Source organism: Pseudomonadota bacterium (genome assembly GCA_010028905.1).
Lineage (GTDB): Bacteria > Vulcanimicrobiota > Xenobia > RGZZ01 > RGZZ01 > RGZZ01.
The window spans coordinates 1-51,123 of record RGZZ01000001.1 but is presented as its reverse complement, the minus strand read 5'-3'; the positions used below and the strand labels follow the sequence as shown (position 1 = coordinate 51,123).

The 51,123-nt window shown below is 66.3% G+C and carries 44 protein-coding genes; 29 read left to right on the top strand and 15 right to left on the bottom strand.

The genetic code is table 11. The features are described from left to right. From EB084_00220 to EB084_00195, 6 genes are all read right to left on the bottom strand, one after another. A partial coding sequence (locus EB084_00220) for a hypothetical protein (protein NDD26679.1) occupies window positions 1-474 on the bottom strand: 474 nt, incomplete at its 3' end. Between the two features lie 172 nt (window positions 475-646). After that, window positions 647-1,696, bottom strand: a complete 1,050-nt coding sequence (locus EB084_00215) for a serine/threonine protein kinase (GenBank protein ID NDD26678.1) — start codon at window positions 1,694-1,696, stop codon at window positions 647-649. A gap of 292 nt (window positions 1,697-1,988) precedes the next feature. Then, window positions 1,989-2,525 (bottom strand): hypothetical protein, encoded by a 537-nt coding sequence (locus tag EB084_00210; protein ID NDD26677.1) that lies wholly within the window; start codon window positions 2,523-2,525, stop codon window positions 1,989-1,991. An 80-nt stretch (window positions 2,526-2,605) separates the two neighbouring features. Continuing rightward, entirely contained in the window at window positions 2,606-4,690 is a 2,085-nt protein-coding gene (locus EB084_00205; GenBank protein NDD26676.1) for a hypothetical protein, read from the bottom strand. 43 nt (window positions 4,691-4,733) lie between these two features. Then, entirely contained in the window at window positions 4,734-7,565 is a 2,832-nt protein-coding gene (locus EB084_00200) for a molecular chaperone DnaK (GenBank protein NDD26675.1), read from the bottom strand. 3 nt (window positions 7,566-7,568) lie between these two features. After that, window positions 7,569-8,171 (bottom strand): DUF2760 domain-containing protein, encoded by a 603-nt coding sequence (locus EB084_00195; protein ID NDD26674.1) that lies wholly within the window; start codon window positions 8,169-8,171, stop codon window positions 7,569-7,571. 230 nt (window positions 8,172-8,401) lie between these two features. Here EB084_00195 and EB084_00190 point away from each other — a divergent pair, with 230 nt between their 5' ends. Further along, window positions 8,402-9,163 (top strand): hypothetical protein, encoded by a 762-nt coding sequence (locus tag EB084_00190; protein NDD26673.1) that lies wholly within the window; start codon window positions 8,402-8,404, stop codon window positions 9,161-9,163. A gap of 24 nt (window positions 9,164-9,187) precedes the next feature. Here the strand turns inward: EB084_00190 and EB084_00185 are convergent, their stop codons facing one another. Continuing rightward, entirely contained in the window at window positions 9,188-9,643 is a 456-nt protein-coding gene (locus EB084_00185; protein NDD26672.1) for a hypothetical protein, read from the bottom strand. 185 nt (window positions 9,644-9,828) lie between these two features. Here EB084_00185 and EB084_00180 point away from each other — a divergent pair, with 185 nt between their 5' ends. Together EB084_00180 and EB084_00175 are read left to right on the top strand one after the other, a co-directional pair. Then, the gene (locus tag EB084_00180; GenBank protein NDD26671.1) at window positions 9,829-10,263 is read left to right on the top strand and encodes a type II secretion system protein; all 435 of its coding nucleotides are present in this window, start codon (window positions 9,829-9,831) and stop codon (window positions 10,261-10,263) included. Window positions 10,264-10,381: 118 nt separating this feature from the next. Then, window positions 10,382-10,804 (top strand): type II secretion system protein, encoded by a 423-nt coding sequence (locus EB084_00175; protein ID NDD26670.1) that lies wholly within the window; start codon window positions 10,382-10,384, stop codon window positions 10,802-10,804. A 6-nt stretch (window positions 10,805-10,810) separates the two neighbouring features. On the opposite strand, the gene EB084_00170 is transcribed toward EB084_00175, so the two are convergent. Then, window positions 10,811-11,737 (bottom strand): class I SAM-dependent methyltransferase, encoded by a 927-nt coding sequence (locus EB084_00170; GenBank protein NDD26669.1) that lies wholly within the window; start codon window positions 11,735-11,737, stop codon window positions 10,811-10,813. Between the two features lie 84 nt (window positions 11,738-11,821). On the opposite strand from EB084_00170, the gene EB084_00165 reads away from it, so the two are divergent. Beyond that, a complete protein-coding gene (locus tag EB084_00165) occupies window positions 11,822-12,826 on the top strand; it encodes a glycosyltransferase (GenBank protein ID NDD26668.1) in 1,005 nt (334 codons plus the stop codon). A 19-nt stretch (window positions 12,827-12,845) separates the two neighbouring features. Here the strand turns inward: EB084_00165 and EB084_00160 are convergent, their stop codons facing one another. After that, a complete protein-coding gene (locus EB084_00160) occupies window positions 12,846-13,649 on the bottom strand; it encodes a chlorite dismutase (protein NDD26667.1) in 804 nt (267 codons plus the stop codon). Between the two features lie 269 nt (window positions 13,650-13,918). Here EB084_00160 and EB084_00155 point away from each other — a divergent pair, with 269 nt between their 5' ends. From EB084_00155 to EB084_00100, 12 genes are all read left to right on the top strand, one after another. Continuing rightward, window positions 13,919-14,446 (top strand): hypothetical protein, encoded by a 528-nt coding sequence (locus tag EB084_00155; protein ID NDD26666.1) that lies wholly within the window; start codon window positions 13,919-13,921, stop codon window positions 14,444-14,446. A 5-nt stretch (window positions 14,447-14,451) separates the two neighbouring features. Continuing rightward, complete coding sequence (ftcD, locus tag EB084_00150) at window positions 14,452-16,080, top strand: glutamate formimidoyltransferase (GenBank protein NDD26665.1); 1,629 nt, start codon at window positions 14,452-14,454, stop codon at window positions 16,078-16,080. Between the two features lie 67 nt (window positions 16,081-16,147). Beyond that, entirely contained in the window at window positions 16,148-17,344 is a 1,197-nt protein-coding gene (locus EB084_00145) for a phosphoglycerate kinase (GenBank protein NDD26664.1), read from the top strand. Between the two features lie 2 nt (window positions 17,345-17,346). Further along, window positions 17,347-18,114, top strand: a complete 768-nt coding sequence (locus EB084_00140) for a triose-phosphate isomerase (protein ID NDD26663.1) — start codon at window positions 17,347-17,349, stop codon at window positions 18,112-18,114. Window positions 18,115-18,352: 238 nt separating this feature from the next. Next, on the top strand, window positions 18,353-18,919 hold the full coding sequence (gene secG / locus EB084_00135; protein NDD26662.1) for a preprotein translocase subunit SecG: 567 nt from the start codon (window positions 18,353-18,355) through the stop codon (window positions 18,917-18,919). Window positions 18,920-18,941: 22 nt separating this feature from the next. Then, a complete protein-coding gene (locus tag EB084_00130; GenBank protein ID NDD26661.1) occupies window positions 18,942-20,588 on the top strand; it encodes a hypothetical protein in 1,647 nt (548 codons plus the stop codon). Beyond that, window positions 20,585-21,793, top strand: a complete 1,209-nt coding sequence (locus EB084_00125; GenBank protein ID NDD26660.1) for a cystathionine gamma-synthase — start codon at window positions 20,585-20,587, stop codon at window positions 21,791-21,793. Before EB084_00130 ends, EB084_00125 begins: the two co-directional genes overlap by 4 nt. Window positions 21,794-21,815: 22 nt before the next feature. Next, window positions 21,816-23,807, top strand: a complete 1,992-nt coding sequence (locus EB084_00120) for a DUF3857 domain-containing protein (GenBank protein NDD26659.1) — start codon at window positions 21,816-21,818, stop codon at window positions 23,805-23,807. Then, window positions 23,804-24,742: a 4-(cytidine 5'-diphospho)-2-C-methyl-D-erythritol kinase gene (gene ispE, locus EB084_00115; GenBank protein NDD26658.1), complete on the top strand. Its 939-nt coding sequence runs from the start codon at window positions 23,804-23,806 to the stop codon at window positions 24,740-24,742. Before EB084_00120 ends, ispE begins: the two co-directional genes overlap by 4 nt. Next, on the top strand, window positions 24,724-25,515 hold the full coding sequence (locus EB084_00110; protein NDD26657.1) for a hypothetical protein: 792 nt from the start codon (window positions 24,724-24,726) through the stop codon (window positions 25,513-25,515). Before ispE ends, EB084_00110 begins: the two co-directional genes overlap by 19 nt. Then, the gene (locus tag EB084_00105; GenBank protein ID NDD26656.1) at window positions 25,445-27,718 is read left to right on the top strand and encodes a GAF domain-containing protein; all 2,274 of its coding nucleotides are present in this window, start codon (window positions 25,445-25,447) and stop codon (window positions 27,716-27,718) included. The genes EB084_00110 and EB084_00105 overlap by 71 nt, the downstream gene beginning before the upstream one ends. Window positions 27,719-27,906: 188 nt before the next feature. Next, window positions 27,907-28,320: a hypothetical protein gene (locus EB084_00100; GenBank protein ID NDD26655.1), complete on the top strand. Its 414-nt coding sequence runs from the start codon at window positions 27,907-27,909 to the stop codon at window positions 28,318-28,320. 111 nt (window positions 28,321-28,431) lie between these two features. Here the strand turns inward: EB084_00100 and EB084_00095 are convergent, their stop codons facing one another. From EB084_00095 to EB084_00085, 3 genes are all read right to left on the bottom strand, one after another. Beyond that, entirely contained in the window at window positions 28,432-30,753 is a 2,322-nt protein-coding gene (locus tag EB084_00095) for a M13 family peptidase (protein ID NDD26654.1), read from the bottom strand. A gap of 79 nt (window positions 30,754-30,832) precedes the next feature. After that, complete coding sequence (locus EB084_00090) at window positions 30,833-31,534, bottom strand: DNA-binding response regulator (protein NDD26653.1); 702 nt, start codon at window positions 31,532-31,534, stop codon at window positions 30,833-30,835. Next, window positions 31,501-33,198, bottom strand: a complete 1,698-nt coding sequence (locus EB084_00085) for a DUF4118 domain-containing protein (protein NDD26652.1) — start codon at window positions 33,196-33,198, stop codon at window positions 31,501-31,503. The genes EB084_00090 and EB084_00085 overlap by 34 nt, the downstream gene beginning before the upstream one ends. Here EB084_00085 and EB084_00080 point away from each other — a divergent pair. Continuing rightward, window positions 32,957-34,108, top strand: a complete 1,152-nt coding sequence (locus EB084_00080; GenBank protein ID NDD26651.1) for a tRNA dimethylallyltransferase — start codon at window positions 32,957-32,959, stop codon at window positions 34,106-34,108. The two genes, EB084_00085 and EB084_00080, sit on opposite strands and share 242 nt — an antisense overlap. On the opposite strand, the gene EB084_00075 is transcribed toward EB084_00080, so the two are convergent. Both EB084_00075 and EB084_00070 read right to left on the bottom strand, forming a co-directional pair. Beyond that, complete coding sequence (locus EB084_00075; GenBank protein ID NDD26650.1) at window positions 34,057-35,232, bottom strand: hypothetical protein; 1,176 nt, start codon at window positions 35,230-35,232, stop codon at window positions 34,057-34,059. The genes EB084_00080 and EB084_00075 overlap by 52 nt on opposite strands. Further along, window positions 35,229-37,427: a glutamine synthetase type III gene (locus tag EB084_00070; GenBank protein ID NDD26649.1), complete on the bottom strand. Its 2,199-nt coding sequence runs from the start codon at window positions 37,425-37,427 to the stop codon at window positions 35,229-35,231. Before EB084_00070 ends, EB084_00075 begins: the two co-directional genes overlap by 4 nt. A gap of 33 nt (window positions 37,428-37,460) precedes the next feature. Between EB084_00070 and EB084_00065 the strand changes: the two genes are divergently transcribed. The 8 genes from EB084_00065 to EB084_00030 all read left to right on the top strand — a co-directional run bounded on the left by EB084_00065 (window position 37,461) and on the right by EB084_00030 (window position 46,739). Continuing rightward, complete coding sequence (locus EB084_00065) at window positions 37,461-38,408, top strand: hypothetical protein (protein NDD26648.1); 948 nt, start codon at window positions 37,461-37,463, stop codon at window positions 38,406-38,408. Beyond that, window positions 38,389-39,621: an ATP--guanido phosphotransferase gene (locus EB084_00060; GenBank protein ID NDD26647.1), complete on the top strand. Its 1,233-nt coding sequence runs from the start codon at window positions 38,389-38,391 to the stop codon at window positions 39,619-39,621. Before EB084_00065 ends, EB084_00060 begins: the two co-directional genes overlap by 20 nt. 122 nt (window positions 39,622-39,743) lie before the next feature. Continuing rightward, window positions 39,744-42,221 carry an ATP-dependent Clp protease ATP-binding subunit gene (locus tag EB084_00055; GenBank protein NDD26646.1) on the top strand — a complete coding sequence of 826 codons (2,478 nt, stop codon included), beginning with the start codon at window positions 39,744-39,746 and terminating at the stop codon, window positions 42,219-42,221. Window positions 42,222-42,335: 114 nt separating this feature from the next. Then, on the top strand, window positions 42,336-43,802 hold the full coding sequence (radA, locus tag EB084_00050) for a DNA repair protein RadA (GenBank protein ID NDD26645.1): 1,467 nt from the start codon (window positions 42,336-42,338) through the stop codon (window positions 43,800-43,802). A gap of 577 nt (window positions 43,803-44,379) precedes the next feature. After that, window positions 44,380-45,039 (top strand): TRAM domain-containing protein, encoded by a 660-nt coding sequence (locus tag EB084_00045; protein ID NDD26644.1) that lies wholly within the window; start codon window positions 44,380-44,382, stop codon window positions 45,037-45,039. Then, window positions 45,036-45,770 (top strand): 2-C-methyl-D-erythritol 4-phosphate cytidylyltransferase, encoded by a 735-nt coding sequence (ispD, locus tag EB084_00040; GenBank protein ID NDD26643.1) that lies wholly within the window; start codon window positions 45,036-45,038, stop codon window positions 45,768-45,770. The genes EB084_00045 and ispD overlap by 4 nt, the downstream gene beginning before the upstream one ends. Then, window positions 45,770-46,438 carry a hypothetical protein gene (locus EB084_00035; protein NDD26642.1) on the top strand — a complete coding sequence of 223 codons (669 nt, stop codon included), beginning with the start codon at window positions 45,770-45,772 and terminating at the stop codon, window positions 46,436-46,438. Before ispD ends, EB084_00035 begins: the two co-directional genes overlap by 1 nt. A 112-nt stretch (window positions 46,439-46,550) precedes the next feature. Next, on the top strand, window positions 46,551-46,739 hold the full coding sequence (locus EB084_00030; GenBank protein NDD26641.1) for a hypothetical protein: 189 nt from the start codon (window positions 46,551-46,553) through the stop codon (window positions 46,737-46,739). Between the two features lie 29 nt (window positions 46,740-46,768). Here the strand turns inward: EB084_00030 and EB084_00025 are convergent, their stop codons facing one another. Next, on the bottom strand, window positions 46,769-47,050 hold the full coding sequence (locus EB084_00025) for a hypothetical protein (GenBank protein NDD26640.1): 282 nt from the start codon (window positions 47,048-47,050) through the stop codon (window positions 46,769-46,771). Between the two features lie 441 nt (window positions 47,051-47,491). Here EB084_00025 and EB084_00020 point away from each other — a divergent pair, with 441 nt between their 5' ends. The 4 genes from EB084_00020 to EB084_00005 all read left to right on the top strand — a co-directional run. Beyond that, window positions 47,492-47,707: a hypothetical protein gene (locus EB084_00020; GenBank protein ID NDD26639.1), complete on the top strand. Its 216-nt coding sequence runs from the start codon at window positions 47,492-47,494 to the stop codon at window positions 47,705-47,707. A gap of 555 nt (window positions 47,708-48,262) precedes the next feature. Next, a complete protein-coding gene (locus EB084_00015; GenBank protein ID NDD26638.1) occupies window positions 48,263-48,973 on the top strand; it encodes a dienelactone hydrolase family protein in 711 nt (236 codons plus the stop codon). A gap of 87 nt (window positions 48,974-49,060) precedes the next feature. Then, window positions 49,061-50,422: an L-serine ammonia-lyase gene (locus tag EB084_00010; GenBank protein ID NDD26637.1), complete on the top strand. Its 1,362-nt coding sequence runs from the start codon at window positions 49,061-49,063 to the stop codon at window positions 50,420-50,422. Beyond that, window positions 50,416-51,123, top strand: a 708-nt coding sequence (locus EB084_00005; protein NDD26636.1) for a cation transporter, incomplete at its 3' end; no start/stop codon positions are given. The genes EB084_00010 and EB084_00005, both read left to right, overlap by 7 nt.

Genomic DNA, 51,123 nt, shown 5'->3' with positions numbered 1-51,123 from the left:
GTTCACCAGCTTCCCCTCGAGAGAGATGAGGTCGCCCTTCCCCAGTGCCAGCAGCGCCTTCTCGATCTGGGGGCTTGCGGGAATGAGATGGGTGTTCACCGCATGATGGGCGACCTCGTCTGGAGAGATGGGCCAATCACCCTTGGGCTTGCAGAACCAGTGACGGGTGTTGTCCTGCCAGATCTGCATGCGGTCGAGCACCGCCTGGTCGGACATGGCACCCCAGCCCACGGTGAGATCAACGGGGCCGATGAGCGAATCGCCGTACTCAAGGTTGACCGACAGCACCCGTGCCTGCAGCGTGTATGACGCCTGGGGCGTGAGGTCGTAGCGGCGATCATGCGCGAGGTAGGGGAAGGGCGAGGCCCCCGTGACGGGGGTGATCTTCGGATCGGCGGGCACAAGAACCCCCGGTGGATAGCGCTTGCCCGTCGGCCAGAGCCACCACCCCGCGAGCACCGCCACCACTGCCACGAGGGCGAACCTTGCTTTCAAATCACGCCGTTGCCCGAGCCCAAGAGACGTTCCCGCGTCTCGAGCACAAGCACCGCTCCGTGTATGGGCGACGAATTGACGACCGACCCGCTCTTCCCATACTGCTGCGCGCTCGCCCCCACGCGCGAGCAACCCCTCGGCGCTTCGCGCATCAGGGCACGTTCCACAGCAGCCTGTCGAGCAGCACCTGCAACAGGGCGATGGCCGGATAGAGCAGCCACAACAGGAGGAAAGGGGCGAGCAGCGGGCGGTTGTTCACCCACTCCATCAGGTGCTCAAACGTGAACTTGACCACCGTGCAGGGGCACTCCGGCTTGACCTCACCCTGGAGCCAGGTACGTAGCCGAGCCGCGAACGCGTGCACCGAAGCGGGACGTCTGGCCTTGTTCTTCGCCAGCGTTCCCATGATGATGCGAGAGATCTCGATGGGTACCCTGCCCTGAATCGGGTGCCTGTGGTTGTATGGACTGACGGGCTCTTCGTCGAGCACGGCCATCAACACGGCACCACCATCCTTGCCCTCAAAGAGCGGGCGAAGCGAAAGCCACTCATAGAGAGTGGCTCCCAGGGAGTAGAGGTCGGACTGGGCCGTGAAAGGCTCACCGACAACAGCTTCAGGAGGAGCGTAGAGAAGGGTTCCCTTGAAGAAATTCGCAGAGTCAGCGCGATCGCGCACTGTCGGATCCTCTCGCCGCGCCAGACCCCAGTCGAGGAGGAACACCTGGCCGAGATCTCCGATCATGATGTTGCCGGGCTTGATGTCGCGGTGATAGATCCCATTGTCGTGCGCGTGCGCCACCGCTTCACAGACCTTGAGAAAGATGGCAATCCGCTCACGATAGGGATAGGCTTCGAAGAGCGCCGCGTCACCCTCGTTGAGACGCTCGATGATCTCGGCCATGGTGCGGCCCCGAACCACCCGCAGACAGAGGAAGGGGAGTCCGGAGGCATCGACGTCGCTGTCGTAGAGCGGGGCGATGCTCGGGTGCTCGAGCATGCTGGTCAGGCGGGCCTCCTTCTGGAAGGCCTCAACGTCGGCGGCGGACGTGCTGCTTGCGAGCGGTCGCTTGAGAGCAACCTCACGCCCGAGGCGCTGGTCGCGCACGCGCAGCACCTCTGCGAAGCCTCCCTCGCCCAGCACGCCCAGCGGCTCGTAACGCTCGTTCAGCACGTCGCTCCTGTCGACTCGTTCGCAGCCCACATTCCCTGGAAGCGGGAGACATGGCCCAGCGCCAGCCCGAAGTCACGGGCTACGCTCCGTGACGCGCGTGGAATCGCGCCAAGGCGCCCTTCGCGGACGCAGCACGAGAGTCCTTGCCGTGGCGCGCGCACCGAGGGAGGCGAACAGCCTGGGAGCGCGCCCTGAGGCGACGATGGCTGTCGATGCCCTACCCTCCCCGAACTGATGCTCAACGTCGCTGTGAACGAGCCGAACAACGCGAATGGCGGGCGACCAGATCGTTAACCGGCCAGACTTCGTGTCGCTCCCCCGCTCAGAGGTCTCCGCTGAAGAACACGAGCAGAGCGGCGATCCAGAAGCGATCGCCCACGTTGTAGGGACGGGCTCTTCCCCACGAGCGGCCGTTGCGATGGATGTCGCCGTCTGTGGCGATGCGGCCCACACTGCGGCCATCGACGCGCAACGTGCCGTCATCGTGAATCTTGCCGTAGTGACGTCCCTCCCGGTAGATGTCACCGTCGGCCTCGACACGACCGACGCGTCGCCCGTCTCGGCGTACCGTGCCATCGCGATCGATGCGGCCGACACTGACCCCATTGATGCGGATGTTGCCATCGTCTTCCATTGTGGCCCAGGAACGACCCTCACGGCGCACCTCGATGCCAGACGAAGCCAGACCCGGCAAGCTGACAGCCACCAGTTGCACGGATGTGAGGAGAATGACGGCCCCAAGCAGGAGAGTCCACGAACGAGATCGAGCACGAGACATGGGGAGGTCCTCCAGAGCGTTGTAGTCTCCGTAGCGCAAGCCGCGGGGCGCAACCTTCTCCTCGGCCTTGCCAGCGAACATTCCGCATCGCTGCCAGCAGTGCCGAGGGGCGCCTGGGTGATATTCCCCGAGCGAAGCAGCGAGCGCCTGCTTTCGCCCCCCTACCCCGCCCGCACCACCCGATATGCGCGGCACCCCTGGCGCGCAAGTGAATCGAGGCTCAGCATCTTGCCGTCGAGCCCCACGACCTCTGCCTCACCTCCATCGATGGGCAGCGCGGTCACCGTGGCCCAGCCCCAGTCGCGCCCCACGCACACATCGATGGTGATTCGCCCGGTAGGCTCGAGCACCGGCGGCGAGGCGAGCCAGCTGGCCACCCGGCCCACGTTGGGCTCGAGGGCGGCGACGCAGAGCAGGCGCTCGTTCTCCCCCTCGAGGAACCAGGCCGCCCAGTGGTCCTCGCGGTCGACGTACGACAGCCCCATGCGTGCCTCCGCGAGGAAGGGGCGTAGCGATTCGAACACGTCTTCAATGGCGTGGTAGCGGGCGTTGTAGGCGCGATCGTCGGCCCATGTGAGCGACACGGGCTTGTTGTTGGCCTCGTACAGCCCGCTCGACATGTCTTGATTGCCCATGACCTCGTACTTCGGCCGGCGCCGCGATCCGCACGTCGTGAAGCGCGCCAGGAAGTGGCGCAGGTGCAGGCCCTCGGGCCCCACCACGTCAGAGAGCGGCTTCGTCCAGAACAAGGGATGGCCGCTGTCGTGGGTGTCGACCGCGGCGAGCACCGAGCAGCGCCGCGCGCCGTCACCATCGACGTGGCCCGCGGGTCGTGGCGCCAGGCGGGTCATGGGGCGTGGGGCGTGTGCATCGGCATTGTCGAGCTCGCGCTGCAGGTCGAGCATGAAGGTGACATAGTCGTCGTGCATGGCGGTGAGCACATCGCTGCCCAGCAGCAGGTCGAAGCCAAGGGCGCCGTAGTCTTCTACATCGACGCCCATGCGCTCGGCCATGGCCCCCGTCTCGGGCCGCGCGCGACGCGCCGCCGCCAAGAGGCTCTCGAGGGTGCGTGGAGCGAGGCGATCGCTCACGGGAAGCGTCCAGTCTCCGTCGACGGTCGAATCAAAGACGTGATCGACGTAGTCGAGCCGCACGAAATCGAAGCCGTAGCGGGCCTGCACATCGGGGAAGATGCCCTGCAGCAAGGCGTGCGCCTCGGGCACCGGCACGGGCGGATCGTCGCTCGTGGCGACCCCGTTGATGGGCAGGTGATCGAACAGCTTGTAGGGGCTGAGCATGCCAAAGGCGTGCTCGCGCTGATCTTCGCCGGCCGCGTTGAGATAGGTGTAGTCGGGGTGGCTGAACAGCCCCTTCTCGACCCAGTGTTCGTAGCGTGGCAGGCCCGCGCCGCTCCACGTGTGGCTGGGAAGGGTCCAGTATCCCTCGTCGATGAGCCGATGCAGGGTCTCATCGTGGCAGGCCCGCACGGCCGCCACGCCCTTCGAGAGGTCTTCAACCGCCTTGAGCCCGTGGCGCGCGAGGGTGTCGGCGACGATGGCCGACACCTCTTTCACGAGGCGCTTCTGCGCCGTGGGCGTGAGCATCTTCTCTTGTGTGACCTTGCCGTACAGGGTCTTGCGATCGGGCGAGAGGCGCACCCATCGGAAGCACTTCGGATTGGCCAGCGCGATACGCGAGAAGTTGCTCGTGTGGGGCTCAAGATCGAACCCCACGCGCCACCCCAGGGTGTGGATGGCGTCGACCAGCAGGCAGATCTGCGCGTCGCCATCGAGCCCCGCCTCGACCAGCGAGGGATCGAGCACCGCATCAGAGACGACGCGCACGCTGTCGACCGCATACAGGTTCTCGAGGGTGTTGTCGAAGAACGGGGCCAGGTGGATGCCGCTCACCCGCATGGTGGGGAGGATCTTGAGCGCGTCGGTGACGCGGCCGGTGCGGGTCGGGTCAGGGCTGCACGCGCGGATGTTCACGAACGCGAAGTCGGTGTCGAGCATCCACGAAGAATCGAAGGCCGGCTTCAGCCGATGGTCACCCGCAAGCGCGCGATAGAACGACACCATCACCAGATCAGGTAGAGACAGCGCCTGGCTCGGCGTCATGCGCACAGCACCCGTGGCGCGCAGCTCATCGGCCATCCGTCGCCCCCACGCCTGCTCATAGGCCGCATCGGCCGCGCCCTGGGCCGCCTGCTGCTCGTAGATCGTCCATCGCAGTTCCGGGTTCATTGCCTTCTCCTCATTGCTCATGCAGAAACATCGCCCGTGAGCGTTACGCGATGCGAAGGCCCACAGGCAGCGACTCGCCCGCGAATGTGGCCTTCTCGTCGTCAGCCAGCTCGACCAGATCGAGCAGCGGCGCGGTGAGCGCATCGAGCTGCTCCTCGCGCAGCCGCTTCACCGCCGCCAGGCGCACGTCTTCGGGCAGGTCGCGCGCTCGATCGCCCGTAAGGCGCCCCATCTGGGTGACGGCGAAACCGGCCATGCGCGGATCCTTCCAACCCTGCGCGAGCAGGAAGCGGATCCATTCCTCGACCACGTCTGGCGGCACGCAGAACTGCGGGCTGGCGGCTAGCGAGACGCGGGCGCCGAGACGCGCCAGCATCCAGTACTCGAGGCTGCCCGGGCGCTTCTCGAGGCGCTCGATGGCCGCCTGCCCGAGACGCTGCTTCACCCCCGCGTCAACGCGCTCGAGCGACGCCGCCAGGCGCATGATCTCGCTCCACTCGGCGCTGCTCGCCGGCGGCCCGAGACGCGTCTTCACATGCTTCAGCCCGCTGAGCAGATGCGGCGCCAGCTCGTCGAGCACCGCGCGCTGGCGATCGCGGTCGAGCCCTCCCGCGATGCGTCGCCACAGCACCCACCACTCGAGTCGCCCGTTGATTGTTCTGGGGAACTGCAACCCATGCTCGAACAGCGCCCACGTGCGGTTCACCCGCCAGTCATCGAGCGGGTAGCCGAAGCCCGGGCGCAGCGAGAAGCCACACATGTTGAGCCACGGCCCCTCGTGCTCGGCGCTGCTGCGACGGCGGTGCTTCACCCGATCGAGGGCTTCCCACACGTCACGCAGCAGCCCCAGCGACCAGCCATCGCGCTTCTCGCGCAACGTCTCCTCGAGGGCCCACATGAGGCCGCGAGGCTTGAGGTCAGAGGCCGACATGCGCGTGGGCTTGACGCTGAAGGTCTCGACGATGCGCTGGCACGCCTGGCGCACCGCCACCGGATCTTCGGTGGGCGCCGCGGCCACCGATGCAGAGCCCACCGCCACCTCGGCCGCGCCGCGCAGCTCGAACTGCAGGCGCCACTTGCGGCTGCTCTCGCGCCCGACGCACCAGAGCTCGAGGGTGCCGATCTCGGTGACCCGCGCGCGCAGATGCACCGACATCTCTTCTGAGGCCTCGAGAGGTGCGTCTGCATCGGCCGCGCCCTCGGCCGGTTCCGCGGCGCGATCGGCCGCGCTTGCGCCCGCGCGCGCGGACTCGCGGCGCTTCGTGCCCAGCACCGTGGCCAGGGGCGGCAGCCCCTGAAAGTTCTCGCTGTCGAGGGTCACGAGGTCGCCCGCACCGTCGCCGTGGCGAACGCTCGAGGTGTACAGCGGGAACGCCACCGGCCGATCGACCACCACCTTGAACTCCGGCTCGGTGATCTCGACGCTCTGCCCTTCCTCGAGTCCGCGGGGGATGAGGCATGCGGCCTGGGGCGGCGGACCGCCCGCGATGCCCACGTAGTAGGCCCGGGCCGTGCCGCCCGCGATGCGCAGGCCGCCGTTCTCGCGCACCCATCCGAAGTATGCGGCGCCGCGCGCCACGGCCAGCTCGAGGTCGTGATGGGGCAGGGCCCGCGGCCGATGCCCCGACCAGCCCTGCATGACGTCGAGCACCCGCTCGCGCAAGATCTCGGGCTCGAGCGCGGCGCCGTTGAACAGCACCACGTCGGGAATGCGCGAGGGGTCTTCGATGCCGCCCTGGTGGCGCAGGAAGGCCGACAGATGATGCGACACCGCGGGATCGGAGGCGTAGGGCAGCCCCCACTCGGCAAGGGCGCTGCGTCGCGCCACACTGGGATCTTGACCGTAGGGAGACAGGGGGAAGAAGCCCTCGAGAATGATCTGGCGCACGTCGTCACGCGGCAGCCCAACCGTGGTGGCGCCTCCGATGAGACGGCTGCCCCTTCCCGCGATGGCCACGGTGAACTCTTCCGGCGCGTCTGGCGCGAGCAGCGCCTCCTTGGCACCGCGGCACTCGTGCACCAGCACCCCCCAGGAGCGCGAGTCGTAGCGCTCCCCCAAGGCCTGCTCGACCACGTGGGCGATGGCCAGATCCATGTTGTCGCCGCCCAGCATGATGTGCTCGCCCACCGCCACGCGACGAAGCGCAGGGACATCGCCCTCTTGCGTGACGTCGATCATGGTGAAGTCGGTAGTGCCCCCACCGATGTCGCAGACGAGAATGCTGCGCGCCTCGGCGAGGGGGCCGAGCCAGTCGTCGCGATGACGATCGAGCCAGGCGTAGAAGGCCGCCTGCGGCTCTTCGAGCAGGGTGATGTCCTCCATGCCGGCCAGACCCGCGGCCTGCACGGTGAGCTCACGCGCCACCTCGTTGAAGCTGGCGGGCACGCAGAGCACGACCTCCTGGTCCTGGAAGCGGGCCTGCTTGCCGAACTGATGGTCCCAGGCGTCACGAACGTGGGCCAGGTAGCGCGCCGAGGCCTCGACCGGCGAGACGCGCTGCACGTCGGGCGGCGCGTCCCACGGCAAGATGGGGCCCGTGCGATCGGCGCGGGCATGGCACAGCCACGACTTGGCCGATTTCACCAGGCGCGTGGGGATGCGGGCGCCCTGGGCGCGAGCAAACTCGCCCACCACGTTGGTGACGTCATCGGTCCAGGGAAGGGAGAGCGCCTGGGGCGGCAGCTCGTGCTCGCCTGGCAGGTAGAGGAACGACGGCACGGTGCGCCGCGCGGCCACCTGATGCTCAGAGACGCGCTGCGTGACGGGGAAGGGCGTGACCACGGCCGCTTCGTGGCGACGGCGCTCGACATAGGCGATGGCAGAGTTGGTGGTGCCCAGGTCGATGCCGATGATGTACCGGCTGCTGCGAGCCAACCGCTAGATCTCGACCTCGGCGGGCATCACGATGGTCTCATCCTGCGAAGCGGGCGGGGTGGGCACGCTGGCCTTCACCACGCGCCATCCCGGGTGCACGAGGCGCCCCTTGAACGGCGGATCGCCCGTGACATTGCCCACGAGTCGAATGGCGCTGGCGTCGAAACCGACCTCGACGGTGAGGTTGTCGCCCTCTTTCTCGACCCGCACGGGCTGCAGCTCGATGTACTCGCGCAGCGCCTTGCGACAGCCGCGGTGCACGCCCTTCGAGGCCGCGCCCACCTGGGCGTCGCTGTAGCCATCGATGTCTTCCATGAGGAAGTCGACGAAACGGGCCTCGCGCTGCAGCAGCGAGAGCACGGCCGCCACGGCGCCGAGCCCAGGCTCGGCCGATGGCCCCTTGCCCGGCTTCTTGCCGGCTCCTTCCTTCGACGGAGGCGGCGCGGCGGCCGTGGGGATCTGCCTGCCCGCGCGTACGGCCTCATAGGCCTGCCGCACAGCGTCGGCAATGGCTCCGTTGAAGATGATGAGAAAGAACATCTTGAATGCAAGAACGAGTCTGGACACTGCGGTCACCTTTGCGCAGCGAGACCACGTGGCGGTCATCGCTTGTCATTGACGGCCCTTGTTCCGAGGCGACGCCTCAGGAAAAGCCGAGGGAGAGTTAAGGAAGAGGGGCAAAAGTCCTCCCTGCGCCTCTTCAGCCCGCACCGAGAGGAGGCGCCTCGTGCCCCACCGCCACGCAGGCTTGGTGAGCACCGCGACATCGCGCGAAGCAGGACCTCGGTGGGAATGCTCCAATCCTAGAGAAGGCCGGTTCCACCGGCAACGGAGGTATGCCGGTGCTTCCCTGCACCCAGTGCGGCAACACGGTGGTCGTCGACGAAGGCTCCACCTTCGTGCGATGCTTCAACTGCAACCAGGCGGCGTTTGCCTGTGACGACCGCCTCGTGCCGTTCTTCCGCCTACGCCCGACCCTCGACCTCATCGAGGCCACGGCCCTCATGAAGGGCTGGATGGAGGCGCAGGCCGGTCCCGCGAAGCTGAACGGCGAGATGGCGTTCGGCCAGGCAAAGGCCTATGAGTTCCTTTTCTGGAGCTTCAGTGGCGGGGAGATCGGATACGATCGCCAGAGCCTCGTGCCCGCCGTCAAGACCGTGCTCCGAGAGCTGCGAAACGTCGAGATCCCCGCCCGCTTCGTCGTGCCGGAACCCAGCTACGACGGTGACGAGGAGACGGCCGCGCCCACCGTGCCCCTCGAGTCTGCCCTGTCCCAGGTCGGTGGCACAGAGGAAGACGGGCTTCAGACCTGGCTGATACGCGTGCCCCTCTTCGAGTTCCCGTATAACTACAACGGGCGCTCCTACCGCATCATTGTCGACGGTCTGTCTGGCCAGTGCCTGGTCGACCGCTTTCCGAGAAGGCCCGTGAGCACGTGGCTGACCGTCATGGCCGCCTGCATCGCCGCGTTCGCGGTGGAAGGCTGGGTTTTGTGGGGAAGCGGCCCATGGCTCGCAGCCGCCTACCTGTTCACGGCTGTTCCCGCGGCGGCCATCACCTGGTCGATCATGCGCAAGCGCCGCGAAGCCGAGGAGTGAGAGAACGCCGCTTGCGGCAAGCGCTCAGCGCTTGCCGCCCTTGGCGTCGGCGACGGTCTGCGCAATGTGGTCGAAATCGTTGAAGAACAGCTCCTCGACGCGAACCACCTTCTTGCCATCGGTGATGGCCAGCGTGCGGTAGAGCTTCCCGGTGCGCGGCAGGGAGAACGCGGCCAGCGCCCACGAGAACGCGACGCTCTCCTTGCCGTGTGTGTAGACGAGCCCGTCGGGATTGATGACGAGCTTTCTCCCCAGGTTCTTCGAGATGACGAAGGCCGTGAAGGCCACGATGCCGATTCCGAAGACGAGCGGCAGGATGCTGAACAGCAGCAGGAACGGCAGGTTTCCCGCGCCGGGGAACTTGTTGATGTAGTACACACCGTTCCAGATGGAGTACAAGGCCACGATCACGGGCGCGACGCCGAGAATCATGGCTTTCTGGGTCAATCCGGAGGAGAAGGAGACGCTCTGCTTTGCCATGGGGGCTGTATTCATCACTCCTGGAACCAAACCCTGCCACAGCACTCGGGCTGTTCATCGTGGCGCCAATGAGGTTTGTAAAGAAACTTTACAGAAAACTTACTTCAACCAGGATTCCATTCCTGGTTGGCCAGGTCTAAGACAGAAAGACAGCCCCCAGAGCAGATAGCAAGGAGGCAAGCGACATGACGGCAGCATGCCGAACGACGCGGCACCAGCAGCGTGGCTTCACACTCGTGGAGCTCCTTACCGTACTCGTCATCATCGGCCTGCTGGCCGCCATCCTCATGCCTCGCTTCGCGCGAGCCCGCTTCGTGGCCCAGTTCACGGCCTGCCAGGGCAACATGAACACCGTCGCCAAGGCCGTCAACCTCTACGCCAACGACAACGGTCAGCAGCTGCCCAGTACCCTGACGCTGCTCACCACGGCCACGTCTGGCACCCGACCCTACCTTCCAAACAAGCTCAACTGTCCGAGCAATGGTGCGTCGTACACCTATGCCTACAGCACCGGCACCCTCTTCACACTGTACTGCCAGGGCGTTCACTCCACCGTGGTCTCCGACCTGTGCGGTGCAGGATACCCACAGTACGTCACCAGCGGAATCGTGCTGAAATGACCCATTGCGCGTCTCTCGTTACGTAGACGCGCAAGCAGAACAGAGTAAAAGACCCTGAAGGATTTCAGGAGCCTCCGCAAAAACATGCCAGAAAAGCGCTTGCGGAGGCTTGTCTGGCATGCATTTGAAACGTCGCTCGGCACGAGGCTTCACCCTCGTCGAACTGCTCACGGTACTCGTCATCATCGGCCTGCTGGCCGCCATCCTCATGCCTCGCTTCGCGCGAGCCCGCTTCGTGGCCCAGTTCACGGCCTGCCAGGGCAACCTGAACACCATCGCCAAGGCCGTCAACCTCTACGCCAACGACAACGGCCAGCAGCTGCCCAGCGCCCTGACGCTGCTCACCACGGCCACGTCTGGCACCCGTCCCTACCTGCCTTCGAACATCATCTGCCCAAGCAACGGCGCGACCTACACCTACTCGTACAGCACCGGCACCATGTTCACCCTGTTCTGCCAGGGCGTGCACTCCACCGTGGTCTCTGACCTGTGCAGCCCGGGCTACCCCCAGTACGTCACCAGCGGCATCCTGCTGAAGTAGACCGCGTCAGCGACGCTTCGCCACAAACGTGGGGAAGAGGCGCGCGCGGTCATACGTCACGTCTTCGACCTCGAACCCGGCCTCACCCAGCTGGGCGCGAGTCTGGGCTTCGGTTCGAAGGCAGCTGAACCGCACCCCGATTACGTCCGCGAACAGAATGCGCTGCAGCCTCGCCTCGTCTGCGTCAATCGCGGTGCCGTCCCACTCATCTGCCGTCGTGAGCGCACTCGTGACGAGCGTGCCTCCTTTACGGATTCGATGGCGGAACGCGCGGTAGAGGGCCACGACCCGCGCATCATCCGGCTCGTAGATGTTCAAGCCGTTGCTGGTGAGCACGTCGAGCTCGTCGTCACCCCGATCCCAGCCATCCTCCCGTCGGAACGCGGCGCGCGAGAACAGGCCGCGCCGCTCGGCGTTGGCGGCAGCCTGGCGCAGCGATTCTGCGTCGAGATCGATGCCCACGAGCTCGAACTCGCCGACCCCGCTGAAGTCGAGGGAGAGCAGGTCGTCCATGAGACCGCAGGGGAGTGAGCCCAGGCGAGCCCCATCACGCACCCTGGCCTGCAGGGCGCGCTGGAACACGACGAAGCGCTCCTGCGTGGCGCGACACAAGGGGAGCTCGAGCATTCTCCGCTCGAGCGCCGTGTAGGGGCGGCCGCTCTCGTCGGCCCCCTTCTCACGCCCCACGGTCGGGTGATACACCACCGCGAAGCCGGTGAACCAGCCGTTCCATCCGCGGTTGACCAGCATGAACCGGCCCATGGGGAACTCGGTGAGCCCCTCGAGCAGCGCGAGCTGCTCGTCGACCGTGACGTGGGGGAGGTCGCCGGCAGCGACGATGCGCGCCCGAGCGGCGGAGACGACGGCTTCGAGGTCAGGGGGTTCAACGGCATGCGTGATCATGCTGCTCTCGTTCGCCATCGAGGTCGACACCGCCTCGTCACCTCTCCGACGTATCCTGGCTCGGGTCGCCGGCCTGCCAGGACCGAAGGCCTCGAACCCGAAATCGCAGCGCAGATGCCGTTCTCCCTCCCCCGCGTGAGCGTTCTCCTCCCCGTCCGCAACGAAGCCCCTCGACTGGCGCGCGCCTTGCGAAGCCTGCAGCGGCAGCGTCTCACCGACTGGGAGTGCGTCATCGTCGATGACGGCTCCACAGACGGCTCCCGCCAGATCGCGGAGCGCTTCGCGCAGGCAGACGAGCGGTTCGTCGTGTCGGCACAGGCGCATGGCGGCCTCGTCTCGGCGCTGAACCGCGGTCTCGAGCAATGCCGCGCGCCCGTGGTCGCCCGCATGGACGGCGACGATGCATGCCATCGCGATCGGCTAGCAGCGCAGCTGGCCTGGCTCTCGGCCCACCCGGACATCGACGTGGTGTCTTGCTTCGTGCGCCTGTTCCCCAGACGGGTGCTGCGCGTCGGACTGCTGCGCTATGAGGCGTGGCTCAACAGCCTCATCACGCCTGAGCGTATCGCGGCGGACTTCTTCGTCGAGAGCCCGGTGGCGCATCCATCCGTGATGATGCGTCGCGCAGCGCTGATCGCGGCCGGCGGCTACATCGACAATGGCTGGCCAGAAGACTACGACCTCTTCCTGCGCCTGCACCTTCGAGGCGCGCGCTTCGCAAAGGTGCCGCAAACCCTGTTCTTCTGGTGCGAGCGCGCGGAGCGATACACCCGAACAAGCCCGGTCTGCAGCGTCGACGCCATCATCAGATGCAAGCTCGCGCACCTGCGCGCGCAGGTGCCCGGGGCGGTGGCCCTTCGAGGGGGAGGACCCACCGGGCGGCAGCTTATGCGACGCATGCGAACGCTCGGGTGGGACGTGCAGCGCATCGTCGATGTAGACCCGGACCGCATCGGACAGCGCATCGACGGCATACCGGTCGTGTCGACCGACGACGAGACCGCGCGGCGCCTGCCCCTGCTCGTGGCCGTGGGCGTCGCGGGCGCCCGTGAGCAGATACGGGCCGAGCTCTCGGCCCAGGGACGCGTGGAAGGACGCGACCACTGGTTCCTGGCCTGACCCGGATCAGCCCCGGACGTCAGCAGATCTGATCGAGGATCTCCTCGAGGGAGGCCTTCACGCACGTGAACATGGGGGTGTCTCGCAGCGTGAAGTTGCTGGCCTCGGTGTACCGCAGGCGATGCACGAGGTCGACGAACTCCTGTGGGAAGTCGCTGTCGAACGAGACCACGAACTCCTGATCGTCGATGCCGTACGAGTACGAGGTGTTGATGCGCACGCCCTTGAACGGCTCGCTGGCGAAGATGTGCTCGTCCATCATGCCCTGACGGGCGTGGGGCGTGAGGTCGTACCAGGGGCGCGTCTTGATGAAGGGGTACACGAACAGGTACTGTCCCTCGCCGGGCAGCATCTCGACCCCGTGACCGCTTCCCTGCACGCGATTGACGTACTGGCTGCGCTTCTGCATGGCGAGGAAGTTGTAGGGCTGCGTGAGGTAGCCGGCCAGGCGCGTGCGATTGATGGCCGCCTGCGACTCCTGGAAGTCGCGCACATCGAAGGCGATGCGCCAGAGCATGAAGTCGACCTCTGCGCGCATGCCCACCAGGCTGTAGGTGCGCTGGATGCGCACCTCACCCTCCCACTGCTGCACAGACCCCAGGAACTCGGCGCGTGCCGACGCCTTCTCCTCGGCCGACAGGCGGCGGAACGCGGGGTCGAGCTTGAAGAACGCGTAGTTGAGGTACTGGCGCTTCACGCGGTCCGGCTCGCGGTGGGTGACCTGCCCGCTGGGATCGAGATCGACGGTGCGCCTTGCGGGGCGCCCCGCGGGCGGCGCGGCCCCATTCGACTCTGATGCGTGCGTGCTCTGCTCTGCGGCCATGGCCCCTCCAACGGTGTTCGCTCTGCCCGCGCGCGGGAAGCCTCGGCGAGATGCATCTCTGGCGTCCTGGCGGGAGTACGGGGTTCGCTCCCCCAGGGTGGTCTCCTCTCTTCCGCAGGCTCCTCCTTCCAGGAACCGGCGCTGGGGGCGAAGAAACCCCCCGACGCTTCGCGGGGTCTGACCGCCGACATCGGCTCGCGCGTACGGGGCTCACGACACCGCCGCTCCGCGCCAGCCACCCCACATCCCCCGAATGCCCGGAGGTTCCCATGAGAAAACGCTTCCTCAGCCTGCTGCTCATCGCGCTGCTGACCACGCTCCTGCCGATGACCGGCGCCCACGCCGATGACGAGGAGGACGATGGCCGTCCTCGAGGGTTCATCAAGCAGCCCTACAACGCGAAGCCGCCGCAAGAGCATCATGACGGCATCACCGCAAGCGAGTGGACCTTCCAGACGGAAGGCGACCAGGGGAGCGCCCGCGGCAAGGTGCGCGTGTCGTGCTACTCCGATGACAAGGACAGCTTCCGCATGGACCTGAGCGGCATGAAGACCCGCTCGGTCTACACGGTGTGGTTCACGACCTCCGGCCGCGCCGGCGCCGAGCGGGCCGGAATCGGAAACCCGCCCTTCTCGTTCAAGACCGGTGGCGGGGGCAACGTGCTCTACCAGGCGCCGCTCAGCTCCTGTCCGCTGGGGAAGTACAAGTGGGTCGAGGTCCGCCTGCATCCGGACGGCGACGCGAGCAATGTCGAAGGCAGCGTGCGCGTGCTCAAGGCGCGCATGCACCAGGAGTGAACCCCATGCCGCAGCTCATCGAGTGCGTCCCGAACTTCAGCGAGGGCCGTGACCCCGCCGTCATCGATGCCATCGCATCCGCCATTCGCGGTGTGAGCGGCGTCCAGCTGCTCGACATCGATCCGGGCGCCGACACCAACCGCACCGTCATGACCTTCGTGGGGCCGCCTGAAGACGTGATCGAAGCCGCCTTCCAGGCCATCAAGACAGCGGCCGCGCGCATCGACATGCGTCGGCACAGCGGGGCGCATCCACGCATGGGCGCCACTGACGTCTGCCCGCTCATCCCCATCGAAGGCGTCGACATCGCCACGTGCGTGAAGCTCGCCGAGCGCCTGGGAGAGCGGGTGGGGCGTGAGCTCGCCATCCCGGTGTTCCTGTACGAGTACGCCGCGCGCAACGAGGAGCGCCGCAACCTCGCGAACATCCGCGCGGGCGAATACGAAGGGCTCGAGCGAAAGCTCGCCGATCCGCGCTGGGCCCCCGATTTCGGTGACGGGTTCAACGCCCAGGCGGGGGCGACGGTCATCGGCGCCCGCGAGTTCCTGATCGCCTACAACGTCAACCTCAACACCCGCGACAAGAAGATCGCCAGCGACATCGCCCTCAGTGTTCGCGAGTCCGGACGCCTTGCCCGAGACGATGACGGCAACCCGATCTCCCTGCCGGACGGTAGCCAGGCCCGGGTGCCCGGCATGCTCGAGCACGTGAAGGCCGTGGGCTGGTACATCGAGGCCTACAAGCAGGCGCAGGTCTCCATCAACCTCACCAACTTCAAGGTGAGCCCCCCGCACGTGGTCTTCGACGCCATTCGCGCCGAAGCTGAGAAGCGCGGCGTTCTCGTCACGGGCAGCGAGCTGGTGGGGCTCATCCCCCTCGAGGCGCTGACAGCAGCCGGACGGCACTACCTGCTGAAGGCGAACCGATCTCCTGGCGTGAGCGAGGAGGAGCTGGTCGAGACGGCCATCCGATCGCTGGGGCTCGACCAGCTGGGGCCCTTCGACCCCGCGCAGAAGGTCATCGAGTATCGCTTCCGCTCTCTCTCCGGACCATTGGCGTCGCTCCCGGTACGCGCGTTCGCCAACGTCACCGCGAGCGACGCGCCGGCCCCCGGCGGCGGCAGCGTGTCGGCCCTGGCGGGCGCGCTCGCGGCCTCGCTGGTGGCCATGGTGGCCAACCTCACCGCCAACGGCCTGTCGGTCTATCAGCGCCGCAAGCCCGACGGAACCGCGCTCTTCGAGCGCATGTGCGCGCTGGCTGAAGACGCGCAGCAGCTCAAGGACGGGCTGCTGGGCGGTGTCGATCGCGACACGGAGGCCTTCAACGTGCTCATGGGCGCGATGCGCGAGAAGGCCGAGACAGACGCCGAGAAGGCCGCGAAGCGACAGGCCGTGGCCGACGCGACGAAAGGCGCCATCGCAGCCCCGCTCGAGACCATGCGACTGGCGTGCAGGGCCGCGGCCCTGGCCTGCACGGTGGGCGAGCAGGGGAATCCCAATGCGCTCAGCGACGCCGGCGTGGCGGGAGCGCTCGCCCTGGCGGCGGCGCAGGGTGCGTGGTACAACGTGTGCATCAACCTGAAGGGTCTCTGCCAGCACCGCCTCACCGTCACGAATCGTCTCTTCGACACATGATGATCTCCCTCGTCGCGGCGGCGCGCGCGCCGCTCGCGGCACAAGTCCAGTAGAGCAGAGGTACCCCATGAACAAGGCCAGCATCAGAGACATCGACGTTCGCGGCAAGTGCGTGCTCGTGCGCGTCGACTTCAACGTTCCCCTCGATCACGGCAAGGTGGCCGACGACACCCGTCTCCTCGCCGCCCTGCCCACCATCCGCCACATCATCGACAACGGCGGACGGGTGGTGCTGATGTCGCACCTGGGAAGACCGAAGGGCAAGGTGAACGCCGACCTGCGCCTCGCTCCCGTCGCTGAGCGCCTGGCGATCCTGCTCACGCGCCCGGTCACCGCACTCGACGACTGCGTTGGCGAGCGGGTGGAACAAGCGGTGAAGTGGGCTCCGCCCGCCAGCGTGATGCTCCTCGAGAACCTGCGCTTCTACGCCGAGGAGGAGAAGAATGACCCGGCGTTTGCCGCGCAGCTGGCGAAGCTGGGCGACATCTACTGCAACGACGCGTTCGGCAGCGCGCACCGCGCCCACGCATCGACCGCGGGGGTGTGCGACCATCTGCCATCGTACGCGGGCCTGCTGATGGAGAAGGAGATCACCTTCCTCGGAAAGGTGCTGCACGACCCGGCCCACCCCTTCGTGTCCATTCTCGGCGGGGCCAAGGTGGCCGACAAGATCGCGGTTCTGAAGAACCTCCTGGGGCCGGTCGACCGCTTCATCATCGGCGGCGGCATGGCGTTCACGTTCCTGCACGTCGAGGGAAAGAAGATCGGGCGCTCCCTGCTCGATCCGAACCCGGAGAACGCCCGCGCGTTCCTCGAGGAGGCGCGGGCCCTCGGCAAGCAGGTGCTGCTGCCCGTCGACGTCGTGGTGGCGCCCGCCCTTGCCGACGGCGTGCCCACGCAGGTGGTCTCGGTCGATGCGATCCCCGACGACATGATGGGCCTCGATATCGGTCCGAGATCTGTGGAGCGCTTCGCGGCCGCCCTGGCCGACAGTCGCACGGTGCTGTGGAACGGCCCCATGGGCGTCTTTGAGAACCCCCTGTTCGCCGACGGCACGAAGCGGCTGGCCGAAGTGGTGGCCAGCACGCAGGCCACCACCGTGCTGGGCGGTGGCGATACCGCGGCCGCCGCAGAGCAGATGGGGGTTGCCGCGAAGATGACGCACATCTCGACGGGCGGGGGCGCGTCCCTCGAGTTCCTCGAGGGACGCGAGCTCCCCGGCGTGGCGCGCCTCCTCGACGCTGACGCAAAGGTAGGTGGCTAGCGATGCAACGCATTCCCCTTCTTGCCGGCAACTGGAAGATGCACAAGACGGTGCGCGACGCCGTTGGTCTCGTCGAGGCCCTCTGCGAGCGACTCGACGTTCCCGGGCACGCCAGCGATCGAGAGGTGCTGGTGTGCCCGCCGTTCACTGCGCTGAGCGCGGTGAACGCCATCGTCTCCCGAAAAGGTCGAATCCGCCTGGGCTGCCAGAACGTCTGGTGGGCCGAGAAGGGGGCCTTCACGGGCGAGGTCTCGGCCGAGATGGCCAAGGATGCAGGGTGCCGCTACGTCATCGTGGGCCACTCCGAGCGACGGGCGCTCTTCGGCGACACCGACGCCCTCTGCCAGAAGAAGGTGCGGGCGGTGCTCGACTGGGGCATGTCGGCGATTCTGTGCGTCGGTGAATCCCTCGAGGAGCGTGAAGCGGGGCTGACCCGAAGCAAGGTCGAGGGTCAGGTGCGAGCGGGCCTCGCGGGGGTGTCGACAGCCGAGGGCGATCACCTGGTCATCGCCTACGAGCCCATCTGGGCCATCGGCACGGGCAAGAGCGACACCCCGCAGAACGCAAACGAGACCTGCGGCCACATCCGCAGCGTGCTCGGTGAGGTGCTGGGCGAGTCGGTGGCGGCGAAGATCCGCATCCAGTACGGGGGCAGCGTGAAGCCAGACAACATCGACGCCTACATGGCCCAGCCCCACATCGACGGCGCCCTGGTGGGAGGCGCCAGCCTCGAAGCGGCCTCGTTCCTGCGCATCGTCGAGTTCCACTGACGCAGGGGGTTCAGCGCGCGTCGTCTCGCGCTGAACTCCTGCGCACCAAAAAAAGGGGTTCCCGACCCGGCGAAGAATAGGCGCGGGTTCGTCGCGAGATGAAGCGTCCACACGGGCTCTCCCGTTGTCGACGCAAGGCGCCGCCGCTTATCGCAGAGGCGGCGCGGCAGGCCCGAACGGCCCCTGCCCGCACCGCACGAATCCGCATCCTTTCTGGTATCCAAAGGAGATTTGAATCTTGCTTCCCCAGCTCTATCTCAACCTCTGCATCAAGTCCTGGGCATTCCTGGCGCAGGCCGTGCCCGCCGCCCCAGCCGCCTCTGGCGTTCCCGCTGGCGTTGCCCCAGGCGCTCCTCCCGCGCTGCCGGGCGCCGTCGCATCCGGCCTGCCTGCCGCAGCGCCACCCACGCTCCCGGCCGCTGTCGCATCCGGCCTTCCGGCCGCTGCGCCGCCCACGCTTCCGGGGGCAGGCGTTCCGCAGATGCCCATGACCGTCGCTCCCCAGGTGAACACCATGGTGCCTCCCATCGAGGCGCAGAGCAGCGCACACCCTGTGCTGCACGGCCTGCTCCTGACCGTGTACTTCCTCACCTGCATCGGCCTGGTCGGCTGCGTCATGTTCCAGACCACCAAGAACGAGGGGCTGTCCGGTGTGATCGGCGGCACCGTGAGCTCGTCTGTGTTCCGGGGCAAGAAGAGCGCCGACGAGCAGCTCAGCCAGTGGACAACCCGCTTCGCAGTGCTGTTCATCGTGCTCTCGCTGGTGCTCTGGCTGGGCTGGGGCCGCGCCGCGCGAGCGATCTGAGCGACGCTCCACGTTGACGCCGATGCCCCCCCGAGCGACCCGCAGGTTCCCGCTGGCGGGGCTCTGCATCTTTGCGCTTGCAACGCTCTCGCTGGGGGCACTCGGGTGCTGGAAGAGCGACCCGCACACCACGGTCAGAATCGCCATCGCGGGTAGTGGCGCGCCAGGCGTGAGTCCGCTCTACGATCGCGCCCCCGACGCCATGGTGGTTCAAGACGCCATGTTCCGCGGATTCCTCACCTATGCGGCCAACGGCTCGCTGCGCGCGGAGTGGGCCACCGACGTTCCGAGCGTCACGAGCGGAACCTTTCGCGGAAACACGCACATCGCCGCCTACACGTTCCGTCTTCGCAAGGGGGCCACGTTCAGCGACGGCCAGCCGATGACGTTCGACGACTTCATGTTCACCTACCGCGTGCTGATGCACCCGCTGTTCATGAAGGGACATGCGTGGTGGTCGTCGGCCATCAAGGGGTTCACCCAGGCTGGAGACACGCTCACCTTCACCGTCGACCGGACCGCGGTGCACGACGCCCTCGACATCTTTCCCCTTCCCCGCCACCTTCTCGAGCAGACGCTGAATCGCGATGTGCGCAACTTCTCATCAGCGCCGTTCCATCAGTCGCCGGTGGGCGATGGGCCATTTCGGTTCAAGAGCCGCGCTTCAAACCGCATCGACCTCGAGCGCAACCCGAGCTACCAGCCGCGGCCAACCGCACTCGAGCACGCCACGTTCCAGTTCTACGAGACCCCACAGGCCGCGCTCGACGCCCTTACGAGCAACGCGGTCGACGTGATTGACCGCGTCCCCGCCGAAGAGGTCGCCCGTCGTCAGTGGCCGGAAGGAGGAGCACATACGGTCGTCATGACCCCAGGTCCGCGGCTCGTCTGTCTCGTGTTCAACACCCGCATAGCCCCCTTCGCCGCCGCGGAGGCGCGTCGCGCTCTGGCGCAGGCCACCAATCGCATCGCCATCGTGCAGGCGCTCGGAACGGCCCGCGCGGTTGCAGCCGACTCGTGGCTGCAGCCCAATCGGCTGGGCAGCCTTCCAACCTTCGCCGCCTACAGCGGTGACGTCGAGAAAGCCCGCAAGACCCTTTCCGAGGCGGGTCTGAAGACCATCAACGGCAAGCTCGAGACGGCGGGTGCAGGTGACGCTGCGCGCCCCCCTGTCGACGTTCGCCTGCTGCTCGACGCAGAGAGCCCGGATATGGTTGCAACGGCAGAGAACGTGAAGAAGAGCTGGGAACGCCTCGGCCTCACTGTGACCATCGATGGGCGCCCGCACTCGTCGTATGTGGCGGCCATCCATGAAGGTGCCTACACAGTTGCGCTGCAAGCCATCGAGGTGTACCCGTGGACCCTCCCCAGCACCTATCTCGCGGAAGACGCCATCCCCAGCCAGCGCAACAACTTCCACGGCGAGAACATCAGCCGCTGGGCCTCCCCGGAGAACACGCGGCTGCTGTCACAGATCGGCGCGCAGCCCTGTCCAGCAGGGGCCACGAACCCCGTTGCCAGCCACCAGCGCCTTCTGGCCCGAGAGGTGCCCCTGCTCCCTCTCTACTTCACGCCCCTTGCCACCGTCTTTCGCAGCGACCTCGAGGGCGTCTCTCCGCGAACATTTGGAAGCATCACCTGGAACATCGAGGAGTGGAAATGGAAATGAAGAGCGATGCAGATCTGACCTCCCTGGGCTTCGAGACCCGAGCAATCCACGCTGGACAAGCGCCAGAAGGCCTCACCGGCGCGGTGAGCGTCCCCATCTTCCAGACCTCGACCTACGCGCAGGAGGCCCTGGGCAAGCCCTACCAGGGCATCTACGAGTACGCGCGCACCGAGAACCCCACGCGCAAAGCCCTCGAGACCTGCATCGCATCCCTCGAGGGGGGCGAGTACGGCCTCGCGTTCTCGTCCGGCCTCGCCGCCACCAACAACCTCATGAACCTGCTCAAGGCCGGCGATCACGTCATCGTGGGCGATGACGTGTACGGCGGAACCTATCGCCTGTTCACGCGCGTGTTCGAGAAGTTCGGCCTGACGTTCGATTTCGTCGACACCGCTGACGCCGCGGCGCTCGAATCGCGCGTTCGACCGAACACCCGCATGCTCTGGATCGAGACGCCCACCAATCCGCTGCTCAAGCTCACCGATCTCGAGGCCGCAGCCGCCTTCTGCCGGCGCCACAACCTGATCTCCGTTGTCGACAACACGTTCATGAGCCCGTACAACCAGCGCCCGCTCGAGGCCGGAATCGACATCGTGGTGCACAGCGCCACGAAGTACCTGGGCGGTCACAGCGACGTTGTCCTGGGACTGATGGCCACCCGCTCAAAGGAGATCTTCGAGAACCAGAAGTTTCACCAGAATGCCGTTGGGGCGGTGTGCGGGCCGTTCGATGCCTTTCTCGTGATGCGCGGCCTCAAGACACTGGCGGTTCGCATGGAGCGCCATGCGGCAAACGCGACGATCCTGGCCGGACTTCTCAGCGCGCACGAGGGCGTAGAGCGGGTCTACTACCCCGGGCTGCCGTCAGATCCCCAGCACGCCCTGGCGAAGCGGCAGATGCGCACGTCCGGCGGCATGATCTCGTTCGTGGTTCGCGGGGGGCTCGAGGCCGCACGAGCCTTCATGGAGAGCCTGAAGATCTTCACCCTGGCCGAGAGCCTGGGCGGCGTGGAATCGCTGGCCGACCATCCGGCCATCATGACCCACGCCAGCATCCCCCCCGCCCGCCGCGCAGAGCTCGGCATCACCGACGGGCTGGTTCGCCTGTCGGTGGGCATCGAATCCATCGACGACCTTCGGGCTGACGTGACACAGGCCCTCGAAGCCGCGGCACGCGTGGCCGGCCGCAGTGCGGCATCTGTCTGAGACCCACTACGAGAGAAATCAAATGCGCCAGCTCCACGCGACCGTACTGACCGCCAGCCTGCTCTGGGTGGGAGCGCTCTCCCACGCCTGGAGCGCCCCCACCGCCGCGCCTTCCCCTGCGTCGTCGCCGCCGACGCGCGCCAGCGAGAGAACGGCGACCTCGCCCTTCGCCGACGCGCCGGGCAAGGAGAAGTTCCCGGACGCCTCCGCCATCATCCTGAAGGACGACATCCAGGCGACAATCAATGCCGATGGCACGTCTGAATTGGTGGAGTACGACGCCATCAAGGTTCTCGACCGCAACGGCGTCGAGCGCTTCGGGCGGACGTCCCGCGTGTACGACTCGAGAACAGAGACCCTCGAGGTGACCGAAGCCCGGGTCACCAGCCCATCCGGGCAGGTGACGACCGTTCCCGCAAGCGCGGTCACCGACGCTGTTGCGAGCGGATTCACGCACTCCCCGCTGTATCAGCGCCTGCACATGAAGACCATCACGTTCGGCGAGGTGGCCGAAGGCGCGGTGGTCGAGTTCAAGCTCACCCATCGCCGTCGCGTGCCGTGGCCCGCGAAGCGCTTCTGGGAGATCTCGTACACCCAGGACTTCGAGCCCATCGTCGACACGCGCTTCACCCTCGACACGCCCGATCGGCTCGCCGTCGAGATCGCCACGCCCGGCATGCTCGGGCTCCAGCCCGATGAGGTGAAACGCTTTAACGGGCGCACGGTTCTGCGCTGGCATCTCGAGAACCGCCCCGCCCTCGCACAAGAAGCCGCCATGCCCCCCTTGCGCCAGATCTCCACGCAGATCCAGGTCAGCAGCTTCACCTCGTGGGATGACTTCGCGACCTGGGCACGAACAGTCTGGGAGGCGGCCCTCGCCCCGGATGCCGGCATCACCGCGAAGACCGCGGCCCTCGTGAGCCGGCAGACCACTGACGACGGGCGCATCCGCGCCATCATGGCCTGGCTCGACAAGGAGAAGCCCCTGGCCAAGGGCGAGGTCGACCTCGACACGCTGCCTCCCGCCACCGCGGCTGAAGCCTTCAAGGCCGTCGATCTCGTGGCCCAGGACCGTGCCGTGCTTCTCGCGGCCATGCTTCGCGCGGCCAACGTCCGTGCCTACCCCGCCCTCGTCGCCACCTCCGACTACGGTGATCCTACCCGAGGCACACCGTCGCTGCAGCAGTTCAACCGCGTTCTCGTCGCCGTGGCTACACCTGCCGGGTGGCAGTGGCTCGACCCCGCGGCGAGCGCGCCTGGCGTGCTGGGTCCCGGACGCAACGACCGCCCGGCCCTGGTTCTCAACGGCCAGGGGCAGCTCACCACCACAGAGCTGACGCCCCCGCACGCAAACCGCGAGGAGATCCGGGGGGTGGCGCGTCTCGACACCGATGGGTCGATGGAGACGCGTCTGGTTCTCACCGAGCATGGCGCGAACAACATCCTCTGGCGCTCGATGGTGAACAGCACCAGCCAGAAGGAGCAGCAGCAAGTCTTCCAGCTCATCGTGGCCAACATCAATCCGACCGCCGTGCTGCGCGACTTCTACGTGCCGAGCTCGAGCGATGGCCCGCTGCAGCTGACCATCGGCTTCGAGGAGTCGCGCGCGGGAAGCCGCCCCAGCGACGGTGAGGGGTTCCAGTTCGCCATTCCCCTTACGCCGCAGCGACGCCTCATCAGCTACGCCGAGCTGCCTGCCGACCGTCGCAAGTATCCGGTCGTGCTGGGCTCCACCACCTATGAAGAGCGACGGCTCGACATCGTGATCCCCTCAGGGTGGACCGTGAAGACACTCCCCCACTCGGTGACCCGCAGCAACACTGTGGGCTCTCTTCAGATCGACGTTCGCGCCGATGCGCGAGGCATCCACTACTTCAGCCGCATCGTGCTGAGGCATCCCGAGGTCACCCTGGCCCAGTATCCGCAGCTCAAGGAGCTCATGGACCTGATGGCGACAGCAACGAAAGAGCGGGTGGTCCTGATCCCGCCGCCAACCCGGTCGACCCCGCGGTGAGCATCGAAACCGCCTGTTTCAGCGCGCATGGTGCGGCCCCCGCAAAGCTGAACCTGGCACTCGAGATCACGGGGGTCACCCCAGACGGCTTCCACGGCCTGCGCTCGATCATGATCAGTCTCGAGCTTGCAGACCGACTCTCCATCGAGGGTCGCGGTCCACTGTCATCGTCACCGAACGTCCGCTTGCGTGTCAGCGGCGGCGGTGAAGATGTCCCCGTCGATGGCAGCAATCTCGTTGTCCGGGCGATCATGGCCTACATCAGCGCCACGGGCGGCCGAGCCCCCGCAGAGCTCGACGTGGCTCTCACCAAGCGCATCCCTTCGCAGGCCGGGCTGGGGGGAGGCAGCGCAGATGCCGGCGCCGCACTGCGCATGCTTGCTGAGATGGCCACGAGCAGCGCTACGTCGCCGCTCTCGCGACCTGCTCTCCTCGAGGTGGCAGCCCGCCTCGGCTCAGACGTGCCGTTCATGGTGGAGGGTGGGGCCGCACTGGCCGAAGGGCGCGGCGAGCGCCTCACGGCGCTGCGCGTGCCAGAGGCCTTCTGGGCGGTTCTGGTGCAGCCGGAAGAGCGCATCCCCACGGCCTGGTGCTACCGACGATGGGACGAGCTCACGGGAGGACGCCCCTCGCCCGCGGCCCAGGGTCGCGTCGATGCTGTCTTGCACGCGTTGCAGACGGGAGATCTGGCAGGGGTTGCGGCGAACTTGTACAATGACCTCCAGGATGCGGTGATGGAGCGCTACCCTCACCTCGAGACGATTCTGCTGACCCTCAGGGAAGGCGGTTGCGAGGGGGCGCTGATGACCGGAAGCGGCTCGGTCTTCTTCGGCCTCGCTCGGAACCGGGCGGCCGCGCGTGAAGCCGCGGCGCTCATCCGCGGGCGCGGCCTGGGTCACACCTTGATCACTCGAACATGGCGGGAGGTACGATGAGCAGCGTGGTCAACGCAATCGTGCTGGCCGGCGGATCGCTGGAAGAGTGCCTGCGACCTGTGGTGCCGCTCGTCAAGCACAAGGCGTGGATTCCTCTGGGCGGTCGGCTCATGGTCGAGCGCGTGCTCGACGCCCTCGATGGCTGTCGCAGCCGCATCGGGCAGCGCGTTCTCGTGGCGCGGAAGGAAGACGTTCCCCCCGCCATCCTCGCGCGCGTCGATCGGGTGGCTGAACCGGGCAGCACGCTCATCCAGTCGGTGGAGAACGGCATGCGCGCCGTTGTTGACAGCAGCGCGCCGCTCCTCGCCATCCCCTGCGATATGTGCTTTCTCGAGCCGGGCAGCATCGTCGACTTCCTCGACCGATGCGTGAAGCGCCCCGCTGAGGTTCACTATTCCTATGTGCGGCGCGAGACCTCGGAGTCGCGCTACCCCGGACTGCGACACACGTGGGTGAAGATGCGAGAAGGCACCTTCTGCGGCGGCGGGCTCGTTCTGCTCACGTCTGAATCGGTGACGCGTGCGCAGGCCTTCATCGACCGCATGACCGTCGCGCGCAAGCGTCCCTGGAAGCTGGCCGGGATTCTGGGGCCGAAGATCATCTTCAAGCTCCTCCTGGGCATGCTCTCGGTGCGCGACGCCGAAGAGCGCATGTCGCTGCTCATGCAGGCAGAGACCGTGGGCATCGAGAGCCCTTGCCCGGATGTGGGCTTCAACGTCGACGCCCCCGAAGAGCTTGCCACCGCCCGTCGACTGGCCGAAGCGGGGTCTTAGCATGTACGGCATCGATCGATCGGCACCGTCAAACGGATCTCGCGTTGTGGTGAGCGATGACCGCACGGTCAAGCCCGTCCTCGAAGCCATGGCCTCTGCCCTGCGGCTCTCCATCTCTCTCTGCGACAGCCAGGGCGACGCAGTTCTCTGTGTCACACACGGCGACGACCCGCTCCACCCGCTCCTTACAGGGCAGTCCTCTGCGCGGACCCGACTGATCGAAGCCGTCAGCGCCCCCCTGACCCGCGTCCCCCTGGCGGGAGAAGCACGGGCCTGGGTCCTTCCCGTCGAGGTTCACGGCCACCGCGTCAGCACCCTCATCTGCGGACCGACCTTCTCCAAGCGCCCCAGCGAGGCGCAGGTGGTCGCGCTGCTCGACGCCATCGGCCCACGCCTGCTTCTCACCCCGCGCCTCATGGCTGACGCAGCGATCGTGCCCGATGACCGACTGAGCGAGGTGGAAGCAAGCCTCGCCTCGCTGCGACAGGTGCTGCTCTCCCTCCTCGAAGAGCGGCGGCGACAGCATCGCACCGTGGGAACCCTCACCACCATTCACAAGATCGGTGAGATGGTGACCTCGAACCTTCGCCCCGACGACGTTCTCGAGAGCGTACTCGAGGGGGCGCTCGAGCTGCTGAGAGCGGAAGAAGGATCGGTGATGCTGCTCAACGCCGAGCGCACCGATCTCACCATCGCGGTCTCACGCGGCCTCAGCCCAGACATCGTGGCGTCGACTCGGGTGGCGATGGGCGAGGGGGTTTCCGGCCAGGTCGCACAGGAAGGCAAGGCGCGCATCCTTCCCAGCGGAAAGGCCCAGACGACGAGCGGCGAGGTCTTGAAGTCAGCGCTCTGCGTTCCCCTGGTATCTGGCGAGAAGGTCATCGGCGTGCTCAACATCAAGGGCCGTCGCGACGGCAGCGACTTCACCGAAGACGACCTGGCCCTCGTATCGATCATGGCTTCCCAGGCCGCGGCCGCCATCGCGAACGCACAGACCTACGACCGAGCCCGCAAGCGCGCCACCGAGATGAGCGCGCTGTTCTCCATCGGCACCGCCATCAACTCAGAGCTCGAGCGCAACCAGGTCCTGCAGCGCGTTCTCGACCACGCCATCGAGCTGCTCGACTCGACGCAAGGGTCGATCATGCTTCTCAACGAGGAGTCGCAGGAGCTCGTGGTCGAGGTCGCCTGCGGGCTGCCGGAGGAAGTGGTGAACAGCGTGCGCCTGCGTCTCGGCGAGGGCATCGCGGGGAAGGTCGCCAAATCCGGCAAGCCGCTGCTGCTGCACAAGGGCGAGCAGCACCACGACTCACGCAGCACCCGAGAGAAGCACTCAGCCCTATCGGTGCCCCTGCTCGTGCGCGACCGCGTCACCGGTGTCATCAACATCAGCGCCCGTCGCGACAGCGGAGACTTCACCGACGAGCACCTCCATCTTCTGGTCAACATGGCCAACCAGGCCGCCATCGCCATCGAGAACGCCAAGCTCCACAACGAGCTGCACGAGCTCTTCGTCTCGAGCATCACCGCCCTGGCCAACGCCATCGATGCCCGCGACCCCTACACCCGCGGGCACTCCGAGCGCGTGGCGGTCTACTCGGTGCGCATCGGCGAGCGCGTGGGGCTGTTCGGAAGAGATCTCGACTTCCTTCGCTATGCCTCGTTGCTGCACGATGTGGGCAAGATCAACATTCGCGACGAGATCCTCAACAAGCCGGGCCGCCTGACCGATGACGAGTTTGCGATCATGAAGCGTCACCCGGAGTACGGCGCGGCCATCATGATGCCCGTGAAGGCATTCCAGAAGATCATCCCGTTCATGTTCTACCACCACGAGCGCTACTGCTCGGGAGGAGGCTACCCCGTCGGGCTCAGCGGCGACGCCATCCCGCTCGAGGCGCGGGTCATCTCTGTGGCTGACGCCTACGACGCCATGACCAGCCATCGCCCCTACCGCAGGGCGCTCTCCATCGATCAGGCCGTCCAGGAGCTGATCAAGAACAGCGGCGCGCAGTTCGACCCCAAGCTGGTCGACATCTTCCTGCAGATCCTCGAAGAGGACCCGGTCTTCGCCCGAAGCGGAATCGAGGCGAGCTCGAGAGCCGAGACGGAAGGCTGGATTCGCGCATCGGTAAACGGGATGTTCAGCCCGCGTGGCGGGTCGCCCGTGAGCCCGCGCCCCCGCATCCCTTCGACCGGCTAGAGGCGCGGCCGAGCGTCCATGCGCTGCCCCGGCTCGGCAGGCCCATCTGTTCACACCGGGTTCACAACAAGCCCCTGAACCTTCCCTATACTCGTAGAAGAGGCCATTGCGTCCGCGCAGCCCATGCGAGCTGGCGTGGCGGTTGCGCAGCAGCGCTGGCCCGACCAGAGACGTGGGAGGATACCTCGGTGATACGTGACCTGACGTCGCAAGCTCCGAACCTGTTTGCGCGCCCCCAGCGGGTGAGCCTTGAAAAGCCCCAGGCGGGGCTGCTCGACACGTTCAAGCGCAGTGAGTACCAGGGAACCTCCGTATCCGAAGGCGTCACCACGGGCGCGGCCGTCGGGTCCGGATTTGGCACCATCTTCGGCGCCATCGCAGGCGGCGCGGCCGCCATCGGCGGCTCTGCCTATGCTGGTGCGCAGTTCGGCTCGCACTTCGGTCTGCCCGGCCTGATGATCGGTGGCGCAGCCGGACTGGCCGCCTCGACGCTCGAAGAGCGCTACCTCGGTGTCGGCACCAAGGCAGGGGCACTCGTCGGGTTCGCCGTGGGCGGTGTCATCGGCGGCGCTGTTGGCGGCGTGTTCGGCCTCTTCCACTGAGTCTCTTCCGGCCGTCTCCTCGCACACGGCCAGACCCACCTCCCCGAAAGACAGACATGAAAAAGGGCGCCTCGTCGAGGCGCCCTTTATGCTTTCTGTATCGAGGCCGCACTACCAGATCTGGATCTGCTTCTCCGGAGGAAGCGTCATCGGATCGCCCGGCTTCACGTTGAACGCATCTGCGAACGCAGGCAGGTTCTCGAGCGTACCGTTGACCCGGAAGGGAGCGTACGGGTGAGGGTCAGTGGTGACCTGCATCCGGGTGTACTCGGGACGCTGCGCTCCCGCCCAGATCTGGGCGAACCCGAGGAAGAAGCGCTGCTCGGGACTGAACCCGTCGATGTTGTCCGGCCGCTGACGCCCCTCCATCGAACGCTCGAAGGCGCGATAGGCGAGCGTGACACCGCCCAGATCGGCCGTCGCCTCTCCGGTCACCAGCTTGCCGTTGATGTGGAGCCCGGGCTCTACCTCGAAGGTGTCGAAGAGCGCCGACACGGCGTCAGTGCGCTGATGGAAGTTGGCCAGGTCGCTGTCAGTCCACCAGTTCTTGAGATTTCCCTCGCCGTCGAACTGCGCTCCCTGATCATCGAAGCCGTGCGTCATCTCATGCCCGATGACCGCACCGATGCCCCCGTAGTTCACGGCGTCATCGGCCGCGAAGTTGAAGAAGGGCGGCTGCAGGATGCCCGCGGGGAACACGATCTCGTTCTGGAGGGGGTTGTAGTAGGCGTTCACCGTCTGTGGCGTCATGTGCCACTCCGTGCGGTCGACCGGCTTGCCGATCTTGGCGAGGTCCTGGGCGAACGCATGGCGGTTGGCGGCCATGACGTTGAGCACGAAGGGCCCCCGATTGATCTCAAGATCGCTGTAGTCCTTCCACTTGTCCGGATAGCCGATCTTTGCGGTGAAGGCGTCCATCTTCTCGATGGCCTTGGTCCGCGTCTCGGGGCTCATCCAAGACAGGTTCTGCAGGCTCTCGCGGAACGCGCCCTTGAGATTGTCGATCATCTCTCCCACGCGGGCCTTGGCCTCGGGCGGGAAGGTCTTCTCGACATAGGCCTTTCCGACGATGTCGCCGATGGCGCCGTCAGCCGCACCCACGACGCGCTTCCAGCGAGGTCGGATGGTGGGCGTGCCGCTGAGAACGGTTCCCTTGAAGTGGAAGTTCTCGTCGACGAACGCCTTCGAGAGATTGCCCGCGCTGGAGTCGATGAGATGCCATCGCAGGTAGGTCTTGAGATCGCCGAGAGGACGCGTGGCCAGCACGCTGTCGAGTGCCTGGAAGAACTCGGGCTGGCCCACGTTGAGCTCCTTCACGTCTGCGATGCCCACGTCAGCCAGGTAGCCGTTCCAGTCGAAGTTCGGGGTGAGGGCGCTCAGCGCCGCGCGATCGGTCTTGTTGTAGTTGGCTTCCGGATCGCGCAGCTGCACGCGGGTGCGGGAATGGGCCGCGAGCTCGGTCTCGAGGGCCATGACGGTCTCGGCATTGACGCGAGCGTCTTCTGGCTTGTCTCCCATGAGCTCGAACGTCTTCGCCATGTGATCGACGTACGCGGCACGAATCGCAGACGACTTCTCATCGGTCTTGAAGTAGTAGTCGCGGTCGGGCAGCCCGAGCCCCGCCTGGTCGACCTCGCCGATGACCTGGGTGTTGTCCTTGGCGTCTTGTGTCGATCCGATGGCAAAGAACGCGTTGACACCGCTGGCGTGCAGATCGGCCACCGCGCGGCGAAGCTCGTCGAGGCTGCTGATCTTGTCGATGGCGTCGAGCGAGGCTTGCAGCGGCGTCAGGCCCGCCGCTTCAATGGCCTGTTCATCCATGCCACTGGCGTAGAAGTCGCCCATCTTCTGGAGGTCGCTGCCCTTGGATGCTGTGAGGGCTGCGGCGGAGGCATCGCGCATGATGTCGTTGCAGATGCGCACGTTGCTCTCGTTGAGCTCGAGGAAGCGCCCCCAGCGAGGCAACTCGGCGGGAATGGGATTCTTGTCGATCCAGCCCCCATTGGCGTAGCGAAAGAAGTTCTCGCTCGGCTTCACGCTCGGGTCGAGGTTCGAGAGATCGAATCCCGCGCTGGTGGGCTTCACATCAGGTGGGGACGATGCGGGCGCAAGCCCCAGCAGGGACGCCGAGGCCGTCGGAACCGCTGTTTCGGCCAGGAGCACGCGAGGCGCGGCCTGGGCCTCAGCTCTGGCTGTCGACGATGCGATGAGGGCCATCGGTGCTTCGGCCGCCTTCTGTGCCACGGGGGCCGGCGCTTCGGAGACAGGCGCAGGCTTCGCCGATGCGGCGGACGCGGCTCGCGCGGGCGCGGGAGACGACACCTGCACCCGATCGCATACCTCGGGAGGAGCGGCGACCGACTCAGAAGGCGTCGCGGCGCGAGAGGACAGTCTGGCGGTCTGGGCGGCGGACGTGGAATCAGGGATCTGCATGCGTCATCTCCATCCGATCATATGAATGGTTTAACTTTTGTTATCACGCGTCCCCCCGTCGAAGACAAGGGGGGAGACCCTACTCTGTGGCGGATGTTCGAAAGCGATATCCCACGCCTGGCTCGTTCACGATGAACGTGGGACGCGACGGATTGGGCTCGAGCTTCTGGCGGAGGTTTGCGATGTGGACGCGGAGCAAGGGCTTGTCTTCGCGGTACTCGTCGCCCCAGACCGCGGCGAGGAGGTTTGCGTGGGTCGCGATGCTGTCGGCGTGCTGGATGAAGTAGTGAAGGAGATCGAACTCCTTCGGGGTGAGACGCACATCACGTCCCTGCACCGTGACCTGCCGAAGGGTGAAGTTCACCTTCAGCCCGTCGAACTCATACACCGACCGCTCTGACTCCACCGCCGCGGCGTGTCGAAAGGCCGTGCGCATGCGCGCAAGAAGCTCGCCCAGGGCAAAGGGCTTGGTGACGTAGTCATCGGCCCCGAGATCGAGCGCCGTGATCTTGTCAGACTCAGCGCTGCGCACCGAGAGAACGATGATGGGCACCTGCGAGTGCTCGCGCAGCCGCTTGCACACCTCGAGACCGTTCATGCCGGGCAGCGACAGGTCGAGGATCACGAGGTCGGGCGGACGCTCGAGCGCCGAATCGAGCGCCTGCTCTCCGCTCTCCACCGAGCGCACCTCATACCCGCGAGGTCGCAGCGCCATCTCGAGAGAGCTGCATATCTCGGCCTCGTCGTCTACGATGAGGACTGATTTGCCTCGACCAGACATGACTTCGCCTCCTTTTTCTCCTCGAGCGGCAGGAAGAAGGTGAAGACCGCACCTCCGCCAGGAGCGTTTGCGGCCGTGATCTCACCGCCGTGGGCCTCCACGATCTCGCGACAGATGGCCAGGCCCATGCCCACCCCGGGGGCTCCGCGCTCACCGCCGCGATGCGCGCGATAGAACTTCTGAAAGATGCGACGCTCTTCCCCCCGGGGGATCCCGGCGCCGTGATCGCGCAGGATGACCTCGACCCGGGCACCGCGGCAGCGGATTCGCAGCAGCAGGGGAGACGCGCCCGGGACATACTTGAAAGCGTTTTCGATGAGGTTCCAGACCACCTGTTCGATCTGCACGCCGTCAAGTGGGACCAGCGGGAGGTCTTCCGGGAGATCGACGATGATACGCGAGGCCTCGCGCTCCGAGAAACGTCCGAGCACGCCGGCCACGATCTCCGAGAAGGGGAAGAGCTCCTTTGCCGGCTTCCACGCGCCGGCCTCGAGGCGCGACATGCTCAGCAGGTTGCTCACGAGACCGTCAAGGCGATCAGCACTGGCAATGATGCGCTCGACCAGGGTCTTTCTGCCCTCTTCGTCCACCGCAACATCCTCGAGCACGATGCCGCTCGCCGCGGCCTTGATCGAGGCGAGCGGCGTTCGCAGGTCATGGGAGACCGACGCAAGGAGCGACGCCTTCAGGCGCTCGGCCTCGAGCCTGGCAAGGGCCTCGACGGCCGAGCGCTCGAGGCGATGGCGATGGAGGGCCATGGCCGCGTGCCCCGCAACAGCGAACATCTGTGGCGTGGGGCTCGCGCCGCGCTGCACATCGCGCACGGTAAGCGCCCCCATCTTCTGACCGCCTACCTGAAGGGGAAGGTGATGCAGCGGCGGCTCGACCCCGTCATCGCGAACCTCCGCGCCCGTCGATACGGCCTGCTGGACGCGTCTGAGCGACGCCTCATCGAGAGGCAGGTCACCCACAACCGGCTTGATCGCGCCGTCGTCCTCGACACTGAGCAGGGTGCACTCCCCTGCTCCGCCGAGGCTGTCGATCAGCACCTTCGCCGCCTCCTGGAGGCGCGTGGTCGCCAGAATCGACAAGGTGAGGCGATAGAGGCTGTCGGTCTCGCGCTCGCGCTCCTCCGCCAGCTGCTTCTGACGGCGCAGCTTGACCGTGATCAGCCCGGTCCACAGCCCGACCGTGCAGAACACGCCAACGGGAACCATCTCGTCGATCTGCAGGTTCCCGAAGCTCTCAGGGCGGAGGAAGAACAGGGTCCAGGTCACCCCCGACATGCCGGCAGCGAAGCAGGCGCTGTCTGCACCGTACCGGTCCGCAACGATGGCGATGACGAGCAGGAAGAAGGTCGCGGCGATGGCGTCCGTGGTCGCCGTGGGGGGAGCCTGAAGCATCGAGCAGGTTCCAAGGGCGATGAACAGGAAGGCCATCACACAAGGTCTGATCGCGTCGAAGAAAGAGCGCAGCACGGCGTGGAGAACATATCCGAAAGAAAGCCCCATTGACAAGAATCGCCCCCCCATGAGCCACCCCATGATGGCGGCCTTGAGCCGCATTCCCCACAACCTTCCCCTGATTGCCGTGGTGGGCCCGACAGCAAGCGGAAAATCAGACTGGGGCATTGACATCGCACGAGCCATTGGCGGCGAGATCATCTCGGCAGACTCTCGTCAGATCTACGCGGGGCTCGACCTCGGCAGCGGTAAGGTCGAGGGACATCTCGACACGGCGCGAGGGCGCGCTGTCGAGTCGCTGGGCGGGCGCTTCGTCGTCGCCCCGTTTGTCTCTCGCGGCATCGACCACTGGATGATCGACATCTCCCCCCCCCACGTCGTCGTCACCATGGCGCAATACCAGGCCCTCGCGCTCGACGCGGTGGCAGATGCGGCCGCTCGCGGACGCGTGCCCGTTCTCGTGGGCGGAACCGGGCTCTACGTGAGCGCGCTGCTCGACGGCCTCGTCGTTCCTGCCGTGCCCCCCGATCCTGTTCTGCGCGCCCGACTGGAAGGCCTCAGCCTCGAGGCCCTCGCCTCAGAGCTGCTGACCCTCGATCCGGACGCAGCCCACACGGTCGACATGCGAAACCCACGCCGCCTGATGCGGGCCATCGAGGTCGTGCGCGAGACGGGCACGGCGGAATCGCTGCGCGCCCGCGTCACGCTGCCGTGGCGAGCCACCGTGCTCGGCCCTCGGGTGGAGCGCGACGACCTTCGCAACCGCATCCACGCGCGCCTCGCAGCGCGGCTGGAGCAGGGCATGGTGGCCGAGGTCGAAGGCCTGCTCGCGCAGGGCGTCACCCACGCGCGCCTCGAGGACCTCGGGCTCGAGTACCGATGGGTGAGCCGCCACCTGCGGGGAGAGCTGTCGAGAGAGCAGATGACTACCGCGCTGGAGCAGGCCATCGTGCTGTTCGCCAAGCGGCAGACCACCTGGTTTCGCAACCATGGGACGGTGACGTGGCTCGACACCGCGAAAGAAGCCGTCGCACGCGCGACTGCGGCTGTGGAGACGCCTCAGCGCTCGCGTCGAGGCGATGCCGACGCCCCGTCGCCGGGCGGGCTGTAGTCGCTGCCAAGGACCCGCGCGTACACATCCGCGTGGGCGGCCTTCATCGCATCGAGCGCAACCGCGCGAATGGACGCGGCTTCCCCGCGAAGCTTCCACGACGATACGATGCGCAGCGCGGGGACGTCAGCGCGACGAGAGAACAGATCGACCATGGCCCGCAACCCCTCGATCCACGCGGGAGAGGGAGCCTGTGTCGACGTGAACAGGTCGCGCGCGGCAAGGCGATCGGCGGTCTCGTCCTTCCCCAGGACGAACAGCGCGCGGTAGAGGCCCAGCCGTCGCTCGACGTTGTTGTCGCGCCCGAGCCACGCCCGGATCTCATTTCCGGCATCGGGGAGGTCGAGACGCGCCAGAGCGAGAGCGGCTCCTGTGCGGAGCTCGTCGAGAAGAAGGGAGCGACGCACGCCCGCCTCCGCCTCGGGAAAAGGATGGCGAACCACCAGCCCGAGGCAGGCGTCGCCCTTGAAGAGCCAGCAGCGATAGCGATCGCCTTCCTGGGGCGGTTCGTGATCATTGGGGTACACGAAGCGCGCCTGACGCGCCGGCAGCGACTTCGTCTCGAGCACCGAGACGATGACCGCGCGTGCTTCCGGCGTCTCGGCCCGGCCTCCCTGGCTGAGCCCAAGAATCACAGGCCGAAGACCGGCGACCGACTCTCCCCCCCAGTCACGCAGCGCCCGAACGAGGAACGGCAGGGCTCTGGCGTCTTCGAGACGGGCCACGATGGCGGCCGAGGTCTCGCGCAGATCCGGGTCGTTCGTCTCGACCTGGTCGAGGGCGAGCGCCTCGGCTCGTGTCGGGTCGAGGCGAACGATGAGGTCGAGCGCCACCGACGCGGGACTGAACATGCGAGATTCGCTCTCGGAGGCCTGTGCCTTGCCGGTCACCAGGGCCACCGCCTGCGCCACAACGGTGACGCGAGACATGAGTGCGAGCTTCTGCGACGCGGCTTTACGCACCGTGGGGTTGACGTCGCCCAGATCAGCGATGAGATCGACGAGCGAGGAGGCCGCCCGCGCTTGCGCCACCACGGCCGCCGCCTCAGGCACGCCCACCGCCGGTCGCGCAAGCGCGGCGACGGTGAGAGCGCCCAGGGCGACAAGGGCGACGATGCGCCTCACTTGACGAAGAGCAGCTCTCGATACGACGGCAACGGCCAGAGATCGGCAGGCACGCTGGCCTCGAGCAGATCGCTTGCCTCACGCACGCGCTGCATGATGGGCAGCACCTTGGTCTTGAGCCACTTGGCGTGCTTGGTGGCATTGTCGTCGTGGTGGCTGTCGGCCTTGCGCAGATCTTCGAGCGCCTCGACGAACGCCTTCACCTGCTTGCCGTACTCCTTGAAGTGCGCACGAGTGGCACTGGCATCACCGTCCACCGCCTCGACCTGCTGGATGTTCTGGGCCAGCTCGGTCTGATAGCGCAGCACCGCAGGGAGAATCAGCTGCCGCCCGATGAGCATCATCGATTCGGCCTCGATCTTGAGCTCCTTGGCATACTTCTCGATGAAGATGTGGCTTCGGCTCTCGACCTCCGACCGGTTGAGCACCTTGTAGCTCTCGAACAGCTCGATGTTGCGCGCGGTGGTGAGCGGCGGGAAGGCCTGCAGGCTGTCCTTGAGGTTGGGCAGACCCCGGCGCTGGGCTTCGGCATGCCACTCCTCGGTATAGTTGTCGCCGTTGAAGACCACGCGCTTGTGCTTGCGGATGAGCTTCTGGAGGATTGGCAGGATGACGTCGCGCAGGCGCTCCTCGGTGACCGGCTTGTCGCCCGCGGCCTTCTCGATCTCGGTGGCGAGGAAGTCGAGTGACTCGGCCACGATGGTGTTGAGCACCGTGTTCGGCCAGGCCACCGACTGCGACGACCCCACCGCGCGGAACTCGAACTTGTTGCCGGTGAAGGCAAACGGCGAGGTGCGGTTGCGATCGCCCGCGTGTCGGGGGAGCGTGGGCAGTGTGCTGGTGCCGAGATCGAGCGTGCCTCCCTTGAGCGTGCTCTTGGGTGCCCCCTTCTCGAGCTGCTCGATGAGGTCGGTGAGCTGATCGCCGAGGAAGATGGAGATGATGGCGGGAGGCGCCTCGTTGGCGCCGAGCCGATGATCGTTGCCAGCGCTGGCCACCGCCATGCGCATGAGATCGCCGTGGAGATCGACCGCGCGGATGACACCGCACAGGAAGACCATGAACTGCAGGTTGGTGTGCGTGTCGTCCTGCGGGTCGAGCAGGTTCACGCCAGTGCTGGTGGCCATCGACCAGTTGTTGTGCTTGCCCGAGCCGTTCACACCGGCGAACGGCTTCTCGTGCAGCAGCGCCTGCAGGCCGTAGCGCGGAGCCACCCGCCGCAACGTCTCCATGACCAGCATCTGATGGTCAGTGGCCACGTTGGTCACCTCGAAGTAGGGCGCAATCTCGTACTGCCCAGGAGCAACCTCGTTGTGGCGGGTCTTCACGGGAACGCCCACGCGGTAGAGCTCGCGCTCGACCTCGGCCATGCAGGCCAGCACGCGCGGAGGGATGGAGCCGAAGTAGTGGTCTTCCATCTGCTGGCCCTTGGGAGGGCGACCGCCGAACAGCGTGCGATCGCACGTCACCAGATCGGGGCGCGCGAAGTAGAGGTTGCGATCGACCAGGAAGTACTCCTGCTCGCAGCCCAGCGTGGTGTGCACGCGGTGCACGCCCTCGGCGGCGCCGAAGAGCTTCAGGATGCGCATGGCATGGTGGCTGAGCACGTCCATCGAGCGCAGCAGCGGCGTCTTGTGGTCGAGCGCCTCGCCCGTCCACGACACGAAGGCGGTGGGGATGACGAGGGTGACGTGGTTCTTGCCACGCACGAGGAAGGCGGGGCTGGTGCAGTCCCACGCGGTATAGCCGCGGGCTTCGAAGGTGGCGCGCAGGCCGCCGCTCGGGAAGCTGGAGGCGTCTGGCTCGCCCTGGGAGAGCTCTGAGCCCGAGAGGGAGAAGTGCATGCCGCCGTGCCCGTCCGGAATGATGAAGGCGTCGTGCTTCTCGGCGGTTGTTCCGGTGAGCGGCTGGAACCAATGCGTGTAGTGGGTGGCGCCGTTCTCGATGGCCCAGTCCTTCATGGCAGAGGCGACGACGTCGGCGATCTGAGGCGTAAGGGGCTCGCCGCGCTCGATGGTGCGCATCAGCGACTTGTACACGTTCTTGGGCAGGCGCTGGCGCATCTCAGCCTCGTTGAACACATCGGCACCGAAGAACTCGTCGACGCGGTCGATGGTGGAGCGCGAGTTCGCGGCGTTCTCGGTCCAGGCGATGGCTGCGGCAATGGCGTTGCCGCGCGTATCGGTCATGGTCATTTCTCAGTCCTCCAGGTTGTGTGAGCGGGCCGCATGGCGCGTGGCCCTGAGCGCGCGTGCTTCGGCAGGGCACCGTCCGTTCCTGCCTCACCTCACCCCTCGATAACCTTACCCACGAACGCAATGCGTTGTCTGGCCTGGAATAAACGACACACGCAAAAAACACTGCAACAGCAACGATATTTTATATACACATCAACAAAACGCTGCAGCCAAGCCAAAAAACACAAAACCGAAATGCGCAATCGCGACCTGTCAGCACTGCACGCACGCCTTCCTCACAGAGCAGCGCCGCAGCGAGCACGGGAAACGACCGGCGCCGCCTCCGCTCAGCACCACGGCATCACGCGAGCACCATCTGGCGGCTTCGGGGGAAGGAGGTTGAGCGCCGCTGGGTGGGAATCATATCGTCAAGCGCGAGCGCACCTCGCGCTGGAACGGGAGACGCAACCCCATCGCATGCTGTGTGACGAGTGCCACAAACGGCCTGTGGTCATGAAGTTCCAGTTCATGAACCAGGGGCAGACCATGGAGCGATCGCTCTGCCAGATCTGTGGGCAGCGATACGGCGGCATGCTCGCGCCCCCGGTTCCGTCCCCAGCGCCTTTTGCGCTCCTGGGCGGCATGCTCGCGCCCGCGCACGGCTCAAGCACGCTTCCCGGGCCCTCGCGATGCGCCCACTGCGGCTACACGTTCCACCAGTTCCAGCACACCAGCATGCTCGGATGCGCCGAGTGCTACAACGCCTTCAGCCCCCAGATGGAGATCATCCTGCGACGCGCCCAGGGCGGCACTGTGCAGCACGCCGGCAAGACCCCCGCGCGAACCGGGACCACGTTCAAGCAGCGCCGCGTCATCGAAGGCCTGCGCGTCGACCTCGATCGGGCCGTGAAAGAGCAGCGCTTCGAAGACGCCGCGCGGCTGCGAGACGAGATTCGCGCACTCGAGAAGGAGCTGACCGATGACGCAGCCCCCCGCTGACACCCCCTCCTCCGAGAGCGAGACGCTGCAAGGCCCGCCTCACACCGAGGAAGAGACCGTGCGCGAGACCGACGCCCCCCCGGAAGCGACGTCCGACGGTCTCCCCACGCTGCGGGTGAGGCGCGTCAGCGCGGGCTGCTCGACCCCTCGAGACGCCGTGCGCTCGCTCGACCTCGACTGGATCCGCGGAAGCGGCCCCCTCGACCACATCGTGATCTCGAGCCGCGTCCGCATCGCGCGCAACCTTGGCGGCCACCGCTTTCCTTCGGTGGCCACCCCCGAGGAGCTGCGCAGCGTGTTCGACAGGGTGGCGGCCATCGTCGAAGGTTCTCCCTGGTTCAACGACTTCTTCACCATCGACATGGCCGCGCTCTCGCCCATCGAGCTGCACACCCTCGTGGAGAAGCATCTCGTGAGCCCCTTGCAGGCGAGCCTCGTAGGCCAGGGAGGACCGGCGCGCGGCGTGGTGCTCGGCCCACGCGGCGTGCTGGGCGTGATGATCAACGAGGAAGACCACCTTCGCCTGCAGTGCCTCCTGCCGGGCCTGAACACCGAGCTCGCGTGGGAGACCGTGAGCGCGCTCGACGACGCTCTCGAGGCCCATCTCGACTTTGCCTACACCGAGCGCCTCGGCTACGTTACCGCGTGCCCGAGCAACATCGGAACGGGGCTGCGGGCTTCGGTCATGCTCCACCTGCCCGCCCTCGCGCTCGTCAACGCCCTCGAGACCATCAAGGCGCAGATCGTGGGACAGGTGGGCCTGGCCGTGCGCGGCATGTATGGTGAGGGCACCGGTGTACAAGGCAACCTGATCCAGATCTCCAACCAGATCTCCCTGGGCCCCCGTGAGGAAGACCTCGCCGCCAAGGTCCGAGGCATCGCCGAGCGCATCGTGGAGCAGGAGCAGAACGCCCGCCAGAAGCTGCGCCGCGAATTCCCGGTCCCGCTCGGGGACAAGGTCTGGCGCGCCCTGGGCATCCTCCGGCATGCACAGGTGGTGAGCGCGAACGAGGCCCTCGAGCTGCTGTCCATGGTGCGCCTGGGGGTCGAGCTGGAAGTGCTCCCCCCGATCAGCCGCGCACGCCTCAACGACCTTCTCGTCAGCATTCGGCCAGCCACCCTGCAGGTTCTCATGGGTGAGGTCTCCGATACGGTGCAGGCCGACATGATGCGGGCGCGAAGGATTCGACAAGAACTGAAAGAAGAAACCTGAAGAGACTCGCGATCCAGGCCGCTCCCAGGGAGCCGCCATCGCCCAACCCTCGCTCTCCATCGAGCACCACAGAACATTTCACAACAGCTCACGTCCAAGGCTCATAAGGAGGCTCGAACACCATGTGGGAACCTTTCACTGAACGGGCAAGACGGTCGATCGTGCTGGCGCAAGAAGAGGCGCAGCGTCTCGGCAACAACTACATCGGCACGGAGCACCTCCTGCTCGGCATCATCAGCGAAGGGGAGAGTGTGGCCGCAAAGGTCCTTGAGAACCTGGGCGTGGGCCTGCAGAAGGTCCGCTCCGAGGTGGAAGCCATCGTCGGCAAGGGCGGACCCACCGCACAGCAGGAGATGGTGTTCACGCCCCGCGCCAAGCGCGTGATCGAGCTCGCCTTCGAAGAAGCGCGCGCGCTGGCGCACAACTACATCGGCACCGAGCACCTGCTCCTCGGACTGGTGCGCGAAGGCGAGGGCGTGGCCGCCCGCGTGCTCTCGAACCTCGGCGTCGACCCCTCGAAGATCCGCGCCGAGATCACCAAGCTGCTTGGCGTCGAGACAGCGGTGGCCCCGCAGAAAGAGCGCACCAAGACCCCGACCCTCGACAGCTACGGCCGCGACCTCACCCAGCTGGCTCGCGACAACAAGCTCGATCCCGTGATCGGCCGCGCCAGCGAGATCGAGCGCGTCATCCAGGTGCTCTCGCGCCGCACCAAGAACAACCCGGCGCTCATCGGTGAGCCTGGCGTCGGCAAGACCGCCATCGTCGAGGGCTTGGCCCAGCGCATCATCCGCGTCGAAGTGCCCGAGCTGCTCGTCGACAAGCGCGTCATCGCCCTCGACCTGGCCGGCCTGGTTGCGGGAACGAAGTACCGCGGCGAGTTCGAAGAGCGCTTGAAGCGGGTCATGGAAGAGATCCGCGCCGCCGCCGGCGAGATCATCCTGTTCGTCGACGAGCTCCACACCATCGTGGGCGCGGGTGCCGCCGAAGGCGCCATCGACGCCTCGAACATCCTCAAGCCGGCGCTGGCCCGCGGCGAGCTGCAGTGCATCGGCGCCACCACCCTCGACGAGTACCGCAAGTACATCGAGAAAGACTCGGCCCTCGAGCGCCGCTTCCAGCCCATCCAGGTGGGTGAGCCCAGCGTCGACGAGACCATCGAGATCCTCAAGGGGCTGCGTGACCGCTACGAGGCGCACCACAAGGTGCGCATCACCGACGAGGCGCTCGATGCCGCGGCGCGGCTCTCCGACCGCTACATCAGCAACCGCTTCCTCCCCGACAAGGCCATCGACGTGATGGACGAGGCGGCGTCACGCGTTCGCCTGCAAGCCACCCTCCCGCCGCCCGAGCTGCGCGAGGTCGAAGGCGAGCTGCGACGCATCCGCCAGGAGAAAGAGGCCGTCATCAAGGCGCAGGAGTACGAGAAGGCGGCACAGTTCCGCGAGCGCGAGGAGAAGATCCGCAAGCGCAAGGACGAGCTCGACAAGGACTGGCAAGAGAAGAAGAGCAACAAGGGCAACCGCACCAACACGGTGACCGACGTCGACATCGCCAACATCGTGTCGACCTGGACCAAGATTCCCGTGCAGAAGCTGGCCGAGGCAGAGACCGAGAAGCTGCTCAAGATGGAGGACTCCCTCCACGAGCGCGTCATCGGTCAAGACGAAGCCATCAAGGTGCTCGCCAAGTCCATCCGCCGCGCCCGCGCGGGTCTCAAGAACCCGAAGCGCCCCATCGGCAGCTTCCTGTTCCTGGGCCCGACCGGCGTCGGCAAGACCGAGCTGGCCAGAGCCCTGGCCGACTTCCTCTTCGATGACGAAGACGCCATGGTGCGCATCGACATGTCCGAGTACATGGAGAAGTTCGCCGTGTCGCGCCTCGTTGGCGCCCCTCCAGGGTACGTGGGCTTCGAGGAGGGCGGCCAGCTCACCGAGGCCGTGCGCCGCAAGCCGTACTCGGTGGTTCTCCTCGACGAGATCGAGAAGGCCCACCCGGACGTCTTCAACCTCCTGCTGCAGGTGCTCGAAGACGGTCGCCTCACCGACAGCCAGGGTCGCCAGGTCGACTTCAAGAACGCGGTCATCGTGATGACGTCGAACATCGGTGTCACCATGACGGGCGTCGAGGGCGACCTTGGCCTGCGCAAGGGCCGCGACGAAGGCCCTGACAGCGTGAAGTACGAGCGCATGAAGAAGAAGATCCTCGAAGAGGTGAAGAAGGTCTTCAAGCCGGAGTTCATCAACCGCCTCGACGAGACCCTCGTCTTCCACCCGCTCTCGAACGAAGAGATCAAGCGCATCGTCGACCTGATGCTCTCCTCGGTCGAGAAAGAGGTCAAGGCGCAGGGCCGCAACATGAACGTGCTCGAGGCCGCCAAGGACGTGCTCGCCAAGGAGGGCTTCGACCCGGTGTACGGTGCAAGACCGCTGCGCCGCGCGATCCAGCGCATGGTCGAAGACCCGATGGCCGAAGAGCTCATTCGCGGTAACTTCGAGGAAGGCGACACCATCGTGGTGGGCGCCGACGGCGACAAGCTCACGTTCGTGCGCAAGAAGGCCGAGGAGATCGAAGAGAAGGAGCCCGCGGGCGCGAAGTAGCGCCTGTCGCACCCCACAGGGCGGGGCCCGAGTGCGCGAGCGTTCGGGCCCCGTTGCTTTGTCTCGTTCTCCTGATGAAGAGCGAGGCGGCACACAAGAAAGCGAGGGCGATTCGTGGCGAAGCCCAGAACCCGCTACGTCTGCCAGCAGTGCGGCGCGGTCTCGGTGAAGTGGCAAGGCCGCTGCACCGAGTGCGGCGCCTGGAGCTCACTGGCAGAAGAGATCGCCCCGTCGGGGCGCTCTGGTGCCTCGCTGTCACCGAACAGCGGCGGTCAGAAGGCCGTGCGACTCAGCAACGTCGCGCTCGAGAGCCATTCCCGCTTCCGCAGCGGCGTGGGGGAGTTCGACCGCGTTGCCGGGGGAGGGATCGTGCCGGGCTCCCTGATCCTGGTCGGCGGCCCCCCTGGCATCGGCAAATCGACCCTGCTGCTGCAGATCGCGGAAGGCGTGGGCCGCGCCGGACACGAGGTGCTCTACGTGAGCGGCGAGGAGTCGCTGGCGCAGGTTCGCATGCGCGCCGAGCGCCTCGGCGTCGAGACAGATCGCCTGCGCCTCCTTGCCGAGATCGAGCTCGAGGCCGTGCGCGCCAGCGTGAGCGAGCACGCGCCACGCCTCGTGCTGATCGACTCGATCCAGACAATGTTCACGAGCACCATCGAGTCCGCCCCAGGGAGCGTGTCTCAGGTGCGTGAGTGCACGGCCGCGCTCATGCGCGTTGCCAAGGGAAGCGCCGTCACCTTCGTCATCGTGGGTCACGTCACAAAAGAAGGCTCGCTGGCGGGTCCCCGGGTCATGGAGCACCTCGTCGATACCGTGCTCTACTTCGAAGGTGACCGCCTGCAGAGCTATCGCATCTTGAAGGCGGTGAAGAACCGCTTCGGTTCGACAAGCGAGGTCGGGCTGTTCGAGATGCAGGGCCAGGGCCTTGTCGACGTGCCGAACGCATCAGAGTTCTTCCTCTCCCAGCGGGTCAGCGATGCCCCTGGGTCGTGCGTGGTCCCCGTGGTGGAAGGCACCCGCGCCCTGCTCGTTGAGGTTCAGGCCCTCTGCAACAAAGCCGCGTTCGGAACCCCCGCAAGGCGCGCCACGGGCATCGAGAGCAATCGCCTCGTGATGCTGCTGGCCGTCATGGAGAAGCACGGCCGCCTACGCCTCTCAGAGTCCGACGTTTTCGTCAACGTCGCCGGCGGCATGGAGGTCGACGAGCCGGCAGCTGATCTCGGGGTGGTCGCGGCCATCGCCTCCACCTCCACCGACCGGCCAATAAGGCAAGGGTTTGCCGTCATCGGGGAGATCGGCCTGGGGGGAGAGATACGCGCCGTGCCCCACGCCCAGCAGAGAGTCACCGAATGCGCGCGCATGGGGGTGCGCGACCTCGTCCTTCCCGCCTCGAACCTGAAGGCTCGTCTGCACGACACCGGCGAGATGCGACTGCACGGGGTGCAGACTGTCCGTGAAGCCCTCCGTGCCTGCCTGACCCCGCCGAAGCCACGGGAACAAGATGGCGCGCGCGCGCACCGCACAGGCATCCAGGATTCCCAACCCCAGAGCGACGAAGATGGTTCGATGATTGACACGTGAGCGCGAAGACGACGCCCACACCCCCTGCCCCCTGTCATCGACGAAAGTGAACGCCTCTCCGAGTCTGATGTCACGGCGGGGAACGAGACGACAGGGCGCCGGAATCAGGCGGAGAGGAGGATGAGACCGCGTGGGCAATGCCGTGCGAGCAATTCTCAGCGTCATCCTCGCCACCTTCGGCGGTCTCCTGGGCTGGAGCGCCGCGCAGGCGACCAGCGATTTCTACGGCGGACTGACGCCTCCGGCGCGGCTTCTCAACAGCTTTGCACTCATCTGCCTGGGCATTCTGCTCGGGCTCGCTGTCGCACCCGTTGTCTCGCGATGGCTTCTCCGGGTCATCGGCGTTGTCTCGATACGCCTCGAGCAGCTCTCGCTGCAGCAGATCGTGCTCGGCGCGGTGGGCCTGGTGTTCGGGCTCGTGGTCGCCTTCTTCACCAGCCTGCTCATCACGAGCCTCTCCTTGCAGCGAATCCCCTATCTGGGCCCGCTGCTCGCGCCGCTCCTGGTCATCGTGTTCACGGTGTTCTGGGCGGGGCTCGGCGGCTTCTTCGGTGTGCGGGTCGGCGTTACCCACGCCATGAGCACGTTGATGCCGCCACGCAACAGCCTCATCTCACTGGCGCAGCCCGGCCTGCCGAAGCTGCTCGACACGAGTGTCATCATCGACGGTCGCATCATTGATATCGCACGCGCCGGCTTTCTGGAAGGCGCTCTCCTCGTCCCCCGCTTCGTGCTCGAAGAGCTTCAGCAGGTGGCAGACGCCTCCGATTCTCGAAAACGCGCGCGTGGCCGACGCGGACTCGGGCTGCTCGAGACCCTGCAACGTGACTACAACGCCCAGATCCTCGACAAGGACGTGCCAGACGTGAGCGGCGTCGATTCGAAGCTGGTTCGACTTGCCCAGGAAGGAGGGCTGACGCTGGTCACCACCGATTTCAATCTCAACCGCGTGGCCGGCCTGCAAGGCGTGAAGGTGCTCAACATCAACGAGCTGGCCAACGCCGTGAAGCCCGTCGCCCTTGCTGGAGAGACCATGGCGGTGCAGCTCGTGAAGGAAGGCAAGGAGTCGGGGCAAGGGGTGGGCTACCTCGATGACGGCACGATGGTCGTCGTCGAGGAGGGCCGCCGCCATCTCGGCAGCCAGGTCACGGTAGAGGTGACAAGCGTTCTCCAGACCCATGCGGGCAAGATGGTCTTCGCTCGGCTACGGCCCGTGGCCGGAGGCAGCTCTTCGTGACGACCCTCCTCGTCATCGTCGTCGCCGCCGGACGAAGTCGCCGCATGGCCGCGGCCGGCACGTCGACAAACAAGCTGCTCCTCGAAGCCGGCGGACGCACCGTGCTCGCACACACGCTGGGTGCCTTTGAGAGCCACCCGCGCGTTGCGCGCATCTACATCACCGCGTCAGAAGACGACCTGGAGACCTACCACGCCCTGATCGTCGCCGAGGGTCTGACCAAGGTGGCCGCCGTGATTCTCGGGGGGCGCGAGCGCCAGGAGTCGGTGCATCTCGCTCTGCGTCACGTCGCGACGCATGACAAGGACGCGGCGGGCGATCCTCTGGTGGCGATCCACGACGGGGCCAGACCGCTCATCACCGCGGAACGGCTCAGCGCGGTGTTCGACGCCGCCGACGCAGAAGCGCTCACGAGTGGAGGCGGGGCGCTGCTCTGCGTGCCCGCGAAGGAGACGCTGAAGCGCGTTTCCGGAGACGTCGTGCTCGAGACCGTCCCGCGCGAGCAGATGATGGTGGCCCAGACGCCGCAGGTCTTCCCGCTGAAGACCCTTCTCTCAGCCCACGCCACCGCCGAGGGAGCAGGGTTCAGCGCCACCGATGACGCCATGCTCGTCGAGTACGCGGGCAAACCTGTTCGGGTCGTGCTCGGCGACTACGAGAACCTGAAGATCACGACGCCGGAAGATCTGGTGATGCTCGAGGGAATCCTGGCGAGGCGTGAAGCGCGCTGATGGATGACCGCGAGATGTGGGAGCGGCTGCGCGAGAAGCGCAGCCAGAAGGAGAGAGAGAGCGGCCTGCTCGGACGCTCAAGCCCCTCGCGACCCGCCAGTAGCGCATCCCCCTCGTCAGAGGCAGCCAACGGCGATTCTGCAGATGACCCGAAGCAGAAGCTGCGCGATGCCCTCGACGCCTTCCGCAAGCAGCAGGAGGCGTCACGCCCAGGCGCTCGTCCCGCGGTAGACGGGCCTCCCGGCCCCGAAGACGACCCCTCGCTCGATGGGGCACCCCTGCCCCCCCTGAAGAGCAAGAAAGAGATCCAGGAAGCCCTCGAATACCTCGATGAGGTGCTCGAAGACTACGGTCGCTTTGTCATGAACATCGGCGAGAACGGGGTCGCCGCCCCCATGGTGCTGTACTATCGCGACGAGGTGCAAGACCTGCTCGATGAGCTGACCACCGCGGGCACGGAGATCTCCGCGCACTGGCTGCGCACCGTCGAGCTCGATGACGAGGTGAGACGGCGTGCCCAGGCCCTCGTCGACGAGATCGGCTGGGCGAACTTCAAGCAGTACCAGATCATCAATGACCCACCGCGACAGAACTGGTGGTGGTATCTGAACCGGGAGACCCGGGCGCCTGCTCCGCCGCCCCCGTTCTGGCAGTTCTGGAAGCAGTAGCCCACATCCGGGTGAAACGCCCGGGCAGGATTTGCAGTGCGGGCAGATCGAACGCATCGCTTGTAGCGTGTGGCCAGCGCCGCACGTCACTTCTTGCCGGAGGACCACTGCGATGTCATTCACACGCCGCGATTTCGACATGCTTCGCGATCGCATCTCGCGCCTGGAGTCTCAGGTTCGCGCTCTCGAGGAGAAGCAGAAGATCATGGAGAGCCGGTACAAGGGAGAGAGCCTGCTGCGCATCATTCACGAAGCCGAGGAGAACGAGCGGCTCAAGAAGGAGCGCGAACCCCTGGTTTGATCGGAAATCGCTCCAAGGGTTCCGGCGCGCTATAGTTGCGCCTGGTAGAGCCGATCCATAAGAAGCCCGAGAACCATGCCCCACGTGGTGCCCACCGCCATGACGCACGCCACGAGAATGGCCTGAAGGGCGTAGGCGATGAGCATGAAACCGCAGAACATGCCCAGGGCGCTGATCACGAGAACCTCCACAAAGGAGGGAAGGCATCGCTCACGCAGCAGCTCGCGCAGACCGTCGTAGACGGGGGCGATGTACGCGCCAAAGACCGTTGACGGCACCTGGGTGATCAAAACCGGGCTCTCGATACGCATGCTGCTTCCTTTCTATGATGTCATGGTACGAAAACCGGGGGCTGATGACAACCGCGGCCTTGTAAACGAATTGTGAACCCACCCCGATCGTGTTGCCGATGTGTTTCCGTATCGTAACAATCCGGCGCTGCTGGCAGGGCATTGCGGAACAGCAACAGCAACGAAGCTCGAACGTATCCCCGACGAAACGGAGGTCGTGCCATGCACCGACTGCTACTCTTGTTCGCGCTGGTAAGTGCCCTCTGCCTGGGCTCGACGGCATTCGCCCAGGATGGCGCGCCGCTCGAGGAAACTCCTCGTGCTGACGCACGCGGCGACTGGGCGAGAAACGTGGGGTACGTCACGGGGAGGGTTCCTGCGAGAACCCTGATGCCCGGGTCGCTCTGGCGGGTGGTGAGCCGGAGCGCGGAAGGGCGATCCCGCCCAGGAGGAGGGAGTGTTGTGCGAACGTTTGCCAAAGGGTCGATCATACAGGCCGATGTCGGCCGAGGGGGCGCAGACGAGGTCTTCATCAATGCGCGAGATGCCGGAGGAAGACCCTGGATGCGGGTGCGCGCCGCAAGCGGTGAAGCCCTCGGATGCTATGTGCGGGCCAACAAGACGTTGATCCGGCCGGTGCGCACCAACGAGGCGAACGCTCCGCCGACGACCCACTGAAGACCAACGCGTCATCCGGTTGCGCCATCGTGAAGCGCGCGTGTCGTGATGTTCATATCTTCGCTACCACTCCGGGTCTCGAGATCTGCTACGCTCTGCGCAAGACCTCGAATTGCAGAAAGGGTAGAAGACCATGACAGACCTTCGCGTCGGAACCTCTCCCGCCGTTCCCCGTTTCTCGGCAACGACTGCATCGGCCAACCGACCTGCCGGGCTCGCCCCGAATCAAGACTCGGTTCGCCTCGGGGCCCACGGGTCAGGCTGCGCCTGCTGCGTCCCTGCCCGTCCCAAGTCGCACCCCGCCGGATGTCCCTGCTGCACCACCGTCAAGGCAGACAAGCACCCCGCCGGATGTCCCTGCTGCACGGTATCCGGACCGCTCTTCCTGGAGCACTGACAGCTGACCCACTTCCTCTGAGAAGAGACGTGTCAGGCCTGTCCTGATCCAGACGCCCCTCCTGCTGTGCGGGAGGGGCGTTTTCGCTCTCGTGTGGGCTTCCGCGACCTCTGCCTGGCACTGGAGGGAATAAAAGGTGGCTGGGGAAGCCCCTGGCCATGACGAACGAGAAGCGCTCCATCCCCGTCTCTGACGGCACTCTCATGGAAGCCCACGTGGCCTACCCCGCCCCCGCAGATGCCAGAGGGGGAGCGATCCTCGTGATCCAGGAGGTGTTCGGCGTGAATTCCCACATCAGGGACGTCACCGACCGATTTGCCCAAGAAGGCTACCTCGCCCTCGCCCCCGACCTCTTCCACCGCACGGCGCCCTGGTTCCAGGGGCAGTACGACGACCTCGACGGCGCACGCAAGCACGCCTTTGCAACGACGCCAGAGGGCATGGCCGCAGACCTCTCGGCCGCGCACCAATGGCTCAACGAGAACTGCCCCACGCATCGCGTCGCCGCGGTTGGTTTCTGCTTCGGCGGGCTTCTCTCCGTGGTGGCCAACGCCCAGCTTCCCCTCGCGTGCGCGGTGTCATACTACGGCAGCACAGCCTACCTGGGGAAATTTGCTGGCGACGACTTTGCCACCCGGGTTCACGGCCCCCAGCTCTTCTTCTGGGGCGGGCTCGACAGGTTCATCGACCTCGACGCGCGGGCGCTTGCCACAGAGCCACTCCGAAGAGCGGGCAAGCCGTTCGTGAGCGTCGAGTTCTCAGACGCCGACCACGGGTTCAACTGCGACGCCCGCGCCAGCTACAATCAGGAAGCGGCTGTGCAAGCCTGGAACATGACCCTTGGCTTCCTTCGCCAGCACCTGGGCTGAGCTCGACGCCGGAGTCACAGGGGGGCAGAGCGCGCGGCGGGAGTGTGCGCGACAGAGGAGAAACCACTTCACTGTGGAGACGGCACATTGAGAACCAGTCTGTTCGAGATCTTCAAGGTCGGCATCGGGCCTTCGAGTTCCCATACCACGGGTCCGATGCGCGCCGCGCATCACTTCGTCGAGATGCTGGCAGACCAGGGGCTGCTGAACCGCGTGGCGCGGCTCGAAACGCACCTGTACGGGTCGCTGGGCCTGACCGGCGCAGGACACGGCACGGGTCGCGCGGTCGTGCTGGGGCTCTCCGGTCACGCTCCTGAGAAGGTCGATCCCGACGCAGTCGAGCCCCTGATGGCCGAGATCGCTGCCCAGAAGACCCTTCTGCTACACGGCAGCCACCCCGTGCCCTTTGAGCATGATCGTCACATCCACTATCACAAGCGCGAGCGCATGCCCCTCCATCCAAACGGCATGCGCCTCGACGCCCTTGACGCGACGGGCACCCCTCTCCTCTCCCAGGGCTACTACTCGGTGGGCGGTGGCGCCATCGTGCGCGAAGGCGAAGACAGATCCGCGTCCTCGTTCCCCTCGGTCCCCTACCCGTTCCAGAACGCCGCGGCACTGGTCGAAATCGCCAACCGAAACCAGCTTCAGATCTGGGAGGTGGGACTCGAGAACGAGAAGGCACTGCATTCCCTCGACGAGATCCACACCTGGCTGCGCCGGATCTGGCAGGTCATGCAGGATTGCGTGAGACGCGGGCTGCGCACCGAAGGCGAGCTCCCGGGCGGCCTGCACGTGATGCGACGCGCGCCGAACATGGAGCGCCACGTCGAATGCGGCCCGTACCTCGACACCCTCGAAGCCCTCGACTGGGTGAACGCCTGCGCCCTCGCGGTGAGCGAGCAGAACGCGGCCGGCGCGCAGGTCGTGACCGCGCCGACGAATGGCGCCGCGGGAGTCATCCCCGCCGTGGCGCACTACTACATGCGCTACGTGCCCGGCGCAGACGAGGCCGGGCTCTTTCGATACTTTCTCACCGCCGCGGTGATCGGAACCATCTACAAGGAGAACGCCTCCATCTCTGGCGCGGAGGTGGGCTGTCAGGGCGAGGTGGGCGTGGCCTGCTCGATGGCCGCCGCAGGCCTGACCGCCGCACAGGGCGGTGACAACCACCACGTCGAGAAGGCCGCCGAGATCGGAATGGAGCACAACCTCGGGCTCACGTGCGATCCAGTGGGCGGGCTTGTTCAGATCCCCTGCATCGAGCGCAACGCCATGGGCGCGGTGAAGGCCCTCAACGCGTGCCGCATCGCCCTCCAGGAAAGCGGAAAGCACCGCGTCTCGCTCGACCAGGTCATCGAGACGATGCTCGAGACCGGGCGTGACATGCAGCGACGCTACAAGGAGACCTCCCTCGGAGGGCTGGCCGTGCACGTGAAGCAATGCTGAATCCACCTCCCCCCGATCAACGCGAGATCGAGCGCAAGAAGCGCAGCGTCGCAACCCTTTCGGTGATATCGAACTCCACGCTCGTGATCGCAAAGCTCGCAGTGGGCATCTTCATCGGTTCGGTGGCGGTCGTGTCTGAAGCCGTGCACTCCGGTGTCGACCTCATCGCCTCGTTCATTGCGCTTGCGGCCGTCCGCTACGCCCACGCTCCCGCAGATGAGCGTCACCCCTACGGGTATGGCAAGGTAGAGAACGTGAGCGGTGTGGCTGAAGCGCTGCTCATCTTCCTCGGTGCCGGCTGGATCATGTTCGAATCGCTGCACAAGCTCATGCAGCCTGAGCCCATCGAGTCGCCATTCCTGGGAATCGTGGTCATGGCGGTCTCCGCCGCGGCCAACCTCGCGGTATCGAGCAAGCTCTTCAAGATCGCGCAGGAGACCGATTCTGTCGCCCTGCGCGCGGATGCCTGGCATCTTCGCACAGATGTCTACACCTCCGCGGGGGTCATGGCTGGCCTTGGCGTCATCACCGTCGGAAAGAACCTCTGGCCCACCGTCTCGCTGAGCTGGGTCGACCCGGTTGCCGCGCTCGCCGTGGCCACACTGATCGTGAAAGCCGCCTGGGATCTCACCGCGGAAGCAGGGCGTGATCTGCTCGACGCCCGACTTGCGACCGACGACGAGCAGATCGTGCACGATCTG

Coding starts and splice junctions, on each gene's coding strand:
- EB084_00210 (NDD26677.1), bottom strand. CDS start 2,525: ATGTTCGCTGGCAAGGCCGAGGAGAAGGTTGCGCCCCGCGGCTTGCGC.
- EB084_00205 (NDD26676.1), bottom strand. CDS start 4,690: ATGAACCCGGAACTGCGATGGACGATCTACGAGCAGCAGGCGGCCCAG.
- EB084_00195 (NDD26674.1), bottom strand. CDS start 8,171: ATGACCGCCACGTGGTCTCGCTGCGCAAAGGTGACCGCAGTGTCCAGA.
- EB084_00190 (NDD26673.1), top strand. CDS start 8,402: ATGCCGGTGCTTCCCTGCACCCAGTGCGGCAACACGGTGGTCGTCGAC.
- EB084_00185 (NDD26672.1), bottom strand. CDS start 9,643: ATGGCAAAGCAGAGCGTCTCCTTCTCCTCCGGATTGACCCAGAAAGCC.
- EB084_00180 (NDD26671.1), top strand. CDS start 9,829: ATGACGGCAGCATGCCGAACGACGCGGCACCAGCAGCGTGGCTTCACA.
- EB084_00175 (NDD26670.1), top strand. CDS start 10,382: ATGCATTTGAAACGTCGCTCGGCACGAGGCTTCACCCTCGTCGAACTG.
- EB084_00165 (NDD26668.1), top strand. CDS start 11,822: ATGCCGTTCTCCCTCCCCCGCGTGAGCGTTCTCCTCCCCGTCCGCAAC.
- EB084_00160 (NDD26667.1), bottom strand. CDS start 13,649: ATGGCCGCAGAGCAGAGCACGCACGCATCAGAGTCGAATGGGGCCGCG.
- EB084_00155 (NDD26666.1), top strand. CDS start 13,919: ATGAGAAAACGCTTCCTCAGCCTGCTGCTCATCGCGCTGCTGACCACG.
- ftcD (NDD26665.1), top strand. CDS start 14,452: ATGCCGCAGCTCATCGAGTGCGTCCCGAACTTCAGCGAGGGCCGTGAC.
- EB084_00145 (NDD26664.1), top strand. CDS start 16,148: ATGAACAAGGCCAGCATCAGAGACATCGACGTTCGCGGCAAGTGCGTG.
- EB084_00140 (NDD26663.1), top strand. CDS start 17,347: ATGCAACGCATTCCCCTTCTTGCCGGCAACTGGAAGATGCACAAGACG.
- EB084_00130 (NDD26661.1), top strand. CDS start 18,942: ATGCCCCCCCGAGCGACCCGCAGGTTCCCGCTGGCGGGGCTCTGCATC.
- EB084_00125 (NDD26660.1), top strand. CDS start 20,585: ATGAAGAGCGATGCAGATCTGACCTCCCTGGGCTTCGAGACCCGAGCA.
- EB084_00120 (NDD26659.1), top strand. CDS start 21,816: ATGCGCCAGCTCCACGCGACCGTACTGACCGCCAGCCTGCTCTGGGTG.
- EB084_00110 (NDD26657.1), top strand. CDS start 24,724: ATGGCGGGAGGTACGATGAGCAGCGTGGTCAACGCAATCGTGCTGGCC.
- EB084_00105 (NDD26656.1), top strand. CDS start 25,445: ATGTGGGCTTCAACGTCGACGCCCCCGAAGAGCTTGCCACCGCCCGTC.
- EB084_00095 (NDD26654.1), bottom strand. CDS start 30,753: ATGCAGATCCCTGATTCCACGTCCGCCGCCCAGACCGCCAGACTGTCC.
- EB084_00090 (NDD26653.1), bottom strand. CDS start 31,534: ATGTCTGGTCGAGGCAAATCAGTCCTCATCGTAGACGACGAGGCCGAG.
- EB084_00080 (NDD26651.1), top strand. CDS start 32,957: ATGAACAGGAAGGCCATCACACAAGGTCTGATCGCGTCGAAGAAAGAG.
- EB084_00085 (NDD26652.1), bottom strand. CDS start 33,198: ATGATCTCGCCGCCAATGGCTCGTGCGATGTCAATGCCCCAGTCTGAT.
- EB084_00070 (NDD26649.1), bottom strand. CDS start 37,427: ATGACCATGACCGATACGCGCGGCAACGCCATTGCCGCAGCCATCGCC.
- EB084_00065 (NDD26648.1), top strand. CDS start 37,461: ATGGCGCGTGGCCCTGAGCGCGCGTGCTTCGGCAGGGCACCGTCCGTT.
- EB084_00060 (NDD26647.1), top strand. CDS start 38,389: ATGACGCAGCCCCCCGCTGACACCCCCTCCTCCGAGAGCGAGACGCTG.
- EB084_00055 (NDD26646.1), top strand. CDS start 39,744: ATGTGGGAACCTTTCACTGAACGGGCAAGACGGTCGATCGTGCTGGCG.
- EB084_00045 (NDD26644.1), top strand. CDS start 44,380: ATGAGCACGTTGATGCCGCCACGCAACAGCCTCATCTCACTGGCGCAG.
- EB084_00035 (NDD26642.1), top strand. CDS start 45,770: ATGGATGACCGCGAGATGTGGGAGCGGCTGCGCGAGAAGCGCAGCCAG.
- EB084_00030 (NDD26641.1), top strand. CDS start 46,551: ATGTCATTCACACGCCGCGATTTCGACATGCTTCGCGATCGCATCTCG.
- EB084_00025 (NDD26640.1), bottom strand. CDS start 47,050: ATGCGTATCGAGAGCCCGGTTTTGATCACCCAGGTGCCGTCAACGGTC.
- EB084_00015 (NDD26638.1), top strand. CDS start 48,263: ATGACGAACGAGAAGCGCTCCATCCCCGTCTCTGACGGCACTCTCATG.